At 27.6% G+C, this 57,671-nt stretch carries 64 protein-coding genes (1 of these 64 running past the window's edge); 16 read left to right on the forward strand and 48 right to left on the reverse strand.

Annotated elements, in window-relative coordinates; genetic code table 11:
• Positions 1–389: 389 nt before the first annotated feature.
• The 26 genes from CRU93_RS07735 to dnaG form a co-directional block, all read right to left on the reverse strand.
• Positions 390–1,088 (reverse strand): 5'-methylthioadenosine/adenosylhomocysteine nucleosidase, encoded by a 699-nt coding sequence (locus tag CRU93_RS07735; RefSeq protein ID WP_129103620.1) that lies wholly within the window; start codon positions 1,086–1,088, stop codon positions 390–392.
• A complete protein-coding gene (fabD, locus tag CRU93_RS07740; protein ID WP_129103621.1) occupies positions 1,081–2,013 on the reverse strand; it encodes an ACP S-malonyltransferase in 933 nt (310 codons plus the stop codon). The genes CRU93_RS07735 and fabD overlap by 8 nt, the downstream gene beginning before the upstream one ends.
• Positions 2,014–2,146: 133 nt before the next feature.
• Positions 2,147–2,725 carry a peptidylprolyl isomerase gene (locus tag CRU93_RS07745; protein WP_129103622.1) on the reverse strand — a complete coding sequence of 193 codons (579 nt, stop codon included), beginning with the start codon at positions 2,723–2,725 and terminating at the stop codon, positions 2,147–2,149.
• A 26-nt stretch (positions 2,726–2,751) separates the two neighbouring features.
• Positions 2,752–3,723: a tol-pal system YbgF family protein gene (locus CRU93_RS07750; RefSeq protein ID WP_129103623.1), complete on the reverse strand. Its 972-nt coding sequence runs from the start codon at positions 3,721–3,723 to the stop codon at positions 2,752–2,754.
• A gap of 25 nt (positions 3,724–3,748) precedes the next feature.
• A complete protein-coding gene (locus tag CRU93_RS07755; RefSeq protein WP_129103624.1) occupies positions 3,749–4,321 on the reverse strand; it encodes an OmpA family protein in 573 nt (190 codons plus the stop codon).
• 110 nt (positions 4,322–4,431) lie between these two features.
• A complete protein-coding gene (gene tolB, locus CRU93_RS07760) occupies positions 4,432–5,700 on the reverse strand; it encodes a Tol-Pal system protein TolB (RefSeq protein WP_129103625.1) in 1,269 nt (422 codons plus the stop codon).
• 5 nt (positions 5,701–5,705) lie between these two features.
• Positions 5,706–6,464 carry an energy transducer TonB gene (locus tag CRU93_RS07765; RefSeq protein ID WP_129103626.1) on the reverse strand — a complete coding sequence of 253 codons (759 nt, stop codon included), beginning with the start codon at positions 6,462–6,464 and terminating at the stop codon, positions 5,706–5,708.
• Between the two features lie 6 nt (positions 6,465–6,470).
• Positions 6,471–6,860, reverse strand: a complete 390-nt coding sequence (locus CRU93_RS07770) for a biopolymer transporter ExbD (RefSeq protein ID WP_129103627.1) — start codon at positions 6,858–6,860, stop codon at positions 6,471–6,473.
• 5 nt (positions 6,861–6,865) lie between these two features.
• On the reverse strand, positions 6,866–7,426 hold the full coding sequence (locus CRU93_RS07775) for a MotA/TolQ/ExbB proton channel family protein (RefSeq protein WP_129103628.1): 561 nt from the start codon (positions 7,424–7,426) through the stop codon (positions 6,866–6,868).
• Between the two features lie 10 nt (positions 7,427–7,436).
• On the reverse strand, positions 7,437–7,814 hold the full coding sequence (atpC, locus tag CRU93_RS07780) for an ATP synthase F1 subunit epsilon (RefSeq protein ID WP_129103629.1): 378 nt from the start codon (positions 7,812–7,814) through the stop codon (positions 7,437–7,439).
• Between the two features lie 10 nt (positions 7,815–7,824).
• Positions 7,825–9,225: a F0F1 ATP synthase subunit beta gene (gene atpD, locus CRU93_RS07785; RefSeq protein ID WP_129103630.1), complete on the reverse strand. Its 1,401-nt coding sequence runs from the start codon at positions 9,223–9,225 to the stop codon at positions 7,825–7,827.
• 18 nt (positions 9,226–9,243) lie between these two features.
• Positions 9,244–10,131, reverse strand: coding sequence for an ATP synthase F1 subunit gamma (gene atpG, locus CRU93_RS07790; protein WP_129103631.1), 888 nt, complete (start codon positions 10,129–10,131; stop codon positions 9,244–9,246).
• Between the two features lie 10 nt (positions 10,132–10,141).
• Entirely contained in the window at positions 10,142–11,659 is a 1,518-nt protein-coding gene (atpA, locus tag CRU93_RS07795; protein ID WP_129103632.1) for a F0F1 ATP synthase subunit alpha, read from the reverse strand.
• Positions 11,660–11,680: 21 nt separating this feature from the next.
• Positions 11,681–12,211 (reverse strand): F0F1 ATP synthase subunit delta, encoded by a 531-nt coding sequence (locus CRU93_RS07800; RefSeq protein WP_129103633.1) that lies wholly within the window; start codon positions 12,209–12,211, stop codon positions 11,681–11,683.
• Positions 12,211–12,723: a F0F1 ATP synthase subunit B gene (locus tag CRU93_RS07805; RefSeq protein WP_129103634.1), complete on the reverse strand. Its 513-nt coding sequence runs from the start codon at positions 12,721–12,723 to the stop codon at positions 12,211–12,213. Before CRU93_RS07805 ends, CRU93_RS07800 begins: the two co-directional genes overlap by 1 nt.
• A 10-nt stretch (positions 12,724–12,733) precedes the next feature.
• Positions 12,734–13,156 carry a F0F1 ATP synthase subunit B' gene (locus CRU93_RS07810; RefSeq protein WP_129103635.1) on the reverse strand — a complete coding sequence of 141 codons (423 nt, stop codon included), beginning with the start codon at positions 13,154–13,156 and terminating at the stop codon, positions 12,734–12,736.
• Between the two features lie 102 nt (positions 13,157–13,258).
• A complete protein-coding gene (locus CRU93_RS07815) occupies positions 13,259–14,128 on the reverse strand; it encodes a ParB/RepB/Spo0J family partition protein (protein WP_129103636.1) in 870 nt (289 codons plus the stop codon).
• Positions 14,129–14,132: 4 nt separating this feature from the next.
• A complete protein-coding gene (locus CRU93_RS07820) occupies positions 14,133–14,909 on the reverse strand; it encodes a ParA family protein (protein ID WP_129103637.1) in 777 nt (258 codons plus the stop codon).
• Positions 14,906–15,541 (reverse strand): biotin--[acetyl-CoA-carboxylase] ligase, encoded by a 636-nt coding sequence (locus tag CRU93_RS07825; protein ID WP_129103638.1) that lies wholly within the window; start codon positions 15,539–15,541, stop codon positions 14,906–14,908. Before CRU93_RS07825 ends, CRU93_RS07820 begins: the two co-directional genes overlap by 4 nt.
• A 141-nt stretch (positions 15,542–15,682) precedes the next feature.
• Positions 15,683–16,606, reverse strand: coding sequence for a methionyl-tRNA formyltransferase (gene fmt / locus CRU93_RS07830; RefSeq protein WP_129103639.1), 924 nt, complete (start codon positions 16,604–16,606; stop codon positions 15,683–15,685).
• Positions 16,606–17,379, reverse strand: a complete 774-nt coding sequence (gene proB, locus CRU93_RS07835) for a glutamate 5-kinase (RefSeq protein WP_129103640.1) — start codon at positions 17,377–17,379, stop codon at positions 16,606–16,608. Before proB ends, fmt begins: the two co-directional genes overlap by 1 nt.
• Positions 17,376–18,467 carry a GTPase ObgE gene (gene obgE / locus CRU93_RS07840; RefSeq protein WP_129103641.1) on the reverse strand — a complete coding sequence of 364 codons (1,092 nt, stop codon included), beginning with the start codon at positions 18,465–18,467 and terminating at the stop codon, positions 17,376–17,378. The genes proB and obgE overlap by 4 nt, the downstream gene beginning before the upstream one ends.
• A 77-nt stretch (positions 18,468–18,544) precedes the next feature.
• Positions 18,545–18,799 (reverse strand): 50S ribosomal protein L27, encoded by a 255-nt coding sequence (gene rpmA, locus CRU93_RS07845; RefSeq protein ID WP_129103642.1) that lies wholly within the window; start codon positions 18,797–18,799, stop codon positions 18,545–18,547.
• Positions 18,800–18,816: 17 nt separating this feature from the next.
• On the reverse strand, positions 18,817–19,134 hold the full coding sequence (rplU, locus tag CRU93_RS07850; RefSeq protein WP_129103643.1) for a 50S ribosomal protein L21: 318 nt from the start codon (positions 19,132–19,134) through the stop codon (positions 18,817–18,819).
• Positions 19,135–19,231: 97 nt separating this feature from the next.
• On the reverse strand, positions 19,232–19,615 hold the full coding sequence (locus CRU93_RS07855; protein WP_129103644.1) for a RidA family protein: 384 nt from the start codon (positions 19,613–19,615) through the stop codon (positions 19,232–19,234).
• 52 nt (positions 19,616–19,667) lie between these two features.
• Positions 19,668–21,299 (reverse strand): DNA primase, encoded by a 1,632-nt coding sequence (gene dnaG / locus CRU93_RS07860; protein ID WP_129103645.1) that lies wholly within the window; start codon positions 21,297–21,299, stop codon positions 19,668–19,670.
• Positions 21,300–21,378: 79 nt separating this feature from the next.
• On the opposite strand from dnaG, the gene CRU93_RS07865 reads away from it, so the two are divergent.
• Genes CRU93_RS07865 through aroC form a run of 4 tightly spaced genes read left to right on the forward strand, consistent with a single transcriptional unit; the run spans position 21,379 to position 24,607 of the window.
• A complete protein-coding gene (locus CRU93_RS07865) occupies positions 21,379–22,428 on the forward strand; it encodes a lipopolysaccharide assembly protein LapB (RefSeq protein ID WP_129103646.1) in 1,050 nt (349 codons plus the stop codon).
• Positions 22,403–22,861, forward strand: coding sequence for a ribonuclease HI (gene rnhA / locus CRU93_RS07870; protein ID WP_129103647.1), 459 nt, complete (start codon positions 22,403–22,405; stop codon positions 22,859–22,861). The genes CRU93_RS07865 and rnhA overlap by 26 nt, the downstream gene beginning before the upstream one ends.
• Positions 22,854–23,531, forward strand: coding sequence for a ribonuclease III (gene rnc / locus CRU93_RS07875; RefSeq protein ID WP_129103648.1), 678 nt, complete (start codon positions 22,854–22,856; stop codon positions 23,529–23,531). The genes rnhA and rnc overlap by 8 nt, the downstream gene beginning before the upstream one ends.
• Positions 23,531–24,607: a chorismate synthase gene (gene aroC, locus CRU93_RS07880; protein WP_129103649.1), complete on the forward strand. Its 1,077-nt coding sequence runs from the start codon at positions 23,531–23,533 to the stop codon at positions 24,605–24,607. Before rnc ends, aroC begins: the two co-directional genes overlap by 1 nt.
• Before the next feature lie 93 nt (positions 24,608–24,700).
• Here aroC and CRU93_RS07885 read toward each other — a convergent pair whose 3' ends face one another.
• Positions 24,701–25,036, reverse strand: coding sequence for a NifB/NifX family molybdenum-iron cluster-binding protein (locus CRU93_RS07885; RefSeq protein WP_129103650.1), 336 nt, complete (start codon positions 25,034–25,036; stop codon positions 24,701–24,703).
• 407 nt (positions 25,037–25,443) lie between these two features.
• On the opposite strand from CRU93_RS07885, the gene CRU93_RS07890 reads away from it, so the two are divergent.
• Positions 25,444–26,034 carry a DUF134 domain-containing protein gene (locus CRU93_RS07890; RefSeq protein WP_164967649.1) on the forward strand — a complete coding sequence of 197 codons (591 nt, stop codon included), beginning with the start codon at positions 25,444–25,446 and terminating at the stop codon, positions 26,032–26,034.
• Positions 26,035–26,044: 10 nt separating this feature from the next.
• Here the strand turns inward: CRU93_RS07890 and htpX are convergent, their stop codons facing one another.
• On the reverse strand, positions 26,045–26,896 hold the full coding sequence (htpX, locus tag CRU93_RS07895; protein WP_129103652.1) for a zinc metalloprotease HtpX: 852 nt from the start codon (positions 26,894–26,896) through the stop codon (positions 26,045–26,047).
• A gap of 92 nt (positions 26,897–26,988) precedes the next feature.
• On the opposite strand from htpX, the gene CRU93_RS07900 reads away from it, so the two are divergent.
• A complete protein-coding gene (locus tag CRU93_RS07900) occupies positions 26,989–27,480 on the forward strand; it encodes a histidine phosphatase family protein (RefSeq protein WP_129103653.1) in 492 nt (163 codons plus the stop codon).
• Positions 27,481–27,507: 27 nt separating this feature from the next.
• Complete coding sequence (locus tag CRU93_RS07905; protein ID WP_129103654.1) at positions 27,508–27,987, forward strand: histidine phosphatase family protein; 480 nt, start codon at positions 27,508–27,510, stop codon at positions 27,985–27,987.
• A gap of 6 nt (positions 27,988–27,993) precedes the next feature.
• Here the strand turns inward: CRU93_RS07905 and mnmE are convergent, their stop codons facing one another.
• From mnmE to CRU93_RS07950, 9 genes are all read right to left on the reverse strand, one after another.
• Positions 27,994–29,340 carry a tRNA uridine-5-carboxymethylaminomethyl(34) synthesis GTPase MnmE gene (gene mnmE, locus CRU93_RS07910; protein ID WP_129103655.1) on the reverse strand — a complete coding sequence of 449 codons (1,347 nt, stop codon included), beginning with the start codon at positions 29,338–29,340 and terminating at the stop codon, positions 27,994–27,996.
• Between the two features lies 1 nt (position 29,341).
• Positions 29,342–30,211: a Jag N-terminal domain-containing protein gene (locus CRU93_RS07915; RefSeq protein ID WP_129103656.1), complete on the reverse strand. Its 870-nt coding sequence runs from the start codon at positions 30,209–30,211 to the stop codon at positions 29,342–29,344.
• Positions 30,212–30,220: 9 nt separating this feature from the next.
• Complete coding sequence (yidC, locus tag CRU93_RS07920; RefSeq protein ID WP_258238864.1) at positions 30,221–31,801, reverse strand: membrane protein insertase YidC; 1,581 nt, start codon at positions 31,799–31,801, stop codon at positions 30,221–30,223.
• A gap of 22 nt (positions 31,802–31,823) precedes the next feature.
• The gene (gene yidD / locus CRU93_RS07925; protein WP_129103657.1) at positions 31,824–32,162 is read right to left on the reverse strand and encodes a membrane protein insertion efficiency factor YidD; all 339 of its coding nucleotides are present in this window, start codon (positions 32,160–32,162) and stop codon (positions 31,824–31,826) included.
• The gene (rnpA, locus tag CRU93_RS07930) at positions 32,159–32,494 is read right to left on the reverse strand and encodes a ribonuclease P protein component (RefSeq protein WP_129103687.1); all 336 of its coding nucleotides are present in this window, start codon (positions 32,492–32,494) and stop codon (positions 32,159–32,161) included. Before rnpA ends, yidD begins: the two co-directional genes overlap by 4 nt.
• Positions 32,482–32,616: a 50S ribosomal protein L34 gene (gene rpmH, locus CRU93_RS07935; RefSeq protein ID WP_129103658.1), complete on the reverse strand. Its 135-nt coding sequence runs from the start codon at positions 32,614–32,616 to the stop codon at positions 32,482–32,484. Before rpmH ends, rnpA begins: the two co-directional genes overlap by 13 nt.
• 120 nt (positions 32,617–32,736) lie before the next feature.
• The gene (locus CRU93_RS07940; RefSeq protein ID WP_129103659.1) at positions 32,737–35,313 is read right to left on the reverse strand and encodes an ATP-dependent Clp protease ATP-binding subunit; all 2,577 of its coding nucleotides are present in this window, start codon (positions 35,311–35,313) and stop codon (positions 32,737–32,739) included.
• A gap of 58 nt (positions 35,314–35,371) precedes the next feature.
• Positions 35,372–37,495, reverse strand: coding sequence for an ATP-binding protein (locus CRU93_RS07945; protein WP_129103660.1), 2,124 nt, complete (start codon positions 37,493–37,495; stop codon positions 35,372–35,374).
• Position 37,496: 1 nt separating this feature from the next.
• On the reverse strand, positions 37,497–38,591 hold the full coding sequence (locus CRU93_RS07950; protein ID WP_129103661.1) for an ABC transporter substrate-binding protein: 1,095 nt from the start codon (positions 38,589–38,591) through the stop codon (positions 37,497–37,499).
• A 64-nt stretch (positions 38,592–38,655) separates the two neighbouring features.
• On the opposite strand from CRU93_RS07950, the gene CRU93_RS07955 reads away from it, so the two are divergent.
• Positions 38,656–39,222 (forward strand): ribonuclease HII, encoded by a 567-nt coding sequence (locus CRU93_RS07955; protein WP_129103662.1) that lies wholly within the window; start codon positions 38,656–38,658, stop codon positions 39,220–39,222.
• Position 39,223: 1 nt separating this feature from the next.
• Here the strand turns inward: CRU93_RS07955 and CRU93_RS07960 are convergent, their stop codons facing one another.
• Positions 39,224–39,541 carry an MTH1187 family thiamine-binding protein gene (locus CRU93_RS07960; RefSeq protein WP_129103663.1) on the reverse strand — a complete coding sequence of 106 codons (318 nt, stop codon included), beginning with the start codon at positions 39,539–39,541 and terminating at the stop codon, positions 39,224–39,226.
• Between the two features lie 10 nt (positions 39,542–39,551).
• The gene (locus CRU93_RS07965; protein WP_129103664.1) at positions 39,552–39,980 is read right to left on the reverse strand and encodes a desulfoferrodoxin family protein; all 429 of its coding nucleotides are present in this window, start codon (positions 39,978–39,980) and stop codon (positions 39,552–39,554) included.
• A 285-nt stretch (positions 39,981–40,265) separates the two neighbouring features.
• Here CRU93_RS07965 and CRU93_RS07970 point away from each other — a divergent pair, with 285 nt between their 5' ends.
• Positions 40,266–40,607, forward strand: a complete 342-nt coding sequence (locus tag CRU93_RS07970) for a hypothetical protein (protein WP_129103665.1) — start codon at positions 40,266–40,268, stop codon at positions 40,605–40,607.
• Positions 40,608–40,652: 45 nt separating this feature from the next.
• On the opposite strand, the gene CRU93_RS07975 is transcribed toward CRU93_RS07970, so the two are convergent.
• The 4 genes from CRU93_RS07975 to bioA form a co-directional block, all read right to left on the reverse strand.
• Positions 40,653–41,507 carry a bifunctional methionine sulfoxide reductase B/A protein gene (locus CRU93_RS07975; protein WP_129103666.1) on the reverse strand — a complete coding sequence of 285 codons (855 nt, stop codon included), beginning with the start codon at positions 41,505–41,507 and terminating at the stop codon, positions 40,653–40,655.
• Between the two features lie 130 nt (positions 41,508–41,637).
• Entirely contained in the window at positions 41,638–42,255 is a 618-nt protein-coding gene (locus CRU93_RS07980; RefSeq protein ID WP_129103667.1) for a fumarylacetoacetate hydrolase family protein, read from the reverse strand.
• Positions 42,256–42,263: 8 nt separating this feature from the next.
• Positions 42,264–42,920 (reverse strand): CoA pyrophosphatase, encoded by a 657-nt coding sequence (locus tag CRU93_RS07985; RefSeq protein ID WP_129103668.1) that lies wholly within the window; start codon positions 42,918–42,920, stop codon positions 42,264–42,266.
• Between the two features lies 1 nt (position 42,921).
• Positions 42,922–44,187, reverse strand: coding sequence for an adenosylmethionine--8-amino-7-oxononanoate transaminase (gene bioA / locus CRU93_RS07990; RefSeq protein ID WP_129103669.1), 1,266 nt, complete (start codon positions 44,185–44,187; stop codon positions 42,922–42,924).
• A 124-nt stretch (positions 44,188–44,311) separates the two neighbouring features.
• Here bioA and CRU93_RS07995 point away from each other — a divergent pair, with 124 nt between their 5' ends.
• Positions 44,312–44,593 (forward strand): hypothetical protein, encoded by a 282-nt coding sequence (locus tag CRU93_RS07995; RefSeq protein WP_129103670.1) that lies wholly within the window; start codon positions 44,312–44,314, stop codon positions 44,591–44,593.
• Positions 44,594–44,705: 112 nt separating this feature from the next.
• Positions 44,706–44,918, forward strand: coding sequence for a hypothetical protein (locus CRU93_RS08000; RefSeq protein WP_129103671.1), 213 nt, complete (start codon positions 44,706–44,708; stop codon positions 44,916–44,918).
• Between the two features lie 33 nt (positions 44,919–44,951).
• Here CRU93_RS08000 and CRU93_RS08005 read toward each other — a convergent pair whose 3' ends face one another.
• Positions 44,952–46,292 carry a GntP family permease gene (locus tag CRU93_RS08005; RefSeq protein ID WP_129103672.1) on the reverse strand — a complete coding sequence of 447 codons (1,341 nt, stop codon included), beginning with the start codon at positions 46,290–46,292 and terminating at the stop codon, positions 44,952–44,954.
• Positions 46,293–46,571: 279 nt separating this feature from the next.
• Here CRU93_RS08005 and CRU93_RS08010 point away from each other — a divergent pair, with 279 nt between their 5' ends.
• Entirely contained in the window at positions 46,572–47,267 is a 696-nt protein-coding gene (locus CRU93_RS08010; RefSeq protein ID WP_129103673.1) for a bifunctional 2-polyprenyl-6-hydroxyphenol methylase/3-demethylubiquinol 3-O-methyltransferase UbiG, read from the forward strand.
• A 38-nt stretch (positions 47,268–47,305) separates the two neighbouring features.
• On the opposite strand, the gene CRU93_RS08015 is transcribed toward CRU93_RS08010, so the two are convergent.
• The 4 genes from CRU93_RS08015 to CRU93_RS08030 form a co-directional block, all read right to left on the reverse strand.
• On the reverse strand, positions 47,306–48,058 hold the full coding sequence (locus CRU93_RS08015) for an acyl-[acyl-carrier-protein] thioesterase (RefSeq protein ID WP_129103674.1): 753 nt from the start codon (positions 48,056–48,058) through the stop codon (positions 47,306–47,308).
• 293 nt (positions 48,059–48,351) lie between these two features.
• Positions 48,352–49,884: a bifunctional phosphoribosylaminoimidazolecarboxamide formyltransferase/IMP cyclohydrolase gene (purH, locus tag CRU93_RS08020; RefSeq protein ID WP_129103675.1), complete on the reverse strand. Its 1,533-nt coding sequence runs from the start codon at positions 49,882–49,884 to the stop codon at positions 48,352–48,354.
• A gap of 85 nt (positions 49,885–49,969) precedes the next feature.
• Complete coding sequence (gene purL / locus CRU93_RS08025; RefSeq protein ID WP_129103676.1) at positions 49,970–52,183, reverse strand: phosphoribosylformylglycinamidine synthase subunit PurL; 2,214 nt, start codon at positions 52,181–52,183, stop codon at positions 49,970–49,972.
• 66 nt (positions 52,184–52,249) lie between these two features.
• Entirely contained in the window at positions 52,250–53,206 is a 957-nt protein-coding gene (locus CRU93_RS08030; protein ID WP_129103677.1) for a murein L,D-transpeptidase family protein, read from the reverse strand.
• A gap of 77 nt (positions 53,207–53,283) precedes the next feature.
• On the opposite strand from CRU93_RS08030, the gene CRU93_RS08035 reads away from it, so the two are divergent.
• The 4 genes from CRU93_RS08035 to CRU93_RS08050 all read left to right on the forward strand — a co-directional run.
• Positions 53,284–54,468, forward strand: coding sequence for a M23 family metallopeptidase (locus CRU93_RS08035; RefSeq protein ID WP_129103678.1), 1,185 nt, complete (start codon positions 53,284–53,286; stop codon positions 54,466–54,468).
• Between the two features lie 20 nt (positions 54,469–54,488).
• Positions 54,489–55,841, forward strand: a complete 1,353-nt coding sequence (gene mgtE, locus CRU93_RS08040; RefSeq protein ID WP_129103679.1) for a magnesium transporter — start codon at positions 54,489–54,491, stop codon at positions 55,839–55,841.
• Between the two features lie 39 nt (positions 55,842–55,880).
• Positions 55,881–56,222: a MerR family transcriptional regulator gene (locus CRU93_RS08045; protein ID WP_129103680.1), complete on the forward strand. Its 342-nt coding sequence runs from the start codon at positions 55,881–55,883 to the stop codon at positions 56,220–56,222.
• Positions 56,223–56,422: 200 nt separating this feature from the next.
• Positions 56,423–57,671: the 5' portion of a BCCT family transporter gene (locus CRU93_RS08050; RefSeq protein WP_129103681.1), read on the forward strand. Its footprint extends 308 nt past the window's final position; 1,249 of the gene's 1,557 nt are visible here — the first part of the coding sequence; its start codon is at positions 56,423–56,425; the stop codon falls past the right edge of the window.

The raw sequence follows: 57,671 nt of genomic DNA on the forward strand, positions 1-57,671 counted from the left end.
AACTCTCACTTATTCCTTTCGGCCTCAGCGAATTTGGACGGGAATTATAGTATCTTTTTTTACTTTTGTCAACACTTACACCTTAATATTAACTTAAATTTTTTAATTCTTTATACTCTCCCTCTTTCCCTTCTCTTTCTTATGCCTTTTTTATTACTTTTATCTGCTTTTTATTGCCTTCTTTTGCTTTTCGTTTTCTCTCTTTTTCTTTTTGATATTTTTTTGTTTGCTTTTTTAGGTTTTTATTAGAAGGTTGATTTTTATAACTTTTTATGACATTTGATTTATTTTGATATTATATATATCTATTTAGTGAAATGTAAAATTTTATAAGTATGGCTATTTATAAAGAAGTTTATATAGTATTAGTATAAAAACAAGTAGTTACTCTACTTGTTTTTTAAAGCTTTTGCAATTTTTATTACATAGTCTGCAGATATTTTTGCACTTGAATGTAAAAAATCATCAAAATCAAAATTTGCATCCATATCTGCACTATCTGAGATTGCTCTCAAAATAAAAAATGGTACATCTAGTGCATCACATATAACAGCTACACTTGCACCTTCCATTTCTAATGCATCTGCATTAAATGTATTAATAATAAAATCTTTTCTTTCATTTGAGTTTACAAACTGATCACCTGTAGCAATTGTACCCTCTAAAACTTTAAGATTATTTTCTTTAGCAACTTGTTTTGCAATGTCTCTAATATCTTTTGAAGTTTTAACAAATACATCACCACCAGGAACATATCCATTTGCATGGCCAAAAACAGTAATATCTAAATCATGTTGACATAATTTATCTGCAATAACTAAATCACCAATTTTTAGTTCACTATTCACGGCACCTGCAACTCCTGAAAATAATAATGTATCACAACCAAATTTTTCAATCATTGTTGTCGCAGTTAAACTTGCAAACACTTTACCAATTTTTGAATATGCAATTACTACATCCAAACCATCAAGATTTACTTCATAATATTTATTATTTGCAAATTCTGTTACTTTTACATCATCAAAATACTCTAAAAGAGGTTGTATTTCCTCTTCCATCGCACCCATTATCGCTAGTTTATTCATTTAATGCCTCTATTGTTTTATTTAAACTACTAAAATCGCTTACATTAAATGTAGGTTTTTTTGTAATTTTTCTATTTAATCCTTTTAAAACTATACCATTTCCAAATTCAATAAAAGCATCTACATCTGCTTCTTTAGAAGCAATTGAATGTTTATATTTTACTGGGTTAATTAATTGTTCTGAAAGAAGGTCAATAGCTTCTTCTTTTGTATTATATTCATTAGCTGTAACATTTGAAATCACACTATATTTAAAATCATCTTTTAAAAACTCTTCTAAATATGGTTTTAAATTTTCAACTGCACTTTGTAACAATTCACAATGGCTTGCAACAGACATATCTAATACAATAGCTCTTTTAGCTCCTGCTTCTTTAAAAACATCAACTAAGCTTTCTAAATCTTGTTTTAATCCTGCTAAAACTATTTGTCCATCCATATTATAATTTGCAGCCCAAACTTTTAAACCATTTTTTCTTTGTTCTTCACACATATCTTCAACAGTTTTATCATCTAATCCAACTAATGCCATCATTCCTGCTCCTGCTCCTGCACAAGCTTCATTCATAAATTTTCCTCTTTTATGAACTAACTCAATAGCATCTAAATAATCAATAGCCCCAGCACTTACTAATGCAGAAAATTCACCTAAAGAGTGCCCTAAAACAAACTCTGGCTTAATATCATATTTTTCATTGAATATTGCATTTGCAATTGATGAAACTAACAAAATTGCAGGCTGAGTATACTCTGTTTGCCCTATTTTATCATTTTCTTCAAATAGTAACTCGTTAAAGTTAATTCCTAATCTTTCACTTGCTTTTGAAATCATATCTTTTGCGATTTCACTATTATCAAAAAAATCTTTTCCCATTCCAATTTTTTGACTACCTTGTCCAGGGAAAATAAAAGCAACTTTTTTCATTTTTTTACCTCATTTTAAATTTTAATCATAGTTAAAACTATCTGTAAAAAGTAATTAATTACCCTTTATAAATAGTTTTGCCCAAAAGTGATATACACTCTTGGGCAAAAAAAAGTTTTTAGTTAAGACTAAATTAGTGTCCGCAACCGCATCCACCTGATTGTTTTTCTGCACCATCAGATGAACAACAACCACCTTCACCGTGATCATGATCATGGTGACCACCACCACAACAACCGCCACCCATAGCAGCCATACCACCAACAACACCAGTTTCAATTTCTTCAGCTGTTGCATCTCTTAATGATAATATTGCTACTGAGAACATTAAACTTTTACCAGCCATTGGATGGTTATAATCAATTGTTACATCATTATCTGAAAAAGATTTTACTGTTACTTGTACAGTTTCACCATTTTCTCCAGTTCCATATAGACTCATACCTTCTTGTAATTCAATACCAGCAAATTGTTCTTTTGGTAAAGTTTGCATAGCTTCTTCATTATACTCACCATACCCATCTTTTGGTTCAACTAAAACATCAGCTTCATCATTTAAAGCCATTTCAACTAATTTTGTTTCTAAACCTGGGATTATTTGACCTTTTCCTGAAACGAACTCTAATGGTGCTCCACCAACATTTGAATCTAAGTGCTCACCTGATTTTGCATCTTTAAGTGTGTACTCAATTCCGATTACTTTATTTGACATAATTACTCCTATTTAAATTTAATTTTTTATTTCGATATATTTTTACTTGCTATTTGTGCTTCTTTTGAATTTGGATACACATCAATTAATGTACCATAAAATTTATTGGCATTACCATAATCTTTTACTTTTTCAAATGAAATAGCACTATGTAATAAAAGCTTAGGCATCCAAGAGGCTTTATCATACAATACTGCTGATTGTTTAAAATATTTAATTGCTTTTTTATATTTATCTCTGTAGTACCACATTTCACCCAGATAATAATTACTTTCAGCAGGTTTATAATTTAAATCAATCAACTGTTCAAACATTGGAATTGCTTTTGTAAAATAGTCTTTTTTAAACAATCTTTTTGCTTCATCCAATATTTTTTTCTTCTGCGCGAATGATAACTTTTTACTTTTAGTTGATGATTTTGTTTTTACACTAGTTTTGTGACCTAAACTTTTTTTAAATGCGTTAAATTCATCAAGAGTAACAAACTGTTTCATATTTGATTTTAATTCATTTGCAGAAACATATTTTTTATTAATTTCATTAACTTCTTTTACTAACTTATCTATAGCTTTTTTTAATGTATCAATATTTTTTTTATTCTCTTTTGAAATATCTTCTTGCATAGTCAATAATTGACTAGTAACATTTTTTAAATTTTCTATATCTGTACTATTTTTAGTAGTTATATTTTCTGTTTCTTCAAGTTTTTTAACTATATTATTTACTTTTAATACTGTATTATTTAATTTTTTTGAATCACCTTCATAAATTGATTCAATACCATCAATTCTTTCACTTAAAGACTCAACAGTAGTCTTTACACCTTTAAATTTAGTATCAATTTTTCCTAAATCAGTTTTATTCTTTAGAATATATTTTTCTGTAGAATTTAGACCATAAGGTTCTTTAGAATTTAAGTTTCCAGCACCAAAAACAGATACTTCATTAGCATATGCTAATGAAGCTATAAAGATTATAGATGTTAATTTTATATTCATAAAATTTATTTAATCGTCTTAAATGTTATGGTAAAAGTTTGTGTTCAGCTCTTCTGTTTTTTTGCCAACACTCTTTAGTCTTATCAGTACACACTGGATTACTCTCTCCAAAACTTACTAATGTAATTGAATCTTCATTAATACCATCAGAAACTAAAGCATCTTTTGTTGCTTTTGCTCTTTTTAAACCTAAAGCATAGTTATACTCATCAGTTCCCCACTCATCACAATTACCTTCAATTTTGATTTTAGTAGTTGGTTTGATATCAGCAAGTTTTTCAGCATTTTCTTTTGCTTTTTCAATCATTTTTGAATCTAATTTGTATTTATCAAATCCAAAGTAGATATTTTCAATAAATACTTTTTTACCATTTATCATGTAGTAGTATCCATTGTCAGCTTTTTGAGCTAATGTATCATTTAATGTATCTTCTTGAACATTACTATTATCGATACTATCTAAACTAGATTCAGAATTTTTAACTGCACTCTGATTTTGTTCAGTTGCTGAACTTCCGTCCATCTCTACATTCTTTTGACTACAACCAGAAAACAACACTGCTGCAACTAAGAAAGAGTAAATACCTATCTTTTTCATAACAATTCCCTTATATAAATTTTAAATATTTTACAAAAAGTAAACTTAATTACAAATTACAAATATTTTCTCAAAAAATGCCTTTACATCACTATTTATAGAGTTTCTTACTACCAATCAATAGATTGAATTTTTCCACCAGTTAACGGGAAAGTAAATGACTTATTATAGTTTAATCTAATAATACCAACATAACTTTTACCATTTATGTTTTTAATATGTAAAATTGACTCTCCATCAGACGAAAATTTTGGGAACTGATTTACACCAGTTGCTGTTAATCTTCTTAAAAAATCACTTTTAGTTGACAATAAATAAAGATTAAATGTTCTTAATCCAAACTCATTTGCTTTATCTCTACTTGAATAAACAACATAATTTTTATATGTAGTAGCAGAAGAATTGTTTTTCCCATGATAAACAACTCTTTGTACACCACGTTTACCTATAGTTTTTAAAAAGATATTAGGATAACTTAATCTATCAGATACAAAAATAATCTTTTTGTCATTTTCTACAAAATGTGCTCCTACATCAATTCCTTTATATGTAGTTAATCTTTGTTTATATTTTGTAATAAGATTATATAAATATATATCAGCTTGGCCATTTGGAGATGCAGTAATTAATAATTTTTTTCCATCTGAACTCACATCAGAAGCTATTATCATTCCTTCACTTCTCATTATAACTTGCTTTTTACCTGTATATAAATTTGCTTTTATTAAAGTTGGTACTTTGCCATTATATGTAGTATAATAATAACTTTTTTGATTTTTATCTGCCCATTTAGGAAATATATTTAATCCACCATTAACTATTCTTTTTTTGAAAGTTAAAGTATAATCACCAATATAAATATCTGCTTTTCTTGAAGCTTCATAAACAGAGAATATTACAAACTTATCCATCCATTTTATAGATGGTGCTTTTAAATATTTATTTATAGATATTGATATTCTATGAGATAAAAATGGATATCTCTTTTCATATTTAGTACTAAAAGATTTTTTATTTACTAATTGTGTACTATTAATATCATAAAGTTCAGTATTAACAGTCACACCACCAAAACCTGTAATCTTTGAACTTAAATTTAAATATAAATCAATATTATTCTTTTTAAGTATATATAAATCTGGTTTTGTATTAAAATCTGTTGATACATAAGTTGGTTCAACAGTAAAATGACCACTAACTTTTAAATCATTTTCAATTACTTTCTTTACTTTTTTTAGAAAATTAATATTTTTACTATTTTTTGCTATTGCAACAACAATTTTTGGCAGATTAGTAGATTTTTTTATAATTTCTAATTTTGCATCAACTGCAAAAGCTAAATTAAAAAAACATAATAATAACACTACAAGTTTTTTCATATAATTTATCCTTTTGATTTAAATGTAACTTCAATACTTGTGCTTCTTCCTTTATTATGAGGAGGATATGACAATTTTTTTTGTTCATTTAAAAACTCTTTTAGAAGAGTATCAAATTTTTCATTAGTAGAATATTTTAAAAACTTATAATCAAACTCTCCCGTACTTGAAATAATAATTAAAACTTTTGCTTCTAAGTCATTTTCAATTAAAAGAGGGTTCCATCTAGTTGCTAAAATTTCATGTATTTTTGAAAAATATGGATCATTTGCATGTTTTGATGAAGTATCAATTGCTAATGCTCTTTTTTTAGTTTTTACATCATCTAACATTTTTGATAAATTTAAATCACCATTCGTTCTTTTTTCTCTTTCAAACTTTGATTTAAATCTACTTGAATTATTTGAAGCTTTTACATTATTAACAACTTTATCAACAACTTTTTTTTCTTTAGTCTTAACATTTGCAAATAACGATTTAATGTCCGCTTTTTGTTTTGAACTTTTAGAAGTTGTTTTTTTTACAACATCATTCTTAACTTTTTTATTAACTTTCATTTTTGAAATTTTATTTTTTGTTTGATCAGGTAATACAACTTCTAATTCTAAAACTGTAGTTTTTTTTGAAGAGTCATAAATTTTTGCATCATTTTCATCTATATATAAAATAACAAGAGTAAATATAAATATATATATGAAAAAAGCTAAAAGACCAGATAGATAAAAATTTGTATCTTTTTGTGAATTGAAAAAAAGTTTTATCATAAATAATTATCCATCTGTAATTAATGATACTTTAAAAAATCCAGCTTCTTTTACTGTCTTTAATATATATATTACATCATCATAAACTAACGTCTTATCTGCTCTAATATGCACTGGAGTATTTCTATTTTTTGTTTTTGCAAAAAGAATGAAACTATCTGGAAAATCTTTTAAATCATATTTGTTTTTATTTATTGTAACTTCTCTATTTTTATTAATAAAAATTGTGATTTTTTTTACATTTTCTATCTGTTTAGTTTTACTACCACTAGGTAAATTAACTGGTTCTTCAAACTCCATAACAGGAGCAGTAACCATTAAAATCGCTAACAATACTAACATAATATCAACTAGTGGTGTAACATTTAATTCTGGCTTTTGATTAAAGTCATACATACACTTTAACCTTTTGCAACTAAAATTTCAGCTTGTGCCTTAATATAAGTATTTAGTTCATAAACTTTTCTAACTAATATTTGATGAAATGTATATGCAAATATTGCAACAAAAATACCAGCAGCTGTAGCAACTAATGCTTCACTAATAGCAGGTGCAATAATAGAGAACCCAACTTTTCCATGATTTGAAAATTTGGCAAATGATTCTAATATACCTACAACAGTACCAAATAAACCAATAAATGGTGCAGTAGAAGAAATAATAGATAACCAAGAAATACCAAAACTGGCATCTTTAATAATAGAAATTTCACATGCATGTAGAATATGTTTTGAAGATGAACCACTTGAACATTTATATAATGATGACAATGGGCTAATATCACTACCTCTAGAAGTTAGAGTTTCTAATGATTTTTTTTCATTTAAAATTAATGAATTTAAAGCCATTAGTCTATATATAAAAATCCAAAAAATTGTAACTAAGTAAGCAGATAGTAGCACTAACACAAGAATTGTGATAGCACTACTATTACTAAGATAATCTAATATCAAATCAATCATAAGTTACTTTCTAAGCGAAAGAATTGATTTTTGCTTCAACTGAAGCTACAGATACGTTAGAATCTTTAACAGAATTAACTAAATCTTTAGCTGCTTCAATATTTTTAGCAGTGTTAGAATCTTCACCTTGAGTTAATGCGATAGCTCCATCAGCTAAAACATCAACAGAACTTTCATTTACTTTAACGTGTCCCCAGTTTATAGCAACAGCCTCAGTAGAATTTTCTTTTTCAATAACAATTACACCTACTGTTAATGAAGAAACAAGTGATGAGTGACCAGGTAAAACACCGAACTCTCCCTCTTTTCCAGGAAGAGTTACAGTTTTAACATCATCATTAAAAATTTCTCCATTAGGTGTAACTATTGATAATCTAATTGTTTCCATTAGGCTAACCTTATTTTGATTTCATTTCCTCAGCTTTTGCTAAAGCTTCATCCATTCCACCAACCATATAGAATGCCATTTCTGGAATATCGTCATATTTACCATCTAAGATACCTTTGAATCCTGCAATTGTATCTTTAAGCTCAACATATTTTCCTGGGCTTCCTGTAAATACTTCTGCAACGAAGAATGGTTGTGATAAGAATTTCTCAATTTTTCTTGCTCTATCAACTACAAGTTTATCTGCTTCTGATAATTCATCCATACCAAGAATAGCAATAATATCTTGTAAATCTTTATATTTTTGTAATACTGATTGAACACCTCTTGCAACAGAATAATGTTCTTCACCTAATACATCAGCACTTAAAATTCTTGAAGTTGAATCTAGTGGATCAACTGCAGGATAAATACCTTTTTCAGCAATTTTTCTGTTAAGTACAGTTGTTGCATCTAAGTGAGCAAAAACTGAAGCAGGAGCTGGGTCAGTTAAGTCATCCGCTGGTACATATACTGCTTGAACAGAAGTAATTGAACCTTTTGCAGTTGAAGTAATTCTTTCTTGTAATGCACCCATTTCTCTTGCAAGTGTTGGTTGGTAACCAACAGCTGAAGGAATTCTTCCTAATAATGCTGACATTTCAGAACCAGCTTGTGCAAATCTAAAGATATTATCAACGAACATTAATACATCAAGACCTTTTTCATCTCTAAAGTATTCTGCCATTGTAAGACCAGTTAATGCAATTCTATTTCTTGCACCTGGAGGCTCACTCATTTGACCATAGCATAATGCAACTTTATCAAGTACATTTGAGTCTTTCATTTCGTGATAAAGGTCATTACCTTCTCTTGTTCTTTCACCAACACCAGCAAATACTGAGTAACCTGAATGTTTAAATGCAACATTATGGATAAGTTCCATAATAATAACTGTTTTACCAACACCAGCACCACCAAATAGTCCAACTTTACCACCTTTAGAATAAGGAGCTAATAAGTCAACTACTTTGATACCTGTTTCAAACATTTCAGTTTTTGTAGATTGCTCTTCAAAAGAAGGAGCAGCTCTGTGAATTGACCATCTAGTTGTATCTTCAGCAATTGCATCACCTTCATCAACAGGATCACCAATTACATTAAATATTCTTCCAAGTACAGCTTCTCCAACTGGAACTTTAATTGGTCCACCTGTTGCTGTACATTCTTGACCTCTAACAAGTCCTTCAGTCATGTCCATAGCAATAGTTCTAACTCTACTATCACCGATGTGTGCAGCAACTTCAAGTACTAATCTGTCATGGTTTTTATCAGCGAAAGCAACATCAATTGCTTCATTGATTTCTGGTAAGTATCCGTCGAACTCTACGTCTACAACCGGACCCATTACCTGAATAATTTTACCTTTCATACGGGTAGCTCCTTTAAATTATTTTAATGATTCAACACCACTGATAATTTCTATCAGCTCTGTTGTAATTGCAGCTTGTCTAGCTTTGTTATATTCAACTGTTAATGTATTAACTCTATCTTTTGCATTATTTGTAGCAGCCTCCATTGCTTGCATTCTTGCAGAATGTTCAGCAGCTAGAGAATCAATTAACGCATAATACATATTAAAATCTAAATATTTAGAAGTTAATTCATTTAACACTTCTTCGTCATCATCTGGTTCTAATGAAAGCATTGAACTATCATTATCATTAGTTTCAACATTTTCTAAACTGATTGGTAAAAGTTCATTAACTCTTAACTCTTGAGTCAGCATATTTAAGAAACCGTTATAAATTAAAATTACTTTTTCAGTAATTCCATTATTAAAATCTTCTACAACATCATTAATAAATTCAGCTGCTCTGTCATAATCAGGTGCTGATGAAAGATCTGAAACTTTTTGTAAAAGTTCTTCACCTTGGAATGAAAAGTAATCAATACCTTTTCTTCCTACAGCTCTTAATCTAACATTTGCACCTTTTGCTTCATACTCAGCTTTTAATTTACTAACAGTTTTAATTGTTGCCATATTAAAACCACCGCAAAGACCTTTATCAGCAGTAACCAAAACAATATCAACTGTTCTTGGATTGTCATTTGGAATAAATGCTTTATCAACATTACCTTCTTCATGAACCTTGCTAACTCTATTTGCGATATCAGAAAGAACTTCATTTATCTTATGTGCATAACTTCTAGCTTGTTCAGATAACTGTCTAGTTCTAGTAAGTTTTGCAGAAGATACAAGCTTCATAGCTTTTGTAGTCTTCTGAGTATTCTTAACACTATTAATTTTAAGTTTAATCTCTTTTAAGTTAGCCATATGCTAATCCTTAATTTGCACTGAATACAGTTTTAAACTCATTTAATGCAGATTTTAATGCAGACTCAATCTCATCATCAATTTTTTGTTTAGTTTTGATTGACTCTAAAATATTTGAATATTTTTGCTCAATAAATGCATGTAATTCTTCTTCGAATTTAACAACATCATTTACAGCAACATCATTTAAATAACCTTTTGTACCAGCATAAATGATAACAATTTGTTTTTCAATAACTAATGGTTTATTAACACCTTGCTTTAATACTTCAACCATTCTTTGACCAAGTTCAAGCTCTTTTCTTGTTGATTCATCAAGATCAGATGCGAACTGTGCGAATGCTTCAAGTTCTCTATATTGTGCAAGCGATAATTTTAATGTACCAGCTACTTGTTTTGTAGCTTTAATTTGCGCAGCACCACCAACTCTTGATACTGATAAACCAACATTAATTGCAGGTCTAATACCTGAGTTAAATAAATTAGTTTCTAGGAAGATTTGCCCATCAGTAATAGAAATTACATTTGTTGGAACGTATGCAGCAACATCTCCTGCTTGAGTTTCGATGATAGGTAAAGCAGTCATTGAACCTGCTCCTCTTTCATCTGACATTTTAGCAGCTCTTTCTAATAATCTTGAGTGTAGATAAAATACATCCCCTGGATATGCTTCTCTACCTGGTGGTCTTCTTAATAATAAAGACATTTCTCTATAAGCAACTGCGTGTTTTGATAAGTCATCATAAACTATTAATGCGTGTTTACCATTGTCTCTAAAGTATTCACCAATAGTAACACCTGTATATGGAGCTAAAAATTGTAAAGCAGAAGACTCAGAAGCACCTGCATTTACTACGATTGTATAATCCATTGCACCGTTTTCTTCTAAAGTTCTAACAACGTTAGCTACAGAAGAAGATTTTTGTCCAATTGCAACATAAATACAAATTACATCTTCACTTTTTTGATTAAGAATTGTATCAATAGCAACTGTAGTTTTACCTGTTTGTCTATCACCAATAATAAGCTCTCTTTGCCCTCTTCCGATTGGAACTAGTGCATCAATAGCTTTAATACCAGTTTGTAATGGCTCATGAACAGATTTTCTAGCCATAATTCCTGGAGCTTTTTCTTCTACAAATCTTGTTTCAGAAGCTTCAATTGCACCTTTACCATCAATTGGTTCACCAAGTGCATTTACAACTCTACCAACCATAGCGTCTCCAACTGGAGTCTCTAATAGTTTTCCAACTCTTTTACAAGATACACCTTCTGCAAGACCTTCTCCTCTTCCAAGAACAACAACACCTACTGCAGACTCTTCTAAGTTTGAAGCAAGACCTCTCTCACCATTTTCAAACTCTACAATTTCTCCAGCCATTACATTTTTAAGACCGTATACTTGAGCAATACCATCTGCAAAAGAGATGATTTTACCAGTTTCATTTACATCTACATTTAATTCAAAGTTTTCGATTCTTTCTTTTATAATAGAACTGATTTCATCAGCTTGAATCTTTGCACCCATTAAAATTCTCCTTTATAAGTTCTAAACTGCTTTTAAAATATGATCAATCATTTGAGATTTCAATCTATCTTTAGAAAAAGAAATTTCTACCCCAAGTCCATCAATATCAACTTTAATACCATTATAATCACAAACATTTTGTGTTAATGATAAATCTACATTAAATTTTTTACTAAACTCTTTTTCAATTGATGAAACATATTCAACAGCTAACTCTTTGTTAGTGTAAATAACACCTGTATAAGAATTATTAATTGCTGCTAGCTGACGAGTCAACTCTTCTGCAATTTCTGGAATAATATCAAATCTCTTTTTTTCACCTAGTAATTTAATAAGATTTTTTAAAGTATCACTACAATTATCTAAAAATGAGATAATTAACTCAACTTTATCACTATTTTTTACTTCAGTAGATGATATAATAGCGATAAATTTATCATCATTATAAGCTGAAGATAATTTTTCTAACTCTTCAGCTAAAGCAGTCACTGAAGCTACTTCTCTTCCATCTAATAAAGCTTTAACATATCTTTTTGCTACTAAATCAATCATTATGCTACCTTCTTAAGTACAATATTTGATAACTCATCTTGAGTTAATTCAACATTGTCTGAGTTAAATAGCTCTTCAAGAACTTCAGCAACAACTTGTTTTTTTGCTTTTCTTAGTTCAACTTTTGTTTTCTCATCAAAGTTTTTCTCTAAATGAGCAATTTCAGCTTCAACAGCTGCAAGAACTTTTAGTTTAATTGAATCTACATCATTATTTGCAGTTTCAACTATTTCTGCAGCAAGAACTTTTGCTTCTTCTAATTGTTTATTAGCATTGTCAATCTTTTTTTGAGAAGCTTTTAAAGTATCTTGTACTTTATCAAGTTCAGCTTGGATAGAAAGACTTCTATCTGCAAAAAAAGCTTTAACTTTATCGGCTAATAAATACCATAAAATTCCAGCAAAAATTATAAAGTTAACGGTTCTTTGAATAATATCTGTATCCGCACCTTCACTACTAGCAAATAATACAACAGGACTTAAAGCTAAACCTAATAATAACAACTTTTTCACTTTAATTCCTTTATATCGAGCTAAGCTTAGCTTTTAGGCTCTCATTAAATTGAGGCATAGAAGCTATTAATGAATCTTTCAATACTCTTGTTTCATCTTGTAAATGTTTAGTAAACTCTTCAGATTTAACTTCTAAGTTTGCTTTAGCATTTGCAAGTTTTGCATCAGCATTTTGTTTTGCTTCATTATAAGCTTTTTCTCTAATTGCAGCGGCTTCTTTTTTAGCAGCAGCAATCACATCATTTGCTTCAGCCAGCATGCCATCTACATTTGCACTGTTTGATTTTGCATCTTCTAAATCTTTTTTAATTGATTCAGACCTATCATCCATATGCTTTAGTAGAGGCTTGAATAGACAACTGTTTAGTCTAGCAACAACTAACAAAAAGATGATACCAGAGCTAAGCAACAATACAGGACTTATGTCTAACATTCATTCCTCCATATTTTTACAGTTTAGTTTGACTAAAACTGATTTATTTTATCAAAATGTTTTATAAAATTATATTAAACAGAGGAATAATGTATAGAAAATTTATAAAGTGTTACGAAAATAATTAGAAATCTTTTCTATATCTTCTTGAGAGTTAATTTCAATTTTAAAATAATTTTTTTCAGCCTTAACTTTTAGCTTATTATCTTTTAATGTTTTTACAACATCACTTAATGGATTGAAATCATAATTCGCAGTTTTTTTATTTTTTTGTACTTTTTTTGTACTTGGATTTTTTAAATCTTTTACTAGTTTTTCAGTTTCTCTTACAGACAATTTTTGTCCAATAATTGAATCTGCAACTAATTTTTGTTGATCTTCTTCTAATCCCAACATAATCTTTGCATGGCCAGCACTTATTTTATTATTTGCAAGCAATTGTTGTACATATGAACTTAATTGTAAAAGTCTTAAAGTATTTGTAATTGATGTTCTACTCTTGAACACTTTTTTTGATAATTCATCATGTGTAATATTATGTTCGTTTAAAAGTTGAGCGTATGAGTATGCAAGTTCAATTATATTTAGATCATCTCTTTGAATATTTTCTATTAATGCTAATTCTCTTAATTTAAACTCTTCAATATCTAATACAATTGCACTAATTTTATCAAGATTTGCAAGCTTATGTGCTTTTAATCTTCTTTCACCTGAAACTAATATAAAACCTTCATGTTTATCTTCAATAACAACAATAGGTTGTAGTAAACCATGTTCAACAATTGAATCACTTAATTCTTTTAATTTATCTTCATCAAATATTTTTCTTGGTTGATTTGGATTTGATTTAATTTTATCAATATCCAATTCAACAATATTACCTATTTGTGAATAATCATTTTTACTATTACCATTTTCATAAGCAATTTCAACTTCGCCTAATAATTCTCCAAGTCCTCTACCTAGTGCCATTTTACTATCCTGCTATTGCTCTTGCTAAATTTGTGTATGCTTTTGTTCCAGTTGCTGCTGCATCATAAAGCATAATTGGCTTTCCAAAACTTGGGCTCTCTGCAAGTTTAATATTTCTTGGAATCACAACATATGACGCATCATCAATCTTAAATAATTTACTCTCAAAGTGTTGTGCTAAATCAGCAAAAACTTGTTTTGATAAATTATTTGTAGAACTATACATAGTAGGTAAAAAACCTCTAATTTGTAATTGTCTATTAATTGTCTGTTTAACAAGTTTAATTGTATTAAGTAACTGTGCTAATCCTTCTAATGCAAAAAATTCACATTGAATAGGTATTAATACAGAGTTTGATGCACTTAATGTATTTATTGTTATTGGTCCAAGTGCTGGTGGTGAATCAATAATAATATAATCATAATCTTTTTTTACAGGATCAATTTTTCTTTTTAAAATAAGTTCTCTTTCTTTGTTATTTTTATAAAACTCTTTTTCAATTCCAACTAATCCAATATTTGATGGTGCTACTTTTAGATTTTCAATTTCTGTATCTAAAATAATTTCATTTAACTCTTTAGTTCCAAGCATTACATGATATAGGTTATATTCATAAGTATCCCTATGAAAGCCTAAACTTGTAGTTGCATTAGATTGAGGATCAGCATCAATTAAAAGAACTTTTTTACCTCTTAATGCTAAAGCTGCACTTAGATTAACGGCAGTTGTTGTTTTTCCAACACCACCTTTTTGGTTTGCTATTGATATTATTTCTGTCATCTTAAACTAAATACCTTTTTATTATCTATATTTATAGAACCGTCGCTATTTAAAACAGCGTTTTCTAATGATTTTTTTTGATTTTCAATTGTCACATGGAATCTTTTGCTATTTTGAAATTCTACCTTAAACTGACTAAATATTTCCTTCCATGAAATTTGTTTTTCAATATTATTAAAATAGTTTTTCATTGTTTTATCAATATCAATTTTAATATCTAATTTACCAAATTCTTCACTAACATTATTAAGATTAATTCCTATTCCACAAAATAACAAATTGTTGCTCATAGTAGTGATTGTTCCACCTATTTTTTTATTATTTATATAGAAATCATTTGGCCATTTTATCCAAACATTTGAACCTAATTCTTCAAATATCTTTTTTAATATAAAAGAAAAATATATTGAACAACTTTGAAGAGGTAAATCTATTGGCAAATCCTCAATTTCATAAACAAAAGAAAAAAATAGATTTCCTTTTACTCCTGTCCAACTATTTCCTCTACTTCCAACTCCATTAGTTTGATAATCAGTTATTATACAAGTGGGAGTAAAAACTTCTAAATTTTTAATGTAATTTTTTAAATATGTATGTGTAGAATCTATTTGTGTTAATCTAATAATTTTCATAATTTATTATATCAAATTATATTGCAAGATTTTATTAATACTTTTACGTATATATTATTAATGTAAATTGGATATTTAAAACTTATAGTATACATATCTAAGAAATTAATAGTTACATAATTTTATTATTTTATGTAACTATTAATTTAATATATCATTTACTTCTAATCTTTTACCTCTTAAATAATCAGCTATATTCATAGGTTTTTTCGAAACTGGCTGAACTTGATAAATTTTTATAGTTCCAACTTCACAAGAGATGATTGCATAATCTTTTCCAATTTCTTGTATTAGTCCTTCTTTGTTAATTGAAGACTCTTCTAATAATTCTAAATTTTTTAATTTTAATCCAGATTCAAGAAAAATGCCAGGCCAATAACAATAAGCTTTATATTTTAAATAAAGTTTTTTTGCACTTTTAAAAGATACCAAGCCATTCTCTTTTTTTATTTTTTTACAAAAACTAACTTCTGAATCATTTTGTTTTTTAGGTAAAATATTTTCGAAATTGTCTAATGTTGTAAGAGTTAAATTAGCAGCAATTAATGATAATTTTTCAAAGACTTCATCTACTAACATCTCTTTTTTTAATTTCAAGTACTCAATAGCAAGTATATCCCCACTATCAAGTCCTTCTTCCATAAACATAGCTGTTACACCAGTATATTCATCATCATTTAATATTGATTCTTGAATAGGACTCGCACCTCTATATTTTGGTAAAATTGAAGCATGTAAATTTATACATGGTGCTATAGCTAAAATTTCTCTTGGTAGAATTTGACCATATGCAGCAACAATTATAAAATCTGGTGACAATTGTTCTATTTGATGTGTTATCTCACTATTATTTTTTAATTTTTCTGGTTGAAAGATTGGTAAATCTATATTATTATCAATACAGTATTGTTTTACATGAGGAGCAGTTAAAATTTGTTTTCTACCAACTTTTTTATCAGGTTGAGTAAAAAGTGCTAAAACTTCATATTTTTTAGATTTAACTAATCTATCAAATATTGCAGTTGCATAGTCTGGTGTTCCCATAAAAACAATTTTTTTCTTCATTATACTTCCTGTGCTTTAAATAGTGTTCCACTTTTATGATTTTCATTTATAAAAAATTCATATGCATTTGTCAAATCAAATCCTGAACTTAAAAACATTGGAATATTTCTATCCATTAAAAACTTAGCAGCTTTTAATTTAGTAACAATTCCACCAGTTGCAAATTCTGAATTTGGTGTATGTTTCATCTCTAATTGAGACTCATAAACCACATCAACATTTTTTTGTAAAACTGCATCTTCAAACTCTCTTGGATTTTTATTATAATATCCATCAATATCTGAAAGTATTGCTAAAATATCAGCCTTAAAATAAAATGCAGCATGTGCAGCTAACTGATCATTATCACCAAATAACAACTCGTCATTTGCAACAACATCATTTTCATTTACAATAGGGATTACATCATTTTCCAATAATATTTCAACTACATTTTGTGCATTTTTTGTTCTTTTTTTAGAATCAAAATCTGTTTCAATCATCAAAATCTGTCCACAAATAATATCATATTCTCTAAATTTCTTTTTGTAGTGTTTCATCATTAAAGGTTGACCAATTGCCGCAAGCGCTTGTCTATTATAAATAATTTTTTTATCTAAGTGTAATCTAGTATTTCCAGCGCCAACAGCACCAGAACTTACTAGAATTACTTCATATTTTTTTTCTTTTTTTAATTTTGCTATAAAATCAACTAAATTTGATAATCTTTCTAATGCTAATTTATTATTATCAGTCAGAACTGCTGTTCCAACTTTAATAACGATTCTTTTCATCTACTATGTCCTAAAAGTTCATATAAAGCATACCCGATTGATTTAGTATTTAAATGTGTAACTGATGATATTGGCAAAATAAAAAATGGTTTTGTTTTGTCATATCTTGATAGTGTTAGATCTTGAATATAGTATGGTAATTTTCCATCAAATCCAAAATCGTTCTCTTTAGATTCTTCCAAATCTAAACTATCAATTAATTCTTTTATATCTTTATTTAAATCTTCACCATAGTATGCGTCAGTTTTAGTTAACGCTATTGCAAAGTTTCTTCCACTAAGCTCTACTGAAAATTTTGCCAATTCTTCTTTTAATATTTCAAACTGTTCTGTTATTTTTCTATGGTTTGAAACATCAATAGTAAATAGTAAGGTTTTAGTTCTTTCTATATGTTTTAAAAACTCTATTCCTAAACCTTTTCCTTCACTAGCACCATCTATAATTCCTGGAATATCTGCCATTACAAAAGAGTTATACTCACCAACTTCAACAACACCTAATTTTGGTGTTAATGTTGTAAACTCATAATTTGCAATTTCTGGTTCTGCATTTGACAATGTTGAAATAAGTGTTGATTTTCCAACATTAGGATATCCAACAAGCCCAACATCTGCTATAAGTTTAAGTTCAAGTTTTATCTCTCTTGATATACCTGGTAAACCTGGTTGACAATAAGTTGGTCTTTGATTTTTGGAATTTTTAAAGTGGAAATTTCCCATTCCACCTTTTCCTCCATCTAAGAACTTAACTTTTTCACCTTCATTAACTAAGTCTAATAATACTTCATTTGTATTTGCATCAATAACTTGAGTTCCAGGAGGTACAGTAAGTGTAAGTGCTGGCGCAGATTTACCTGTCATTCTTCTTCCCATACCTTGTTTACCATTTTCAGCTTTAAGTACAGTTCGACCTTTATACCATGATAAAGTATCAGTGTTATTATCTACTAAAAAATAGACATCTCCACCTTTTCCTCCATCTCCACCATCTGGTCCACCCTTAACTACAAATTTCTCTCTTCTAAAAGAAGTACAACCTTGTCCTCCCTTTCCTGATGAAATTGTAAATTTTACACTATCTATAAACACTTTGTTCTCCTAAAACTAAAAAAGGGTGTAGGCAAACTGCCATACACCCTTTTTTAAAAAATATTTCTAACCTCAAATTATGAAGCGTATACAGAAACTTTCTTTCTATCTTTATCTTTAATTTCAAACTTAACTACACCGTCAATTAAAGAATAAATTGTATGGTCTTTACCAATTCCAACGTTTTCACCAACGTGTACTTTTGTTCCTCTTTGTCTTACTATGATGTTACCAGCTCTAACTGTTTCTCCACCAAATTTTTTTACACCAAGTCTTTTACCAGCTGAATCTCTATTATTCTGTGTAGATCCTTGACCTTTCTTGTGAGCCATTTATTATCTCCTTAAAATTATGCAGCGATTTTAGTAATTCTAATTTTTGTGAAGCTTTTTCTAAAACCTCTTTTTAATTTACTATCTTTTCTTCTTCTTTTTTTGTAAATGATAACTTTTTTATCTCTATTTACACCAGTACCATCTAGTACTACTTCTGCTTCAACTTTAGCAGCTGAAATAGCATCACCAGTTTTTAGTTCACCGTCATTTAATGCAATAACATCAGCGATTTCTACAGTTTCTTTTGCAGCTTTACCTAGGTAATCTACATTAAGAATATCACCTTCTTGAACTTTGTATTGCTTTCCAGCACATTTAATAATTGCGTACATTCTTCAATCCTCTAACTATCTATATCTATCAAATACGTATTTTTTGTGAAGCGAAATATTATCCAATCTTAGTTTAAACTTTGTTTAAGCGAAAATTTTATTGATAATCATATGGCAATGCAATTACATCCATTTCAACAAGTACATTTTTTGGTAGAGTTTTAACTGCTACTGTACTTCTTACTGGTTTATGATCGCCAAATGCTTCTGCATATAATACATTAACTATACCAAAGTCATCCATATTATTTAAAAATATTGTAACTTTAATTACTTTATCCATACCACTTTTACAGTCTTCTAACAGCTTTCTAAGATTTTCAAGAACTTGTCTAGTTTGAACTTTAATGTCCCCTTCTACTAGTTCTCCTTCTGCTGTTAAAGGGATTTGCCCAGAAGTATAAATTAGTCCATTAGCTTTTATTGCTTGTGAATATGGACCAATTGCTGCTGGCACTCTATCAGTATGTAATAACTCCATTTTTTCTTCCTCTTTAATTTTTTTGTGATTATACAAGTTTTTGAATTAATTACTAATTATAAGTAACCATTTTACCTTGTTTTAACTGGAAAATTTTATCTTTTAATTTTCTTATTTCTAAAGATTTCTTTTTAAAATCCATATCTTTATCATATAAAAGTCTATTTAATTGGGAAGAGTAATATTTAGATAAAAGAATACAAATTTCCAATTTTAATCTATCATCATCATAATCTTCTAATCTTTCATTTAATAAAATTCCATTTAATGCAGGATTATCAATATCATTTAATAAAAGCTCAAACTGCTCTTTATGGTAATCAAAAATTGAAGAATCAACCATATCTAAAACATAATCTAACCTTGATGGTTTTTCTAATATAGCTTTTATTATGCTTAATTCTGCAATATCTATTTTTGTTGAACTATTATCTACTTTTCTTTTTACTTGATTTGATACTTTTACTAGATTTTCTCTAATATTTAATTTTTGTGCTAAATATCTTTTATACTCATCTTGATACAAAATACTCAATGTTTTTAAATAATCATTTGCTTCTTGCAAAGCTTTTTGTTTTTGATTTGCATCATTTATATTATACTTTGAAACAATATAATCAATTGCATATGAAATAAAAGCAATAGGATTATCAAATATTTTATTTAGTTGTTCAACTTTACCTTCTTTTACCATATCTGCAGGATCCATCCCTCCAGAAAATATTACAACTCCACCTTCAAATTCACTTTGACTTAACATCACGGAAGCTTTGAAAGCTGCATTTAACCCTGCTTTATCACCATCATATGCTACAATTATTTTTGGTTCACCCCTTCTTAAAATTGGCAAATGATCTTTAGTTAAAGCTGTTCCTAATGTTGCAACTGCTGTATTAAATCCTGCTTGATGAAGCATTATTACATCTAAATACCCTTCTGTTACAATTATTCTATTCTTTTTATATATATTCTCTTTTGCAATATTATATCCATACAATAATTTTGATTTATTAAATATTTTTGTTTGAGGTGAATTTACATATTTTGCATTATGACCTGTAATTGTTCTTCCACCAAAACCAACGATTTTACTATTTAACCCATATATTGGAAAAGTAATTCTTTCTATAAATCTTGAATATAGACCATTTTCACCTGAGTCTATAACACCAAGCTCTTTTGCATCTGCTAAATTTAAATAATTGTTTTTTAAATAATTTATTGTTTCAAATGATTTTGGTGCATAACCAATCTCAAATTTTTCTATAGAAAACTCTGAAATCCCTCTACTTTTTATATACTCTTTTGCTACATTATTACTTGCAAATAATTTTATATAATATTGATTTACAGAATCTAATACTTTCAGGTCTTGTTTTGGTTTATGATTATCATCATAAGATAAAGTTACATTATACATCGAAGCTAATTTTTCAATAGCTTCAGGGTAATTTAATTTTTCATATTCCATTACAAATTTAATAGAATCTCCACCTGCTCCACAACCAAAACAATGGTATATTTGTTTAGCAGGACTCACAACAAAAGAAGGAGTATCTTCTCCATGAAAAGGGCAGCATGCTTTAAAGTTTGCTCCAGATTTTTTTAATTCTAGTGATTGTGAAACTACATCTACTATATCTAGATGATTTTTTAAATTCTCAATTGATTCTTTAGTTATCATAGAAAAATTATACTCTTTTATTATTTTATATGTGCTTTTATGATATTATATTATTACTATTTATATGTAAAGGTAATATTTGGACAGTATAGTATTAGATTATAGAGATCCTTTATTTAGTGTTATTATATTTTTTACCCTTGTATTTGTAATATCTTTTATTACATACTCAATAGGAGTATATAAAGAAAAAAATGCAAGAAAAGATTATAGAGAACTTCTTAATAGATTTGAATTAGGCAAACTAAAAGAAGAAGATTATGTACATTTATATAAAACATATAATCTTCCATTTGATTCTATAATTTTATTGGCTTCAAGTTTTCTACACAAAGGTGATTATAATAAAGCAATTTCAGTATATTTAGCACTACTTGAACATGTTACAGATAAAGTAAAAAAAGAAGAGCTTTTAGAATTATTAGGTTCTACATATTTTAAAGGTGGATTTTTACAAAGATCAAAAGAGATATATTTAAAAATATTAAAATTCTCACCAAGAAATGAAAATGCATTAAAACATCTTCTTATAATTAATGAACGATTAAAAGAGTATGATAAAGCAATTGATGTAATAGAATCATTAGAAGAACTAAATATAAATGTTGAAAGAGAAAAAATCTATATAGAAGCACAAAAACTTCTAAATACACCTGATTTAAGTTATAAAGAAAAATCTAAAAAATTATACTCTTTATTTAAATCAAACAGCATAATTGAAAGACTTTTAGTTCAATATCTAATTCAATTTAACAAAGATTTTTTATGGAAAAATATTGATAAATTTGATATTAATAAATTTATTGATTTACTTTGGTTCTTAGATTTTAATGATATTGATTTTGATGTAGTTGATAAAAACAAACTATTAACTGAACTTTACAATGCTAAAGGATATCTAAAAACATGTGATCACAGTGATGATTTTGTATTTGATATTTTAATTGCATTAAACAAACATGAACATAAAGTTCCTGTAACATTAGATTTTGAATTTATTTGTAGTTCATGTAAACAAATACATCCAATATATGAATCAAGATGTCCACACTGTCACAACATATTAACATATAATGTAAAATATAATTTAACTAAGGATTTAAATGAAAGAAATCAATCTTTACAGTGATGGGTCAAGCTTAGGCAATCCAGGTCCTGGAGGTTGGGGAACAATCCTTGAATATAATGGAAAAGAGAAAGAACTATGTGGAGGTCAAGACAATACAACTAATAATCAAATGGAATTAGTAGGTGTAATTGAAGGTTTAAAAGCACTCAAAGAACCTTGTATTGTAAATGTAATATCTGATTCAACATATGTAGTAAAAGCTATAAATGAATGGCTTAAAGGATGGATTAAAAATAATTGGAAGAATTCATCAAAAAAGCCAGTTAAAAATTTAGAACTATGGAAAGAGTATTTAGAAGTTTCGAAACAACACAAAATAAATGCTTTTTGGGTAAAAGGTCATGCAGGGCATGAGCATAATGAAAGATGTGATATACTAGCAAGAACATTTGCAGAAAATTTAAAAAATAATAAAGGGGAAGAAAATGAGTGACTACTCAAAATTAGAAAAGTGTTTGGATTATCAGTTTAAAAGCAAGGATCTGATAATCGAAGCACTTACACATAAAAGTTTAAAAAAACCATATAACAATGAAAGATTAGAATTCCTTGGTGATGCTGTTTTAAACCTTATTGTAGGAGAATATTTATATAAAAAATTTCCTACTTCAAATGAAGGTGAACTTTCTAAAATAAGAGCTTCATTAGTAAATGAAAATGGATTTACAAAACTTGCCAATGAAATAAAACTTGGTGAATATATCTTTATATCAACAGCAGAAGAGAGAAATAATGGAAGACATAAAGCTTCTATACTTTCTGATGCATTTGAAGCAATAATGGGTGCTGTTTATTTAGAGTCTGGATTAGAAGCACTTAAACCAATAATCTTAGATTTACTTGAAAAATCGTATGACAAAATTAATCTAGATGTATTATTTAGTGATTATAAGACTGCTTTACAAGAGATTACTCAAGCAGAATTTGGAAGTATTCCTGAATATAAAATAGAAGGTTCTTATGGTCCAGATCATAAAAAAGAGTTTGAAGTATCAATTTGGATTGATGGTAAAAAATATGGTCAAGCAAAAGGTAAAAGTAAAAAACTTGCACAGCAAGCAGTTGCAAAAATAGCAATTGAGCAATTTAAAGGTAAAAATTAATGAATAGTTTTGGCCATAGATTTACATTTACAACTTTTGGTGAAAGCCATGGGAAAGCTTTAGGATGTGTTGTTGATGGAGTTCCAGCAGGAATAAAGATTGATGAAGAATTTATTCAATCTGAAATGAATAGAAGAAAACCAGGACAAAACAAATATGCTACAGCTAGAAAAGAAAGTGATAGTGTAGAAATATTAAGTGGAGTTTTTGAAGGAATAACTACAGGAACACCAATTTCTATGGTTATTTTTAATGAAAATCAAAAAAGCCGTGACTACTCAAATGTAAAAGATTTATTTAGACCTGGACATGCAGATTTTACATATTTTAATAAGTATGGAATTAGAGATTATAGAGGTGGAGGTAGAAGTAGTGCAAGAGAGACTGCTGCTAGGGTTGCAGCTGGTGCTATAGCAAAACTTTTGTTAAATGAACTTGGAATAAAAGTTCAAAGTGGAATTTGTGAAATTGATGGTATAAAAGCAACAACTTATAACTTTGAAGAAGTAAATTCATCAGAGATATATGCCCTTGATAAAAGTGTTGAACAATCACAAAAAGATGCAATATTAACTGCAAAAAATTCTCACAATAGTGTGGGAGGAGTTGCTTTAATTAATGTTTCAAATTGTCCTGTAGGATTAGGTGAACCAATATATTTTAAACTTGACTCTCAACTTGCAAATGCAATGATGAGTATCAATGCTGTTAAAGCGATTGAAATTGGTGATGGATTTGAAAGTGTAAAAACAAAAGGCTTCGAAAATAATGATGAGATAAGAGAAAATGGCTTCAAATCTAATCATAGTGGAGGAATGCTTGGTGGTATTTCAAATGGTGAAAATATTAATTTTAAAGTATACTTTAAACCTACTCCATCTATATTTATAAAACAAGAAACAGTTGATATTTATAATAATGAAGTTGAATGTGAATTAAAAGGTAGACATGACCCTTGTGTTGCAGTAAGAGGAAGTGTAGTTGCTGAATCAATGACAGCATTAGTAATTGCAGATATGTTACTTTTAAATATGAGTTCTAAAATAGAAAATGTTAAAAAAATATATAAAAATTAAAAGAAAATTATAATAAAAAAAGTAAGTTCTACTTAATTTTTTTTTATTATAATTACACCTTAGCATCTCTTTGGTCAAGGGATGCTTTTTTATTTAAATTTTCTTTAATTTATCTTGCACAAAATCACTATATAATCCTAATACTTTTTTTCTTTTTTCTTCAGTAAAAATAGAGATTCCAACATTTTTTAATTTCTTTTCCAATTGATTATCAATATGAGGAACAATTAAAACATTAAAATTATTTGATTTAAATAGTTTAACAATTTCATCTTCTACATTTTCATGTATTCTATTTTTCATTAATTCTACTGAACTAATAGTTTGTCCACTAAGATTTAATACAGTAAAGTAATTAGCTTCTTTTACATCTGGAGCAACATTTGACATATAACTTAGATTTTCTACGGTAGGAAAAACAATTCTCATTTTTGAGCCTTTAATAATTTGATAATTTTATAAAAGGATTTTGTAAAAACTTAATACTTTTTAATATCTTTTAAAAAAGTTTTTACAAAATTAATGGTTATAATTTAGATTGACCAAGAGAGGAGTGTTATTTGTATGTTAGGCTAGACAACTAAACAAAATGACCAATCTAATTATATTTCTAATTATATATTCTAACAATCTTAACTCATATTTAAACTAAGAATAATTTGAGAGAGCGGGTTCACTTAGTTTTTATTATTAAATTCACAAAAATTTTCGAGTTAAGCCTTGTGAACATATGACCGTATAATAACATTAATTCGGTCATATGTCAAGTATATTTCTACATTTTTAACAAAATTATGATAAAATCTCTAATTAATAATTTTAAGGAATTAAATTATATGCCACGAGAAAAACTAGAAAGAAAACTAAATTTAAAGCCAGTAAGTAAATACTTTGGACCTAAAGATATAAAAGCTAGTGAAGACGTTGTTTTACTTCATGAAGAACTAGAAGCTATACACTTGATGGATTCATTTTGTATGTATCAAGAAGATGCTGCTAAAAAAATGAATGTTTCAAGAGCAACTTTTGCTAGAATCATAAAAAGTGCAAGAAAAAAGATATCACTTGCTTTGATTACAGGAAAAAATATAAAAGTACATGAAGTTAAAAATGAATTTAGAATAGCTATTTGTTCTAATAAGCAAGATGAACTAGTATACGCTGAGCCAGATGCTGAGTATATCTGGATTATTCTTATAAAAGATTATAAACTTGCTTCACAAAGTTGTATAAAAAACCCAATGTACAAAAATGAAAATGAAGCTACATGTAATGTTTTACCTGATGTGTTATATGACTACAAAGTAAACTATTTTATGTTAAATGACATTGATTATGATCTAAAAATATCATTAATTGCAAAAGGGATTTATCCTATGTTAAAAGAAAAGATTGAATTAGATTCATTAGTAGATATTTTTCAATAGAGTTTTATCTCTATTGAAAATTATGTTTTAATTCTTCTAATCTTGCAATTCTATCTTCAGTTGAAGGATGAGTTTTAAATAAATCTGAGAATTTTATATCTTTTCCACTAAAAGGATTAATAATAAACATGTGTGCTGTTTGTTCTGTTGCATTATGCATTTGTCCTGTTTTTGTAAAGTTTTCCAATTTTGCCAATGCACTTTGTAATCCACTTGGATTTCCTGTCAATTTTGCTGCACCTTCATCTGCCATATATTCTCTACTTCGACTAACTGTCATTTGAATTACAGCAGCTGCAATAGGCAAGATAATTGCCAATGCAAACATTACGAAAGGATTAGAATTTTCTCTATCATTCCCACCACTAAACATTGCAGTAAATTGCATCATATTTGCAATCATAGCTATTGCACCTGCAAACACAGCAGCAATTGTACCAATAAGAATGTCATAATGTCTTACATGAGATAACTCATGAGCAATAACACCTTCAATCTCTTTTTCGTTTAATAAATCTACTAAACCTTGTGTAACAGCAACAGCTGCATGTTCATGATTTCTTCCTGTTGCAAAAGCATTTGGCATCTCATCTGGTATTAAATAAACTTTTGGCATTGGTAAATTTGCTTTTTGGGCTAGCTTTTCTGTTATTTTATAAATAAAATGATTTTTATCAGTAATTTCAACAGCATTATAATGTGATAATACTTGTTTGTCTGAATAATAATAAGCATAAAAATTCATACCAGCTGCTATTAAAAAAGCAATTAACATACCATTTGCTCCACCAAAAGCGTATCCAATAAAAACAAATAGAACAGACAATAATGCAAGAAAAAATACAGTTTTAACTTGTTCCATAACTGCTTCCTTTTAATTAAATTTATATATGATATCATATTATAATTATGAAGTTTAATAAACAATTTAAAATTTTATTTAAAGGAGTTTTTTTGAAAAACTTATATTTAATAAGACATGCAAAATCATCTTGGAAAAACATGACTCTGTCAGACTTTGACAGACCTTTAAATAATAGAGGTAAAAAAAATGCTCCTTTCATGGCAAAACTACTTAAAAAAAAAGGATTAAAGCCTGATTTAATAATAGCTTCACCTTCATATAGAACAAGGAAAACAGCACATATCTTTGCTGATATATTTAAATATAATAAAAAAGAAATACTATTTTTTGAATGTTTATATAATGCTTCAAAAAATGATATTTTAGAAACAATAAAATATATTGATGATAAATTTGAGAATCTATTTTTAATTGGTCATAATCCTAGTTTAAATCAATTTGTACAAGAGTATGTAAATTTTAATGAGAATATACCTACATCAGGAATAATTAAAATAGAGTTTGATTGTAAGAGATGGAAAGAAACAAAAAAAAACAATGCTCAACTTATTTTCTTTGAATATCCAAAAAAGTATAATTAGAATAAAATTTATAAATTAGGCAAAAAGATGAAAACACTATATTTAATGAGACATGCACAAAAAGAGATAAATGAGAATAAAGATGATTATGATATTGAATTAACACAAGAAGGTAAAAAAAGTTTAACTTTCTTATGTGAAAGATTAAAACAAAAAAATATTAATATAGATATGATTTTAGCAAGTCCTGCAATTAGAGCTGAACAAACAGCTGAGATTATAGCAAAAAACTTAGATTTTAAAGGCTCAATAATAAGAAATGATTCAATATATAAAGCTTTTTTAAATGAGTTAATTGAGACTATATCATATACATATGATAATATAAATTCATTATTCTTAGTAGGACATAACCCTGCACTTGCAACTTTAGCATTTAAATTCACAAAAATAAAACAAAAAGTTGATATGGGAAGTGTTGTTAGAATTGATTTTGATTGTGACTCATGGTTAGATATAAATGAAAATAATGCAAAATTTGTTTATATTGAACATTCAGGTAAATAAGAAATCTTATTTACCTAAACAAAACTCCCCAAACATAACATCTAACATTTCATCATTATCAAATGGTCTAGTAATATTTGATATATTATGAAGTGCTTCAGTTATGTGATGAGCAAAAAATTCCAATTCTCCAGTGTGCAATGGAGTTATTGATTCATTTATATGATATAAAGTTTGTTCTACACTTTCAACTTGTCTTTTTGAGATTAGCGTCATCTCATCTGCATGTGTATTCTTATCTAAAATAGATTCCAATTTTGAAAGAAGAGGATTAATACTCTGTTTTGTACTAAGAGTAATAAAATCATTATCCAATCTATTTTTGTCAAACTTATTATTTAAATCTGATTTATTTAAAACTTTAATAATAGTTTTGTCATTAGTATTTTCTATAAGTGATAATATTTTTTCATCTTCTTTATTACACTCGTTACTATTATCAAATAAACTAATAACAATATCTGCTTCATTAATTGCATTAATTGATTTTTCTATACCAATTTTTTCAATTGCATCAGTAGTTTCATCTCTAATACCAGCTGTATCAACAATTTTTATTATATGTGTACCAATCTTTACTGATTCTTCAATAGTATCTCTTGTCGTACCTGCTATATCTGAAATAATCGCTCTATCAAAATTTAACAACTTATTTAAAAGTGATGATTTTCCAACATTTGGTTTTCCTATAATTGCTATTTTAAAACCTTCAATCATCCCTTCTCTTCTTTTACTTGCATCTAAAGTATCTGATAATTTTTCTTTTATATTATTTAATTTATATTCTATTTTTTCAAAAATATCAGTAGGTAAATCTTCTTCAGCATAATCAATACTTACTTCAGTATATGCAAGCATAAAAAGAAGATCTTTTCTAATATCTTCAACGAAATTTGTCAATTCACCTTTTAATTGTTTTGCAAGTAATTTTACAGCATCTTCACTTCTTGCTTCAATTATTTTAGAGATTGCTTCAGCTTTTGATAGATCTATTTTACCATTTAGAAATGCTCTTTTAGAGTATTCACCAGGATTTGCCATTCTAGCACCATGATAGATAACTTCATCTAAAACAATATTTGCTATTGCAATACCACCATGACATTGAAACTCTACAATATCTTCACCAGTAAAAGAAAATGGTGCTTTAAAATATATTAATAAAGCTTCATCGATTGGCTTTTCATCATGTGAATAAAGAGTAGATAAAGTAGCTAGTCTAGGAGTTAAAGTATTTTTTTTTGAGATTTTAAGAGCTATTGATAATGCATCTTTACCACTAACTCTAACGATTGAAATAGAACCTATTCCATTTGCAGTTGCAACAGCAACAATTGTACTATCATCTAACAATTTATTCCTCTTTACTTCTATATTCATTTACTAATACATATCTATCGCCTCTAACATTTGTTTTTACTGCGACATATTTATTAGGGAATTCATCTCTTAATCTTTTAAGAGCGATATGTACTAAAATACCATCCAATGGCTTTGTTTTAAAGCTACCTTTTTCTTTAATTGTTTCAATTGCAGGTTCTAAATAATTATAAATAGCTTCTTCTTGATTTTTCAAAAATTGAGCTACCTCTAGTCTCAACATTAAACCATATTTTTCATTAATCCAATTAAATAAGATATAAGATAAAGCTTTATATCTATATCCTTCTTTTCCAATTAATAATGCAGAGTCTTCACCTGTAAATTCAATATATAAAGTTTCTTCATCATAAAATTCAACTTTTATATCATCTATTTCATAACAAGTATTTGAAAATAAAGAATCAATTCCTTTTTTTACTTCTGTTAAAATTTCATCTGAATCTTTTCTAATTATAATTTGAGAGATTTGTTCTTTTTCTTCTACTTCATAAAAGTTATCAAAAATTTTCTCTTTTTCACTAACTTTTGTAACTTTATTTAATGGCTTTTTAGTTTTTGTCTCTTTACAACTTTTGTGATTACATGCATTTTCTATTTTTTCTGAGACGTCTTCAATTTTTATATCTTTTTTTCTAAAGTGTTTTTCTTTTGGTCTTTTTTCAAATTCACTTTTAGAGTTTTTTTCAATAACTCTAATTATTGCACTTTTTCGACCAAGACCAAGAAATCCTTTTCTTGGTTGTTGATCTACTTCTATTTCTAAATTAGTAATAGAACATTTAAATTCGCTTTTTGCTAATTCATATGCTTCTTCTAGAGTTTTTGCTTCAAACTTTTTCATAATTAAATCCTATTTTTTTAAAGCTCTTTTCTTTTCAAACATTTTATTTATTGTATATTGTTGAGCAATTGTAAATACGTTGTTTATAAACCAATATAGTGTTAACCCTGCAGGGAACCATAAGAAGAAGAACGTAAATACCACAGGTAAGAACTGGAATATCTTCTTTTGCATTTCATCTTGCATTGTATTTGGAGTAAGTCTTTGTTGAATAAACATAGAAACACCCATTAAAATTGGTAATACAAAGTATGGATCCATTTCTGCTAAATCTTTAATCCATAAAATCCATGCTGAACCTTTAAGTTCAATTGCATTTAATAACACTCTATATATAGCGAAAAAAACTGGGATTTGTAAGACTATAGGTAAACAACCACCCATTGGATTAGCCCCATGTTTCTTATAAAGTTCCATCATATGCATAGATGCTTTTTGTTTATCATCTTTATATTTAGTTTGAATCTCTTTTATTTTAGGAGCTAAATCTTTTAGTTTTTGCATAGAAACCATACCTTTGTATGATAACGGATATAAAACTAACTTGATTAAAATTGTAGCTAATACAATTGTCCAACCCCAGTTTCCTACTAAATTATGAATATATTGTAAGAATATAAACATTGGTTTTGCAATAAATGTAAACCATCCATATTCAATTACATCAGTTAATTCAGGATTTAAATTTTTTAAAGTTTTAAACTCTTTTGGTCCTAAATATCCACTAAATGAAATATTACTGTTTCCGTGAATAAATCCTTCAGGATTATCTTCTTTATCTGGCATTACTGTAATTGCAAAAGATTTATCAAAATTATAAATTACTGTAGCATAGTATCTATCAAAACTAGAAACAAATTTAATTCCAGTGTAATTTTTTGTTTTTTCTAAATCACCATCTTTTGTCAGCTCCATTGTACCATCATTTTGTTTTACATATAAACCATGATCTGCATACATATCAGCTAACACATCTGGTCTAAAACCATTTGTAATAAAAAATTTCTTACCATTTGTTGCATTTACATTTAAATCATAATGTCCATCTGAATAAAATGTAAAAGTTTTTGTTAATACTGTATCTTTTAATTTTTGAGTTAAAACTAATTTTTGATTAGATTTAGTTGCATCGATATTGCTTTTTGATACTGAAACATTAGTTTTAAATGCTTCAGTGTTAATTTTAGAATCTGCAAATCTAACTTCTAAAGGTCTAAGTTGATTAGCATCAAATAGTTTTATTTTTTGTTTATTTTCATCGATATACTGTCTATCTTCTAAAACAACTTGTGCAATTCTACCTAAATTATCAATTTTAATAATATTGTGTTTAGTTCTAATTGTAGATACAATCTCATCTGAAGAAACCGCTTTTGCTGATAATCCTTCAGCAGATTTAGAAATACTTTCAGCTGACGCTGTAACATCTGAACTATTTTGTTTAACAGTAGGTGCACTATTTTCCTTGGATACTTGTTCTTTTTTAATTTCAGCTTGCTTGGCTTCTTGTTGTGGCTTTAAAACCAAAAATTCGTAAGCAATAAAAAATACAAAAACAACTAATGTCATTATTAGCATTCGTTTTTGCATACCTTTGTCCTGATTAAAATTGTTATTCATCATTATAGTTATTCCACTCCCTATTTCTAACTACCAAATATTTATTATTATTTATAGGTATATACCAATATTTGATTTTAATTTTTTTAAAATTTATATTATTATGCTTAATCACACTTTTTACAACGGGATAATCAATTCCACCCGCAAAAAGTTGATTACATTTTAATATCCTTGTTATTGTAAAATAAATAGCCTTAAAAAAAGTATTATTTTCAAATTGCCAAATTGCATATTGAGAACAAGTTGGATAATATCTACAACTTCCATGAGAAAAAATAGATAAATATTTTTGATAAAACCTTATAAAAGATCTAGCAATACTATTCATTTTAATAACTTAAGATTTCTTAATGCAAATATAAAATCTTTTTCCAGTTCTTGGGGGTTTCTTTCAAATATTTTTTGTTTAGCAACAAAAATGTAATTACCAGAAATTACTCTATTTTCAAAAGAAACAAACATGCCTCTAAGTCTTCGCTTAGATCTATTTCTTTGTACTGCTCCACCCACTTTTTTAGAAGCTACAAATGCAACTTTTAAATTTTTACTGGGCGAAAAAAAAGCGACAAATGAATGGGTATGCCATTTTTTGTCGCTTTTATATATTTTGTTAAAATCGCGTGAACTATTAATTCGGTGTTTTTTGCTTAAGCAGCTAATCTTTTTCTACCTTTAGCTCTTCTAGCCTTGATAATTTTTCTACCGTTTTTAGTTGCCATTCTAACTCTATAACCATGTGTTCTCTTTCTAGGAGTATTATGTGGTTGATATGTTCTTTTCATTTTAGCTTTCCTCTTGTTGACTTTGACTAATTAAGTTGCGGATTATAGTTAAAGTTTACTTAAAGTTACTTTAGTTTAAACTCTTTAAAAGAATATAAATTAACTATATTTATCAACTTTTTATTTAATATTTACTTGAATTTCATCATTTACATAATCAAATTCAACACTACTTCCTTCTTTTATTTTATCTTCTAAAATTAAATCAGCAAGTCTATCTTCTACTATTTCATAAATTGCTCTTTTAAGTGGTCTTGCACCATATACAGGGTCATAACCAGCTTTTGCAATAAATTCTTTAGCGCTATTTGTTAAAGAGATAACTATATCTTTTTCTTCTAATTTTCTTTTTATATTATTAAATAATATATCTACTATATTTGTAATCGCATCTAAATTCAATTGTTCAAAAATAATTATATCATCTAATCTATTTAAAAATTCTGGTTTAAAATTTAATTTTAATTCATCAAGTACTTGTTTTTTTCTATTTTCTTTATCTGATATCTCAATAATCTTAGTACTACCGATATTTGAAGTTAAAATTATAATTGTGTTTTTAAAATCAACAGTTACTCCCTTATTATCTGTCAATCTTCCATCATCTAATACTTGTAATAAAATATTAAAAACATCTGGGTGTGCTTTTTCTATCTCATCAAATAATATTACGCTATATGGTTTTCTTCTTACAGCTTCTGTTAATTGCCCACCTTCATCATATCCAACATAACCAGGTGCTGCTCCAATTAATCTTGATACTGCATGTTTTTCCATATATTCACTCATATCAAATCTAATTAAAGACTTTTCATCATCAAATAAGAATTTTGCTAAAGTTTTAGCACTTTCAGTTTTACCAACACCTGTTGGTCCTAAAAACATAAAAGAACCAATTGGTCTATTTGCTTCACTTAGACCTGCTTTATTTCTTTTTATTGCTCTACTAATTGCTTTTATTGCATCATCTTGACCTATTACATCTTGTTTTAAAACAGACTCAACTTGTAAAACTCTTTGTTTTTCAGAATCCATCATTTTATTTACAGGAATTCCTGTCCATCTTGAAACAATACTTGCAATTGATTCTTCATCAACTGAGTTTCTTAATAAAGTACCCTCTTTTTGCATTTGCTCCCATTTTGATTCATTCTCTTTTATTTGTTTTTCTAATGCTGGAATTTCTCCATATTCAATAGAAGCTGCTTCTTCAAATTTTGATTCTCTTTTTGCAATATTTGCTTTTGTTCTTAACTCTTCAATTTTTGATTTTAGAGTTGATGTTGCATTAAATGTCTCTTTTTCATTTTGAAATCTAGACTCTAATCCTCTTTTCTCTTCATCTTTATTTGCTAACTCTTTTTCAATCTCTTTTAATCTTTGTTCATTCTTTTTAGTTTTTTCCATTTTTAAAGCTTCTTTTTCAACATTTAAAGATTGAATTTCTCTTTTTATTGCTGAAAGAGCATATGGTTCTGATTCTATTTGCATTTTTAATTCTGCAGCTGCTTCATCAATCAAATCAATAGCTTTATCTGGTAAAAATCTATCAGTAATATATCTATCACTTAATTTAGCAGCAGCTACTAAAGCACTATCATTAATAGTTACATTATGATGTGTTTCAAGTCTTTGTTTAATTCCTCTTAATATTTGCAATGCTTCATTTACATTTGGCTCATCTACTTTTACAGGTTGAAATCTTCTTTGCATTGCTGCATCTTTTTCAAAATATTTTCTATACTCTTTTAAAGTTGTTGCACCAATTGTATGAAGTTCACCTCTTGCTAAACTCGGTTTTAATATATTAGCTGCATCCATACTTCCTTCACTAGCACCTGCACCTATAATTGTATGAATTTCATCAATAAATAAAATTACATTTCCTGCTTTTTTTACCTCATCGATTACAGATTTTAATCTATCTTCAAATTCACCTCTATATTTGGCACCTGCAATCAATGCACTCATATCAAGTGCTACTACTTTTTTATTTAATAAACTAGTAGGAACATCTTTATTTACTATTTTTTGAGCTAAACCTTCAGCAATTGCAGTTTTACCAGTTCCTGGTTCACCTAATAATACTGGATTATTTTTCGTTTTTCTTATTAGAATTTGCATCATTCTATTTATTTGTTCATCTCTTCCAATAACAGGATCAAGTTCCCCATCAATTGCTTTTTTATTTAAATCAGTACCAAATTTTTCTAAGCTTTCCAATGTTTCATCAGATGTTGCACTATCAATTTTAGCACCTGCTCTTATTGCTTCTAGCTCTTTTTTTGCATCTAACAAATTAATATATTTTCCTAAAACTTCTTTTACTTGTTTTTCATCAAAATTGGCAATAAGCCAAGTATCTATTGCTATAAAACTATCCCCATTTGAGCTCATTAATCCATGAGCTTTCTCTAATGAATTCATAAAGTTTTTTGATAATTTAATATTCTCTTTTGATATATTCGATGATGTTGGTAATTTTGATGCATTAGATTTAATTTCTAACTCTATTGCTGCTTTATCAACATTCATTTTATTTAATAATTGATTTAAAACTGAATTTGTATTTGTTATTAATGCCCATAAAAAGTGTATAATATCTACTTCTTGATTTTTATTATGTAAACTCAAAGATACAGCTGAATCAATTGTTTCAGCCACTTGGTTTGTTAGTTGTTCAAATATTTTTTTCATTTTTAGCACTCCTTTATTTTAACTGCTAATTAATTATAGCAAGTTGAGTGTATTAATGTCAAGTACTTTCTACAGAATTGAAATAAATTTTAAATTCGCATCCTAGATATTCACAATTTTCATATACTGTTTTAACATTTTGTATATCAATTCTTCCTTCCATATGATCTACAACTATTTGATGTGTCATATAAAGTCCAATACCTGTTCCTTGTTTCTTATGCTTTGTAGTAAAATATGGTTCAAAGATTTTTGATTGAATACTTTCTGGTATTCCTCCTGCATTATCTTTTATGTAAATTACAACTTTATTATCTTCTAACTTTGTTGATATAAATATAACTTTTTTATCAACATCTTGTTCTTTTAGTGCATCTTTAGCATTATTAATTATATTTATAAAAGCTTGTGTTAATTCATTTGCATAACCTTTGATAAATAAATTATCTGTAAAATCTTTTTTTATTTTTATATAGTGATTTTTAAAACTTGCACTTAAAAGTTTAAGTGCTTTATCTATTATTATATTTATATTTATAATATCAATATCTTTATCTATTTTAAAAAAGTTTCTAAAATCATCAATTGTTTTTGAAAGATATCTTGTATTTTTTATAATCATATCTAAGGAATCTTCTAATGTTTCATCATCCAAAAGACCAACCTCTTTTTCTATTTTTATACCACTTGCAGCTGTACTAATAGAACTTAAAGGTTGTCTCCATTGGTGTGCAATATTTCCAATCATCTCTCCCATTGAAACCATTTTTGACTGTTGAAAAATAAGTTTATCTTTATTTTTAAATTCTGTTATATCTACAAAATTACTAATTTTTACTCTCATGCCATTTAACTCAACAAACTTACCTTGAGTTAATACAGTGAATATCTCTCCATTTAATCTTTTAAGATTTATTTCATAAGGTTCAATATCTTTGTGTATTTTATTTAAGACATTATCCAAAGAAGATTCATCAATAAAATCATAAATACTTTTATTTATAATATCTTCTTTTGTTTTTGCACCTAATAGTTTTATAGTTACATTATTTACATCAATACATTTTTTTGTATCATGAATAATTATTGCTTCCATAGTAGAGTTAAAAAGGAATTCAAAATTTTCTAATGATTTTTTTAAATTATCTTCTCTTTTATTTATCTCAATCTTCATTTTTTCAAAACTTTTTACCAATTCATGAATCTCTTTGTAACTAGCCAATTTTACTGTTTGTAAATAATCTCCATTAGCAATATCATTTATTGTCTTTTGTAAATAATCGAATTGTTTAAATATTTTATTAAATACTTTAAATATAAGATACATTATAAATATAATAAAAAAAGCAACTAACATAAATACTAAAATTAGATAACCTTTTAAGGTATTTAAAACAACATCATAACTTTCCCTTACAACTATAATCCACTTTGTTTTATCAATTTTAGTATACATTCCAAAATTTTTCATGTTAGTGTTTGCAACTATATAAGAAGCTAATTTGTACTGTTTATTATTTTTTATTAAATCATTATAAATTGAATTGTTTTTTACATTAAACCGTTGATTTACTAACTTTTGAAAATCAGGATTATAAATAAATACTCCCTTCTCATCTAATATTCTAATCATATGTGATTTATCACTATTTTTAAATTTTGTAATAAAGTTTGAAAATTTTTCTATTTTTAATAAAATGACAATTATTTCATTTTTGCCTTTTAAGGTATAAGATATACTTGGCTTATTGTCAAGTGAAGATAAGAATATATTAGACCAATATGTTTTTTTAGTATTATTTACTGATTTAAAAAATACTTTATTAGAATAATCAAACCCTTTATATATATGATCATTTTTTGTAGCATAAAAATCTATCAACTTTCCTGCATTATTTAAAATAAAAATCGATGAAATATCACTATTTAAATCTATTATATTTTTTAAAATTCTATTTTCACTATCATAATTATCAAGTACATAAGTTGCTGTTTTTTCTATTTTATTAAGAAAATCTTCTGCTTGAGAACGCACCTGCTTCAAAATTTGTTTTTGTGAATGTTCTACACTATTTATTTTCATATCATAAAGACTTATTACAGATAATACACCAATAATTATAGAAACTACTATTACTGAAAAAATGATAAATGATGAGATTGTACTTTTTAAATTTTTCATCTTATTTCTTTATTTTAAATTCTTGATTTTTTACTTCTACTAAGAAATACTCTCGAGAGACATCTCCATATTTATTAAATTCAATTTTACCTTGAAGTCCATCATATACTCTATTATTTAAAATATACTCTTTTATTTTTTTTGGATTTGTTGTATGTTTTAATGCATCATACAAAATCATTGCAGTTTCATATGATTGTATAGCTGAAGATGATGGTTTTTCATAATATTTTTTCATATACTTTTTTTGAAACTTTTTATAATCAGTTCTTTTTGAATTGTTATTATATCCTGTACAAAAAAGAACTCCTTCAACTGCTTTTCCACCCTCTTGAATAAAACTATAATCTTTCCCCCACGCAGATGAAGCTATAAGTTGTTTTATATTATTTAATCTCAAAAATTGTATAAGTTTTGCACTATCTAAAGAGTTTGCAATAATAAATATTACACTTTTATTATCAAGATTTTTTAATATTTTTTCATATCCAATATTTATTTTAATTAATGAGGTAATTTTACCTTTATATTTTTCTTCGTAAGATGATTTAAGACTATTAATAATATCTTGGGAATATAAGTTATTAGATGAATCATAAATTATTTGAATTGTCTTTTTAGCATTTTTAATTAAATACAAAGATAAAGGATCAAACATACTTGGATTTATTTCTGCTTGCAATCTTACAAAATTATCATCTTTATTAGAGAACTCTTTACTACTAGAATTTGGTGAGATTAAAAGAACATCATCTTTATTTTTAAGTTGACTTAATGATACCTTTGTCATTGCACTTGTAGTATTACCAATTATAATTTTTATATCTTTTTTCAACATTTTATCTATTGCAATCTTTGCTTCTTTAGGATTTTGTTTATCATCTTCTATTATTAATTTAATATTTTTATTTCCAACTTTATAATTATTCTCTTCTAAAAAAAGTTTGAAGCCATTTAAAACTGAATGTCCAACTGACGAATATTTGCCACTTAAACTTGAGATAAAGCCAATATTTATAGTTTGTTTATTATTATTCAAAATATAAAAAAACATAGATAGTAAAATAATTATAATTAATAATAGAACTTTTTTCACAACAATCACCTTGAATAAAAAATAAGTTTTTATATTATACTTAAAAATCACTAAAAGGGATAAAATGCTTTGTGGTATTGATGAAGCTGGAAGAGGTCCAATTGCAGGTCCTTTAGTTGTAGCTGGTGTAGTTTTAAATAAAACAGTTAAAGAATTAAATGATTCTAAAAAATTATCTGAAAAAAAAAGAGAAGAATTATTTGATAAAATAGTTAATGCAAGCCAATATCATATTGTATTTAAAACAAATAAACAAATAGATTTAAAAGGTATAAGTCAATGCTTAAAAGAATCAATTCAAGAAATAATGGAAAATATATCTGCAGATGAATTTTTAATGGATGGAAATACATCATTTGGAATACAAACACTTCAACATAAAATAAAAGCAGATGCAACGGTTATGGAAGTTAGTGCAGCTTCAATATTAGCAAAAGTAAGTAGGGATAGATATATGTGTAAAGTTTCAAAAAAGTATCCTGAATATAATTTTCAAAAGCATAAAGGTTATGGAACAAAAGCTCATGTTGAAAAAATTAAAGAGTTTGGAAGAAGTGAACTACATAGATATAGTTTCAAATTAAAAGAATTAGGTGAAGAAAAAGGTGGAATTCAAAAAAGCCTGTTTTAGGCTATTTTGAAACCTCCCCTATATAACTTTCAACAGATTTAATTTTCTGTTCTATTCTATTTTCATGGTTTTTTCTAATATCAAAAGTAATAGTTGAATAAACTCTATTACAGCCAGCTTCTTCTAATACTTTATAACACTTACCAACTAATTCTAATGCTTGACTCATAGTCTTTGTTTCAATAATAGTACACATTGATGTTAACTGATATTTGTATCCACTATTTCTTATAACTTCAATAACTTTTGAAACTTCTTTTGCTTTACTCTCACCTTTATCAGTGGGAAACATTGCCATTTGTAAAAGAATTGAATTCATAATCTATCTTTTAAACTTTCATTGAATAAGTATAATTACCATGTAATGTACACCTAGAAGTTGCAGAAATCTCTTTTACACCATCAAGTTTAACTCTTGAAGCTAAATAGCCTCTTGATTCAATAGGTTCTAAAGATACTTTTGAAACCTCTTTACCATCTACATATAAGTCAATTTCATAAATCCAATGTTTTGCAGTACTTGGATGTATAATTCCATGTTGTCCAATACTAACTTCAACTAATGAATAACCTTTTTTATCTTTATCACCAATTTTTATTTCAGGTAAATGTTTATACTCAAAATCTGTTGGGTGAGTAGGATCTTTAACTTTCATATCATTTGTATTTTTAACTAATTTCTTATCATAACCAAAAGCATAAGTTGCAGATGCAAAACTAAGTAATCCTGCTAATTTTAATAAATCTCTTCTTTTCATTTTCTATCCTTTCATATTTTTTACAATACTACAGGAAAATATTCAAATTTGCAAGTATATATTTTTTTATATTTTTTTTAAAGAATTTGAAATATATTATTATCTAATAAATACTTTTTTGACACTAATTATTTATTTTATTTAAAAGTAATTTATGCAGAAAATGGTTACCATATAAAATAAATATCTAAGAAATTTGTAAAACTAAAAATTTGTTTATATTTTTAATAGTTTATTCAAATTAAATTTGTTATATTTAAACAATAAATTCCAAGGAGAAAAACAATGCAAATTGAAGTAAATGCAGAAGTAGTACTATCTCAATTAGGCTACACAAAGAATGAGAGTTCGTTAAAACAAGCAGAAGATATTATTGAAAACACTAAAGATTTTGATAAATTTGCTAAACATATAATCTCGTTAAATGATAATTTAAAGAAAATGAATGCCTATGTAGCGCTTTCAAATACAAATAACTATTTGAAAATCAAATGTGATGAAAATGATGCAGAAGAGATTTTAAATCAATTTCATCAGTCTGTAAAAAATTGGGCAGAAAAATATAATGTAGAACTTCAAAAAGTAGAGAATAAAGAAGTTTACTATATTCTTGGAATTGCTGCTTAATAGAATTGGCACTAGCACTAGAAGTATATAAAAATTTATATACTTCTAGAATATTTTTCTATAACTATGACAATAAGGAGTTTTTCCTGTTTTTTCATAATAATTTTGATGATAATCTTCGGCACTATAAAAATGTGTCATTTTTTGTAAGGTAGTTGCAACAGCATAACCTTTTTCACTTAATATCTCTAAAATACTCATTGCAATCTCTTTTTGTTTTTCATCAACATAAAATATAGCAGATAAATATTGACTTCCTATATCTGGTCCTTGCCCATTAACTTGCGTAAAATCATGTATTTCAAAAAAATATTTTACTAATTCTTCATAGGTAACTTCACAACTATCAAACTCAACCTTTACAGCTTCTAAATGTCCTGTCATTCCACTACAAACCATTTGATATGTAGGATTTTTTATATCTCCACCCATATAACCAGATTCAACTTTATAAACACCATTTAATTTTGAAAAGTAATATTCTACTCCCCAAAAACATCCTGCTGCAAAATATGCTACATTATGATTTTCACAACATTTACTTTTACTATCAAAAGTTAATGAAATTGAGTTTACGCAATGTCTAGTATTTTTAGAAGTAAAACCTTCGCCTTCAAAAACATGTCCTAAATGAGCATTGCAATTATTACAAACAATTTCCATTCTTCTACCATCTTTATCAGGTATTCTTTTTACTGCACCTTTTATTTCATCATCAAAACTTGGCCATCCACAACCAGAAGAAAATTTACTATCAGATTTATATAATGGACTATTACATTTTTTACATCTGTAAATACCTTCTTCATAAAAGTCGTTATATCTTCCAGAAAAAGGTCTTTCTGTGCCCTTTTGTTCAATAACATACTCTTCTTCAGATGAAAGTTTATTGTATTGCATATTATCCTCTAATGTTTAAATTTTAGGTATTTTAACAAAAGAATAAAAGCTAAGAATAAATTTTTTATATAACTTTTGATTTTAATTTTTTTTAAATAATCATAAGTTTTTTTTTAAAAAATAAAGCTAATTATAAAACCTCAAACCTTTGCTCTACTAATAAGTTATCTTTATTAAATATTTTTCCAACAAATACATCACCTTTATTAAACTCTCCAACACCTTTGGGCGTACCTGTCATTAAAATATCCCCATCTTCAAAATCTAAAAAACTATTTGCTTCTTTTATAATTTCATATGGTTTATTTATCATCAAAGAGATATTACCTTTTTGTCTTAATTCACCATTAATAAATAACTCTATGTTTAATTCATCAATGCTTTGATTAAATGATACAAATTTAGAAAATACTGCTGAATTTCTAAAAGCTTTTGCTCTCTCCCATGGTAATCCAGCTTTTTTAAGTTTTGATTGAGTATGTCTTAATGTTAAATCAAGCCCAAATCCAACTGCAGTGATTTTATTCTCCTCAATTAAAAAACTTATTTCAGCTTCATAATGACAAGAAGGTTCACCTTTAGGAAAAATTAATTCATTTGAAATTGATGAATTTGGTTTAATAAAAAACACCATATCATCTGGTATATCATTTTTTAGTTCTTTTATATGTTCAACATAATTTCTTCCAATACAAACTACTTTTGATGATTTTACTTTTACATCTTCATTTAAAATTATACTTTTCATGCTTTACCTTAATATTTTTCTAAAAAATCTCTAATTATAACAGAAGTCATACCCCAAATCACATCTTGTTTGTATTTAAAAACCCAAACTTTGTGCTTTTTATTTCCCCACGGTTTTTGATACATTTTAGGTAAGTTTAATTTATCTGAAGGGAAATATACTTCTTTATTTCCATTTTCATCTATATGGTATGGTTTTACTTCATTTCTTAATGTATACTCTTTTGGTTTATTATTTTTAAAAAAAGATACTGGAATTAGTAGTGTTTTTTCAACTTCACTTTTATCTATTTTCATATTTTTTAAAGCTTTTTTCTTTACTATTCCTACAAAAACTTCTACAATAGCTCCCATTGGAGCAACCATTGTATCAAGTTGTCCTATAACTTTTATGCTTTTCTTTTTTATTCCTAACTCTTCTTTTATCTCTCTTAAGGCAGTTTGTTTAAAATTTTTATCAACACCTTTTTCAAAACCACCACCAGGGAAACAGATATCTCCACCTTGTCTAATTGTTGCTGCTCTTTTTTGAAATAAAATGTAGTATTCACCTTTTATTTGCACTAAAGGTATTATAACAGCCGAACTAAAAAATCTATTTCTACCCAAAACATTTGGGTATTTAGGAAAGTTTTTAACTGCTTTTTTTAAATCGGCTTTTTTCATATTACTTCTTAATTGTTTTTATTGCATCTATCATTGTATTTATAATTTTTCTTAAATCATTATGATCTATAGTATAAGAAACAATTGAATATATTAATTTTCCAAATGGTCTTACCCAAACACCATGTTCAACACAATAATCTTGAATATATTGTGCATAAGATCCATCATTTAACTCAATAACCCCAATTGCACCAATATTTCTTATACTTGCAACAATTTCTAAATCTTTTGCTTTTTCTAACTCTTCACTAAATATTTTTTCAATATTTAATACTCTTTCTTCCCATGGAGTTTCTAAAAGTAAATTTATACTCTCAATTGCAACAGAACAAGCAAGAGGATTTCCCATAAATGTTGGTCCATGCATAAGTATTCCAAGTTCAGAATTAGAGATTGTATCACTTACTTTTTTACTAGTTATCATCGCTGCCATAGTCATATAACCACCAGTAAGTCCCTTACCAACAGTCATAATATCTGGCTTTATATTCGCATGTTCAACTGCAAACATTTTTCCTGTATGCCCAAAACCTGTGGCAATTTCATCTGCTATAAATAAAACATCATACTTATCACAAAGTTCTCTTGCTTTTACTAAAAACTCTGGATTATATACTCTCATTCCTCCTGCACCTTGAACAACTGGTTCTATTATAAATCCAGCAACTTCTTCATGGTGATTTTTAAATGTTTGTTCTAATGCAGTTATAGCCTCACTACAATCTTTATTAAAACCAATTTGTGGAGCTTTAGTAAATATATGTTTTGGTAAATATGTACCATAAATACTATGCATAGAATTTTGTGGATCACAAACACTCATTGCAGCTAGAGTATCTCCATGATATGAATGTTCACAAGCAATAAACTTATATTTTTTTAGCCCTTTTGCTTCTTGATATTGAATTGCAGTTTTTAAAGCAACTTCAACAGATACAGAACCACTATCACACAAAAATACACTATTAAGACCAGTTAAATCAACTAAAAGTTTTGAAAGTATTGAAGCTTTTTCATGTGCAATACCGCCAAACATAATATGAGGCATAATATCAACTTGTTTTTTTAATGCATCATTTAATCTTGGATTATTATACCCATGAATAGCACTCCACCATGAACTCATTGCATCTAATAATTCTTTATCATCTTCTAAAAAAATTGACGTTTTATTAGTTCTTTTAACTCCTAAAAGTTTTGTAGAAGATGGCAAAGAATTATAAGGGTGCCATACATGTTCTTTATCAATATCTAACCAATGCAAAATTATCCTTTTTTATTTTGATTTTATCAAAAAATTATTTTATAACTACTTTTAAACAAATTTATGATAATTTACATTACTATACTTTGATATAGTTAAATTATAATAAAATTTAGGAGTTAGTATGCAGCACCATGACCTAGAATTGAAACATATTGCTAGTGTGGACGATAAAAGATATTTTATATCTACTATTAGAATGCTTGTAAGACATACTTGGCTTGATCAACATGATAATGTTTCTGTATATGAGACTATGATCTTTAAAAAAGAAAACGGAAAAGTTCTATATTTAGAACCTATATATACAAAAAGATATGATGCATATGATAAAGCAATAGATGGACATCAGTATGTAATAGAAAATATCAAAAATATTGTAAAAAAATCACTAGAAAATGAATAATAACTGTTTTTAAAAATTACATTTTGATTACAGTTACAATTTGGAAACAAAGAAATTAATGTATATTAAGAGATAACTTGTCATTATTTCATAAAATTTTTTGGAGGAAATAATGACATTTATCCCTATATCTATTCAGCTTACACAAGCAATAAAATCAAACAATGCACAAAAAGTAGAAGAACTTATTTTAAATAGCGATATGAGAAAAGAGTTAATTAAAAAATATGTTTCTACAAACGATATCGAATCATTAGTTAATTTACTACCGAAATTTAAAAGCAAAGGATTGATTTTAAATATCAAGGTTTTATTAGACATTTAAAAGTGCCAGTATAAAACCAGCACTTTTAATTATTTAAAGTATTATGCTTGATAAAACATAAACTACAAAAATAGTAACTAACCCTTGAACTAAAGTTGCAGTTGTATAAGATTTATATGCTGTTGGAACATCCATTTTACTAAATCTAGAAACAACCCAGAAGAAACTATCATTAGCATGACTTACAGTCATTGCACCAGCACCAATTGCCATAACTACCAATACTTTTCCTAACTCACTATCTAAACCTAAATTTGCAAGTAATGGATAAATTATTGAAGAAGTAACAACTAATGCAGTTGTTGATGAACCTTGTGCTGATTTTAAAGCAGCTGAAATAATAAATGGAACAAAAATACCTAAACTTAAAGTTTGTAAAGTTTCTCCTAAATATTGTCCAATTCCACTTGCTTTTAAAACTGCACCCAAAGCACCACCTGCACCAGTAATTATCAAGATTTCACCAGCACTTTTAATTCCTTCTCCTATCCAACCAGAAAGTCTTTCTTCATCAAACTTAGGTAAAAGAGTAGCTGCAAATAAAAGCCCTATAAATAATGCATTAGTTGGTTCACCTAAAAATATAAAAATTTTATAAATAAAAGTATCACTTGAATCTGGGAAAAGAAGTTTTATAACACTAGCTAAAGCCATAAGTAAAATTGGAATAAAAATTGGAGCAAAAGATTTAAATGCACTTGGTAGTTGACCATATTTTGCGATAACTTCACTATCATGTTCTAAGTCACTTAATAAATCTTCACCACTAGTATGTATTTTTCCTGAACGAATTGCCCAAAAGTAACCAGCAAGCATTGTAATTATTGAAATTCCAATACCAAAAATAATAACTAATCCTAAATTGCCAATATGTAAATTACCAGCTGCAGCAATTGGACCAGGAGTTGGTGGTACCAAAGTATGTGTAGCAAAAAGTCCTGTTGCTAAGGCAACACTCATTGCAACTCCAGAAACTTTTAATTGCCTTACCATTGATCTTTTTAATGCATTTAAAATAACAAATCCACTATCACAAAATACTGGAACTGAAACAATATATCCTATGATTGACATTGCAAGTACAGGTCTTTTTTTACCAACAACTTTTAATACAACTTCTGCCATTTTAATAGCAGCACCGCTCTTTTCTAATATTACACCTATAATAGTTCCAAGAACAATTACTATACCAATGTATGCAAGAATTCCACCAAATCCTTTAGTAATTGTTTTTGAAATTTCTATGTATCCCATACCAACACTCATTGCAATTCCATAAGCTGCAATAAGTAGTGCTATGAAAGGATGTAATTTTAATTTACTAGTAGCAAATACTATAAAAGCAATTGCAATTAATAAAATGATCACCAACATCATATCTCCTTATAAATAATACTTTCTAAAACGAAAAAAAACTATATCATAAATTAAAGGCTAAAGTAAATAAGAGTTTATAAAAAAATCAAATTATAATTATTTAATGTGAAGCTTTTATTTTGGTTACCACCTAAATAAGCTATACACAGAAAAAAAGATTAAAATAAAATATTTTTTAAAAAACTTTTAAAATATATAGTTTTAATAAAATATTTATAAGCTTAAAAGTACAAATTTGTAATAAAATCAATTAAAAAAAGAGATAAAAGGAATATTATGAAAAATCTTGACTTTTTGCATAAAGATTCATTTAGTATTGATGAATACAAAAATATGGTAAAATCGTATCAAGATAAAAAACATCCACTTGGATGGTTTGATAATATATATGAAAGTGCAAATGGTGATTATACAAAAGTATTTTGGGCAGATTTAGAACCAAGCCCTTATTTAATAGATTGGCTAAATAAAAATTATGTAAAAATAAAGAATAAAAAAGCATGTGTAATTGGCTGTGGTGTTGGAGATGATGCGCAAGCATTAAATGATTTTGGCTTTAAGGTAACTGCATTTGATATTTCACCAACTGCTATTGAATTATGTAAAAATAGATACCCAAATAGCAAAGTAAATTTTGTAGTTGCAGATTTATTTAACTATCCAAATGAGTGGTTTGAAAACTTTGATGTAGTTTATGAATGCAATACAATTCAAGTTTTACCGGATGATTATAGAAAAAAAGCAAGAGAAAGAATGAGTTCACTTATTTCGAAAAATGGTTATATTTTAGTATCTTGTAGAAGTAGAAAAGAAAATGAAAAATTAGATGAAATACCAAAGCCACTTACAAAAAGTGAAATCGATGAATTTCAAACTATTAATAATTTAGAACAACAAAGTTTCTTAGCTTATGATGATAATCAAGAACCAAGAGTTCCTCATTTTTTTGCAGTTTATAAAAAGTGTAGGTAATCATTATAAAAATTTAGAACTTAGAATTTTAAAATAAGCTATTTATCTATTTTTTTCCATGTAGTTTTTCCAGTAGCACATACTTTATTTGTGCCTTTTATTTTGATTGTATGAATAAATGAGTTATCAACAATATCTCTTTTTGTAGAAGACAAAATCACATCACCATATTGTGCTTCAGAGATAAAACGACCATCAATAAAATATAAATAGTAATTATTTAATATTTCATCAGGTATTGACTCTATAAGCCACTGTAAATATCTAAGATTATTTACATGCTTATTAGTATCAGTATCATACATATTAACTCTAAACTCTTTTTGATACTCAAAAAAATTAAGAGGTTTTATTTTGTTTGTTATACTATGATTTAAAGGTATGGATTCATATGATGACCATTTTTCTAAAAAATCTGGATGTATTTTTATTGGTCTTCTTCTTTTTATATCATAAAAAAGCCATAATCCTCTTGCCCTTCCTATAATATTATAATCTTTATCATAAATAATATTTTCTCTAACTCCCCTTACTGCATAATATTTTGAGATCCATGTTCTTATTATTATTTTTTCTTTATATAAAGGATAACGTTCCATTTGCATCACACCAGATAATAAAACCCATCCAGTATTTTCAGACATTAATGAAAGAAGATTATGTCCTGCATAATCACAATGTTCAGCAGCAGCCTCCTGAAGTAGAGTTAACATAGCAATAGGAGATGCTTCCCCTAATCTATTCATCTCAAAAAATCTCAATTCAAACTCTTTTTCAAAATAATTGTGCATTATAACCCCTTATATAAATAGAATATATACTTTTTAATCTGTATTATCAATGAAATAAAATACAAATTATAATTATAAAATCAACTTTAAAATTTTTTATTCATGACATTAAAAAAATACATAACTAATAGACAAAAATATAATTGGTAATACAGAACAGAAGAATATAGTAAAATTACCAAATCTTAATCAATTTGCCATAATTTAACTGTTATTAATTCTAAAATTTTGCATATCATAATAATAATAGTGCTAGAAGCTATAGCCTCTAGCATTAAAAAAAATAATTATTTTTAGTGTAAGAAGTGTCTTTTCCCTGTAAAGTATAAAGCCATTCCAAATTCATCTGCAGCTTCTATAATTTCATCATCTCTAATGCTTCCACCTGGTTCAATAACACATTTAACACCAGCTTCTTGTGCAGCATCAATTGAATCTCTAAATGGGAAGAATGCTTCTGATGCTAGAACAGAGCCACTTACATCAATTCCTAAGTCTTCTGCTTTTCTAAGTGCAGCTTTTGCAGCATCTACTCTTGAAGTCATACCCATACCAACTGCTACCATTGCAGAGTTTTTAATATATACAACACAGTTAGATTTTGTACCAGCAGCTACTTTTACAGCAATTTCCATATCTTTAATCTCTTGTTCTGTTGCAGTTCTTTTTGATTTAAGTTCAGCTGTTCTAACTTCATCTTCTTCAACTTTATCAGAATCTTGATATACAAATCCACCATCTACCATTTTGAAACTATGTGCATCATTTGATAATTCTAGTTTTTTTGTACCTTGTTTAAATAATTTAATTCTTTTTTTTCTGCTTAATTCTTCAACTGCTTCAGCAGTAAAATCTGCTGCAAATACAACTTCTAAGAAAATTTCATTCATTTTTTTAGCTAAATCAAGTTCTACAATACCATTTACAGCAACTACTCCACCAAATGCAGAAATTGGATCGCATTTAAGTGCTTCAGTATAAGAGTCTAAAAGTGTATCTTTTATAGCAAATCCACAAGGATTACCATGTTTTACAATACAAACAGCATTATCTTCACCAAACGAAGCAGCAATTTTAGCTGCACCACTGATGTCACCCATATTGTTAAAACTTGCTTCACCTTTTACTGTTATAAATTTATCTGTAAATTGGTTATCAAATTCATACAATGCACCTTTTTGGTGTGGATTCTCACCATATCTAGTATCAAATACTTTAGTTCCTACAATAAACTGTTTTGCACCCATACCATTATTAAATCTTTTATTCATATAGTTTGCAATCATAGAGTCATATGCAGCTGTATGCTCATATGCCTTAATCATCAAGTCTCTTCTAAATTCAGCACTATTTGTATTATTTTTTAAGTTTTCTAATACCAAATCATAATCAGCAACATCAGTTACAATAATTACACTATCATGGTTTTTAGCTGCACTTCTTACCATTGCAGGGCCACCAATATCAATATTTTCAATAATCTCTTCAAAATCATCAGTTTTTTCAATAGTTTCTTTAAAAGGATATAAATTTACACATACTAAATCAATACCTTCAACTCCAAGTTCTTTTGCTTGATCAAGGTGAGATTGTTTATCTCTTCTATGTAAAATACCACCATGAATATATGGATTTAAAGTTTTTACTCTTCCTTCAAAACACTCTGGAAACTTTGTAACTTCATTTGCTTCAATTACTGCAATTCCTGCTTCTTGAAGTTTTTTATAAGTACCACCAGTAGAAATTATTTCATAACCTAAAGATACTAACTCTTTAGCAAAATTCTCAACACCACTTTTATCACTTACACTGATTAATGCTCTCATTAAAATTTTCTCCTATAAAAATATTATTAACTTTTAAAAATAAAAAAAGCCAAGCTCAAATGAGCTTGGCTTTAAAGTAGGCTTATTATAAATCCTGTTCAATTACTCTTCTAAATTTATTATAATATGTATCACTTGCTTCTGTTAATGTTATTCTAATATCATTGATAGAAATCATTCCAGATTTAACTGTACCAATTTCTTCAAATTTCATACCATTATCTTTTGCAACTGCTTCAAATGCTTCTTTATTTGATGGTTTAACTTCAACAATTGCTCTACTTAAAGTTTCTGAGAAAATATCTTTTGAATCATCAAATTTAATATTTACTTCAACACCTTTATTTCCAACAACTGCCATTTTAGCTAATGAAATTGCAATACCACCAACATTTACATCTTTTGCAGATTCAAGTAAACTTTGTTTATTTGCTTCAATAACTGTATTCCAAAGTTTTAACTCTTTTTCAAAACTAACTTCTGGGTGAGTCCCTGCAACTTCTTTATACACTTTTTTCATGTATAAACTTCCACCAAATTCTGATTTAGTTTCACCTAAAATATATAATAAATTACCATCAGTTTTTAAAGATGAATGTAATACTTTATTTGCATCATCATTTACACCAACCATTGCAATTGAAGGAGTTGGGAAAACACCAACACCATTTGTTTCATTATATAAAGAAACATTTCCACCAATTACAGGAGTAATTAACTCTCTACAAGCATCTTTAATACCTTCACAAGATTGTGCAAATTGCCACATTACTTCTGGATTTTCTGGATTACCAAAATTTAAACAATCTGTAATTGCTTTTGGCATTGCACCAGTCATTGCAACATTTCTTCCTGATTCCATAACTGCTGCACTTGCACCTAATTTTGGATCAATATAGCAAAATCTTGTATTACAATCAGCACTCATTGCAAGAGCTTTTCCAGTTTCTTTTACTCTAATACAAGAACCATCTAATTTTCCAGGTCCTTTTACAGTATTTGTTTGTACCATTGAATCATATTGCTCATAAACCCATGATTTATCTACTATTTCCATATCACTAAACATTGCATCAAATGCTTCTTGATTTGAAATATTTTTATCTAATTTAATATTTTTTATATCTTTTAAATATTCAGGCTCTTTTGTAGGTCTATCTAAAATTGGTGCTTGTTCACTTACTGGTTGAACAGGAACTTCTGCACATTTTTCTCCATGCCAAAATAATTCCATATTACCTGTATTTGTAACTTCACCAATTACTGCAACATCAAGTTCCCATTTTTGGAATATTTCAATAATTCTATCTTCTGTACCTTTTTTAGCACAAATAAGCATTCTTTCTTGAGATTCAGATAGCATAAAGTCATATGGAGTCATTCCAGTTTCTCTTGCTGGAACTTTATCAAGATGCATAATCATACCACTATTACTTCTTCCTGCCATTTCAAATGAAGATGAAGTAAGTCCAGCAGCACCCATATCTTGAATACCAATAATTAAATCTTCTTTAAATAACTCTAAGCATGCTTCTAAAAGTAGTTTCTCTGTAAATGGATCACCCACTTGTACTGTTGGTCTTTTTGATTCACTATCTTCATCAAATGAAGCTGATGACATAACAGCCCCACCAAGACCATCTCTACCAGTTTTAGAACCAACATACATAACTGGGTTTCCAATACCTTCAGCTTTACCATAAAAAATTTCATCAGCTTTTGCAATACCTAAAGTAAAAGCATTTACAAGGTTATTTCCTGCATAACACTCTTCAAATGTTGTTTCTCCACCGATAGTTGGTACACCCATACAGTTACCATATCCACCAATTCCAGCAACAACACCTCTTAATAAAAATCTGTGTTTTTTTGCAGTTTCACTTTTACCTTCAATTCCAGCGAATCTAATAGAGTTCATATTTGCAACAGGCCTAGCACCCATTGTAAATACATCTCTTAAAATACCACCAACACCAGTTGCTGCTCCTTGATAAGGTTCAATAAAAGAAGGGTGATTGTGAGATTCCATTTTAAATACTGCTGCATATCCATCTCCAATATCAATAACACCAGCATTTTCCCCTGGACCTTGGATAACCCAAGGAGCTTTTGTTGGGAAACCATTTAAATATTTTTTACTTGATTTATATGAGCAGTGCTCACTCCACATAGCAGAGAACACACCAATTTCAACATGGTTTGGTTCTCTTCCTAAAATATCCCGAATTTGATCTAATTCTTCAAGTGATAAAGAGTGCGCTAAAGCTATCTCTTCAATATTCATCTCTTTTTGTTGCATCTGTTACCTTAAAAGTTATTTCATAGTTAAGATGCGATTATATCCAAAAAGGGGTTAAATAAAGTTTTAGCCTTCAACTAATATTTTGATTGTATTGTTAACAATCTCAAGAAAAAGTTCTTTTTGACCATCAAATTTATAATGTTTACTTCTATATTTTTCATCCATTAAAACTCTATATATTTTTTTGTTTAATGAATTAGGATATGGGATTACATTAATATTTGAAAAGTGAATTTGAGTATCTTCTTTTTTAGCGAAAACTCTTTTTTTGTATTCTTTAAATCTTTCTAAGTCATATCCATTGCTTTTTTTAAAATCTTTTGAATAAAAAGACAAGTAACCATCTAAATCTGATTTTTTCCATGCATCTTTCCATTTGTATATAGATGATAAAATAAGACTTATATCTTCTTTTGTACTTTTTTTAATCTCATTTTCTGAAATCAAAAGTATAGAATCATTTAAATCAATATTTTTTTCTAACTTCTCCAAATTTATATTATCTAATGCAATACAACCTTTTGTATAATCTTCTCTTTTTTGATTAATTGGCATACCATGTATCCAAATACCATGTCCACCTTTATTTAATGTTTTATCAAATATATTTGGATATGAAGTCACCAAAGCTACTGGACCATAAAATGGATCAAGTTTTGTTAGTTTATTTGTTAATCTATAAACACCTTCTGGTGTTCTTAAATCACCTTCAGTTTTTTTATCACCCGGATTTTCACCAACTATTACATCGTCATTTGCAACCTGAGAGAAACCATTATCTATTTTTTTTAGAAGTCTAAGTTTCTTTAAATTTTTATCAACAACAATTAAATATTTTGTAGATTCGTAATAACCATATTGTATATCTTTATCTTGTAAATAATTTTCCCAATAACTTTGCTTTCTCAATTGACTTTCTAATTTTTCTTTAACAGCTTGTATACCTTGAGTTCTATATATATCAATTAAGTCTGCAAATAATAATGTAGTAGTAAGTAGGAAGATTCCTAAAATTCGCATTAAAATACTCCAACTAGATTTTTTTAAGTTTTGCAATTGTATAATATTACCCCTAATTTTTATATAAAAGAAGTCTAATGAAAATCATATTTACACTAATCATATTTTTAACATCTGTTTTTGGTCTGCAAGTACAAGAATTAACTTGGCCAAAAGGAGATAGTTTTCTAACATTTTTAAGCAAACAAAATATTCCCAATAAGCTATATTTTGATTTAGCAAAAGAAGATAAAGAACTTTGTTCAGAGATTGATGCAGGTATGAAATATGAATTGTTATTAAATGATGATGGAACATTAAAACAAGTATTGATACCAGTTTCTGAAGAGATGCAACTTCATGTTTATGAGGATAAAAAAGGTGAATATAAATTTGAAGCAATTCCTATTGCACTTCAAACAATAGATGAAACAATTGCAATTGAAATCAAAAGGTCACCATTTCAAGATATAGTAGATGCAACAAAAAATGTTAATTTAGCAAATGAAGTAATGAGAATTTATGGTAAAAGTATCAATTTTAGACATATTCAAAAAGGCGATTTCGTAGCATTAAAGTATACTCAAAAAATAAGAATGGGAAAATACTTTGGTTCACCAGATGTCATTGCTGCACTTGTAGAAGTAAATGGTAGAAAAAATTTTAGATTAAAAAATATCCATAATGACAAATATTATGATGAGAAAGGTAAAGGTTATTCTAAAATTTACTTCTTTAAAGTGCCTGTTAGATATACAAGAATATCAAGTCCATTTACACCAAGAAGATGGCATCCAGTTCTAAAAAGATATAGAGCCCATCTAGGTACAGATTTTGCTGCACCAAGAGGAAGAAAAATTCATGCAGCAGCAGCAGGAAGAATTATTTTTAGAGGAAGAAAAGGTGGATATGGTAATGTGATTATTATTGATCATCACAATGGTTATAGAACATTATATGCACATCAAAGTAGATTTAGAAAAGGTCAACATGTAGGAACAAATGTAAGAAAAGGCCAAGTAATTGGTTATGTAGGAACTACAGGAGTTAGTACAGGTCCACACTTACACTTTGGTTTATATAAAAATGGTAGAGCCATCAATCCAATGAAAGTATTAAAAAGAGGAAGAGAACTTGTACTTTCTGGTAAGAAAAAAGCTACATTTATTGCAAATACAAAAGAATATGTAAAAGAATTAAAAGATATAGTTAGCAACGTAGATAGAAACTTACCTACAAAATTAACAAGAAAAGAGAGTTTTTCAACATTAAAAAACAACTAATATAATATTAAGGAGTAAATATGCAAAACGAAGATCAAATAACTGATCCACATAAATTACTAGAAAATCTAGATAATTTGCATCCCACAGACATTGCATATTCTCTTAAGAAAATAGAAAATGAAAGTGTTGATGATTTTTTCTATGTACTTAAAAACTTAAAAGAAGAAGTTCTTGGTCAAGTTCTTTTAGAACTTCCTGATAACTTAAGAGAAGCTGCCTATAACGAACTTTCTGCAGAAAAATTAACAGAAGCTGTTGATGAACTAGAATCAGATGATGCTACAGATATTATTCAAGAAATTGAAGAAATAGATATTGAAAAAGCTAAAGAGATTTATGATGGCTTAGAAGAAGAAGATAGAAAAGATATTGAGTGGCTAAAAAGATATGAAGAGGATGAAGCTGGTGCATATATGCAAACAGAGTTATTCTCTGCAAAACTTAGTGAAACAGTTGGTGATTCAGTAAATAGATTAAAACATGCAAAAGCAGAAGATGAATTAGAAAATATTCATCAAGTTTTTGTTACAAATGATGAAAATTCATTAATTGCATCAATTCCACTTGAAGATTTAATCATTTTTGATTTTGATACAACATATGAAGATATCTTAAGCACTGCAGATGAATTTAAATATAAACCATTTAAAGTAAGTGATGATACACATATTGACGAAGTTGCAAAAAATGTTGAACAATATGATTTAAGTGTTGTTGCAGTTGTTGGTTATCACGATATATTAATGGGAAGAATTACAAGTGATGATATTTTAGATGTAATTGAACAAAATGCAACAGAACAAATTTATCAATTAGCTGGGGTTCATGAAAATTTTGAACATGAAGAAAAAGTTATAAACACAGCTAAAAGAAGAGCATTGTGGTTATTTTTGAACTTAGGAACTGCAATATTAGCTTCTTTAGTAATTGGTCTTTTTGATCAAACAATCCAAGCATATGTTGCACTTGCAATTTTAATGCCAATCGTAGCATCAATGGGTGGAAATGCAGGTACACAAACACTTGCAGTTATGGTAAGACAATTAGCTTTAGGTGATATAGAATTAGCAAATGCTAAAGATGCAGTAAAAAAAGAGGTCATTATATCTTTGATCAACGGATTTTTATTTGCAATAATAATGGGACTTATTGCTTGGGTATGGTTTGATGAAAAATTATTAGGAGTCGTAATAGCTGCTTCAATGGTAGTTAATCTTTTTAGTGCTGGATTTTTTGGAGCATCCATTCCACTTTTTTTAAAAAAACTAGATATTGATCCAGCTGTAGGAAGTACAGTTTTATTAACAACAGTTACAGATATTGTAGGTTTCTTTAGTTTTTTAATGCTTGCTAAAGTTATACTTTTATAAAATTGCGCAAACTAAAGATTATAAAAAAAGGAAAAGATAATGGCGCTATTAGATAATGAAAAATGTGTTTTACCTTTAAGTAGTATTGCCGAACTACTAAGCACAAAATCTAGAACACTTAAAATGTATGAAGATAAAGGTTTATTCCCAAGAAGATTAAACCAAACAAAGAAATTATACTCAATTAATGATGTAAGATTCATAGCATTTGTCCATTATCTTGCCAGTGTAAAAAAAATAAATGCAAATGGAATTAAATATATTTTAGAAATTCTTCATACTAATATGGATGAAAAAAATAGAAATGAATTTTTGGATATTGTTGAAGGTAAACTAGAAAAAATTTCTACTAAAGATGTTCATGATATTGACAATTTCTAAATAACTACTGCAAAAAAACACTTTAAAAAAGGAAGTTAGTTTCTCAACTAGCTTCCTTTTTTTATACTTAAAATGTCAAATAGTACACTTTTATATTATTATATTTTAAGTAATAATAATATATATTACATACTTAATGTAAAAATAATACATTAAGTATGTAATTTTTTTACAATTAAATATCTTTTTTTAGGAGTATTATGAGTCAAGAATATACAACTGATTATGAAGTAGGTCAAGATAATTTACAAAAATTTGGATTAGATGTACACAATCCTGTATTTATAATAAGTGCTTTGATAATTTTAGCATTTGTTATAGTTACTCTTATGTTTCCAGTAGAAGCAAAAACTGTATTAGATGGGGCTAAAGAATGGTCAATAAATCATTTTGATTGGCTTTTTATGCTCTCTAGTAATATTTTTGTACTGTTTTGTTTAATATTAATTTTTTTACCTGTTGGTAAAATTAGAATTGGTGGGAAAGATGCAAAGCCTGAGTTTTCTAATATCTCATGGTTTGCGATGTTATTTGCTGCTGGAATGGGTATTGGTTTAATGTTTTGGTCTGTAGCAGAACCTGTTGCATATTATACTGGATGGTGGTATACACCACTTAATGTTACTGCTGATACACAAAAAGCAGAAAACTTAGCAATGGGTGCTACAATGTTCCACTGGGGATTACACCCTTGGGCGATTTATGCTGTAGTTGGTTTATCATTATCATTTTTTGCATATAGTAAAAAATTACCCCTAACTATGAGATCAGCTTTTTATCCTATTTTAGGAGATAGAGTTTGGGGTTGGCCTGGTCATATAATAGATATTCTTGCAGTATTTGCTACTATTTTTGGCCTTGCAACTTCTCTTGGTTTAGGTGCGCAACAAGTATCATCTGGACTACATTTTCTATTTGGTATTGAAAATGTAAAAAATACACAAATATTGATAATTGTAGGAATCACACTTCTTGCTGTTATCTCTGTAGTTAGAGGATTAGAAGGTGGAGTAAAAATATTAAGTAATATAAATATCTTATTGGCTTTTATTTTAATTTGCTTTCTTATTATTGTAGGTCCAACAATAGATATTTTCAAAGGTTTTTTTGATACAGTAAATGATTATGCTACTAATTTTTTTAGTCTTGCAAATTTTATAGATAGAAAAGATAAAATTTGGTTTCATGATTGGACAATATTTTATTGGGCATGGTGGATTGCTTGGTCACCTTTTGTAGGAATGTTTATTGCTAGGGTTTCAAAAGGTAGAACAGTAAGGGAGTTCTTAATAGCAGTACTTTTAATTCCTACACTAATTACAACTATTTGGATGAGTGCTTTTGGTACAACTGCGCTTCATCAAGTTATTTCACAAACAGGTGAATTAGCAAATGGTATTACAAATAAATCACTTGCAATGTTTCAAATGTTTGAAAGTTTACCACTTT

Source organism: Arcobacter sp. CECT 8985 (genome assembly GCF_004116495.1).
Lineage (GTDB): Bacteria > Campylobacterota > Campylobacteria > Campylobacterales > Arcobacteraceae > Malaciobacter.

Excerpts from the sequence above, each read along its gene's own strand:
- CRU93_RS07735 (WP_129103620.1), bottom strand. The coding sequence starts at position 1,088 with ATGAATAAACTAGCGATAATGGGTGCGATGGAAGAGGAAATACAACCT.
- fabD (WP_129103621.1), bottom strand. The coding sequence starts at position 2,013 with ATGAAAAAAGTTGCTTTTATTTTCCCTGGACAAGGTAGTCAAAAAATT.
- CRU93_RS07745 (WP_129103622.1), bottom strand. The coding sequence starts at position 2,725 with ATGTCAAATAAAGTAATCGGAATTGAGTACACACTTAAAGATGCAAAA.
- CRU93_RS07750 (WP_129103623.1), bottom strand. The coding sequence starts at position 3,723 with ATGAATATAAAATTAACATCTATAATCTTTATAGCTTCATTAGCATAT.
- CRU93_RS07755 (WP_129103624.1), bottom strand. The coding sequence starts at position 4,321 with ATGAAAAAGATAGGTATTTACTCTTTCTTAGTTGCAGCAGTGTTGTTT.
- tolB (WP_129103625.1), bottom strand. The coding sequence starts at position 5,700 with ATGAAAAAACTTGTAGTGTTATTATTATGTTTTTTTAATTTAGCTTTT.
- CRU93_RS07765 (WP_129103626.1), bottom strand. The coding sequence starts at position 6,464 with ATGATAAAACTTTTTTTCAATTCACAAAAAGATACAAATTTTTATCTA.
- CRU93_RS07770 (WP_129103627.1), bottom strand. The coding sequence starts at position 6,860 with ATGTATGACTTTAATCAAAAGCCAGAATTAAATGTTACACCACTAGTT.
- CRU93_RS07775 (WP_129103628.1), bottom strand. The coding sequence starts at position 7,426 with ATGATTGATTTGATATTAGATTATCTTAGTAATAGTAGTGCTATCACA.
- atpC (WP_129103629.1), bottom strand. The coding sequence starts at position 7,814 with ATGGAAACAATTAGATTATCAATAGTTACACCTAATGGAGAAATTTTT.
- atpD (WP_129103630.1), bottom strand. The coding sequence starts at position 9,225 with ATGAAAGGTAAAATTATTCAGGTAATGGGTCCGGTTGTAGACGTAGAG.
- atpG (WP_129103631.1), bottom strand. The coding sequence starts at position 10,131 with ATGGCTAACTTAAAAGAGATTAAACTTAAAATTAATAGTGTTAAGAAT.
- atpA (WP_129103632.1), bottom strand. The coding sequence starts at position 11,659 with ATGGGTGCAAAGATTCAAGCTGATGAAATCAGTTCTATTATAAAAGAA.
- CRU93_RS07800 (WP_129103633.1), bottom strand. The coding sequence starts at position 12,211 with ATGATTGATTTAGTAGCAAAAAGATATGTTAAAGCTTTATTAGATGGA.
- CRU93_RS07810 (WP_129103635.1), bottom strand. The coding sequence starts at position 13,156 with ATGTTAGACATAAGTCCTGTATTGTTGCTTAGCTCTGGTATCATCTTT.
- CRU93_RS07815 (WP_129103636.1), bottom strand. The coding sequence starts at position 14,128 with ATGGCACTAGGTAGAGGACTTGGAGAATTATTAGGCGAAGTTGAAATT.
- CRU93_RS07820 (WP_129103637.1), bottom strand. The coding sequence starts at position 14,909 with ATGACAGAAATAATATCAATAGCAAACCAAAAAGGTGGTGTTGGAAAA.
- CRU93_RS07825 (WP_129103638.1), bottom strand. The coding sequence starts at position 15,541 with ATGAAAATTATTAGATTAACACAAATAGATTCTACACATACATATTTA.
- fmt (WP_129103639.1), bottom strand. The coding sequence starts at position 16,606 with ATGAAGAAAAAAATTGTTTTTATGGGAACACCAGACTATGCAACTGCA.
- proB (WP_129103640.1), bottom strand. The coding sequence starts at position 17,379 with ATGAAAAGAATCGTTATTAAAGTTGGAACAGCAGTTCTGACTGATAAT.
- rpmA (WP_129103642.1), bottom strand. The coding sequence starts at position 18,799 with ATGGCTCACAAGAAAGGTCAAGGATCTACACAGAATAATAGAGATTCA.
- rplU (WP_129103643.1), bottom strand. The coding sequence starts at position 19,134 with ATGTACGCAATTATTAAATGTGCTGGAAAGCAATACAAAGTTCAAGAA.
- CRU93_RS07855 (WP_129103644.1), bottom strand. The coding sequence starts at position 19,615 with ATGGAGTTATTACATACTGATAGAGTGCCAGCAGCAATTGGTCCATAT.
- dnaG (WP_129103645.1), bottom strand. The coding sequence starts at position 21,299 with ATGATAACTAAAGAATCAATTGAGAATTTAAAAAATCATCTAGATATA.
- rnhA (WP_129103647.1), top strand. The coding sequence starts at position 22,403 with ATGAAAGAAATCAATCTTTACAGTGATGGGTCAAGCTTAGGCAATCCA.
- rnc (WP_129103648.1), top strand. The coding sequence starts at position 22,854 with ATGAGTGACTACTCAAAATTAGAAAAGTGTTTGGATTATCAGTTTAAA.
- aroC (WP_129103649.1), top strand. The coding sequence starts at position 23,531 with ATGAATAGTTTTGGCCATAGATTTACATTTACAACTTTTGGTGAAAGC.
- CRU93_RS07885 (WP_129103650.1), bottom strand. The coding sequence starts at position 25,036 with ATGAGAATTGTTTTTCCTACCGTAGAAAATCTAAGTTATATGTCAAAT.
- CRU93_RS07890 (WP_164967649.1), top strand. The coding sequence starts at position 25,444 with ATGCCACGAGAAAAACTAGAAAGAAAACTAAATTTAAAGCCAGTAAGT.
- htpX (WP_129103652.1), bottom strand. The coding sequence starts at position 26,896 with ATGGAACAAGTTAAAACTGTATTTTTTCTTGCATTATTGTCTGTTCTA.
- CRU93_RS07905 (WP_129103654.1), top strand. The coding sequence starts at position 27,508 with ATGAAAACACTATATTTAATGAGACATGCACAAAAAGAGATAAATGAG.
- CRU93_RS07915 (WP_129103656.1), bottom strand. The coding sequence starts at position 30,211 with ATGAAAAAGTTTGAAGCAAAAACTCTAGAAGAAGCATATGAATTAGCA.
- yidC (WP_258238864.1), bottom strand. The coding sequence starts at position 31,801 with ATGCAAAAACGAATGCTAATAATGACATTAGTTGTTTTTGTATTTTTT.
- yidD (WP_129103657.1), bottom strand. The coding sequence starts at position 32,162 with ATGAATAGTATTGCTAGATCTTTTATAAGGTTTTATCAAAAATATTTA.
- rpmH (WP_129103658.1), bottom strand. The coding sequence starts at position 32,616 with ATGAAAAGAACATATCAACCACATAATACTCCTAGAAAGAGAACACAT.
- CRU93_RS07940 (WP_129103659.1), bottom strand. The coding sequence starts at position 35,313 with ATGAAAAAAATATTTGAACAACTAACAAACCAAGTGGCTGAAACAATT.
- CRU93_RS07945 (WP_129103660.1), bottom strand. The coding sequence starts at position 37,495 with ATGAAAAATTTAAAAAGTACAATCTCATCATTTATCATTTTTTCAGTA.
- CRU93_RS07955 (WP_129103662.1), top strand. The coding sequence starts at position 38,656 with ATGCTTTGTGGTATTGATGAAGCTGGAAGAGGTCCAATTGCAGGTCCT.
- CRU93_RS07960 (WP_129103663.1), bottom strand. The coding sequence starts at position 39,541 with ATGAATTCAATTCTTTTACAAATGGCAATGTTTCCCACTGATAAAGGT.
- CRU93_RS07965 (WP_129103664.1), bottom strand. The coding sequence starts at position 39,980 with ATGAAAAGAAGAGATTTATTAAAATTAGCAGGATTACTTAGTTTTGCA.
- CRU93_RS07970 (WP_129103665.1), top strand. The coding sequence starts at position 40,266 with ATGCAAATTGAAGTAAATGCAGAAGTAGTACTATCTCAATTAGGCTAC.
- CRU93_RS07975 (WP_129103666.1), bottom strand. The coding sequence starts at position 41,507 with ATGCAATACAATAAACTTTCATCTGAAGAAGAGTATGTTATTGAACAA.
- CRU93_RS07980 (WP_129103667.1), bottom strand. The coding sequence starts at position 42,255 with ATGAAAAGTATAATTTTAAATGAAGATGTAAAAGTAAAATCATCAAAA.
- CRU93_RS07985 (WP_129103668.1), bottom strand. The coding sequence starts at position 42,920 with ATGAAAAAAGCCGATTTAAAAAAAGCAGTTAAAAACTTTCCTAAATAC.
- CRU93_RS07995 (WP_129103670.1), top strand. The coding sequence starts at position 44,312 with ATGCAGCACCATGACCTAGAATTGAAACATATTGCTAGTGTGGACGAT.
- CRU93_RS08000 (WP_129103671.1), top strand. The coding sequence starts at position 44,706 with ATGACATTTATCCCTATATCTATTCAGCTTACACAAGCAATAAAATCA.
- CRU93_RS08005 (WP_129103672.1), bottom strand. The coding sequence starts at position 46,292 with ATGTTGGTGATCATTTTATTAATTGCAATTGCTTTTATAGTATTTGCT.
- CRU93_RS08010 (WP_129103673.1), top strand. The coding sequence starts at position 46,572 with ATGAAAAATCTTGACTTTTTGCATAAAGATTCATTTAGTATTGATGAA.
- CRU93_RS08015 (WP_129103674.1), bottom strand. The coding sequence starts at position 48,058 with ATGCACAATTATTTTGAAAAAGAGTTTGAATTGAGATTTTTTGAGATG.
- purH (WP_129103675.1), bottom strand. The coding sequence starts at position 49,884 with ATGAGAGCATTAATCAGTGTAAGTGATAAAAGTGGTGTTGAGAATTTT.
- purL (WP_129103676.1), bottom strand. The coding sequence starts at position 52,183 with ATGCAACAAAAAGAGATGAATATTGAAGAGATAGCTTTAGCGCACTCT.
- CRU93_RS08030 (WP_129103677.1), bottom strand. The coding sequence starts at position 53,206 with ATGCGAATTTTAGGAATCTTCCTACTTACTACTACATTATTATTTGCA.
- CRU93_RS08035 (WP_129103678.1), top strand. The coding sequence starts at position 53,284 with ATGAAAATCATATTTACACTAATCATATTTTTAACATCTGTTTTTGGT.
- mgtE (WP_129103679.1), top strand. The coding sequence starts at position 54,489 with ATGCAAAACGAAGATCAAATAACTGATCCACATAAATTACTAGAAAAT.
- CRU93_RS08045 (WP_129103680.1), top strand. The coding sequence starts at position 55,881 with ATGGCGCTATTAGATAATGAAAAATGTGTTTTACCTTTAAGTAGTATT.